This is a genomic window from Kosakonia sp. Marseille-Q7440 (assembly GCF_965119485.1).
This window is the reverse complement of the sequence record NZ_CBCPLT010000001.1, coordinates 1666297-1721000: the sequence shown is the minus strand read 5'-3', so window position 1 is coordinate 1721000 and position 54704 is coordinate 1666297. Positions and strand designations below refer to the sequence as shown.

Genomic DNA, 54704 nt, shown 5'->3' with positions numbered 1-54704 from the left:
CACATCGCCCGTCACCAGCCAGAGCGCGCGCGCTGCGGTGCGGGGCATTTCGGTAACCACGCCATTCACCGGATTGAGAAAGCGCTCACCCGGCTGGCAGAGACCGAATAACTCAACGGATTTACCGATATTGCTCCGCCCGCTGGCGGTCTGGGCGCCGATGACTAATGCCTGGCTGCCCGGTCGTAACTGAAACATGCTTCTCTCGCGTGATCTCGTTAAAGCTGAATATGAGATAATTCTGAAAGAGAAGTTTACCGGGCTTTTCTGCCGCTGTCACGATCCTGGTGTTGGATGATCGCGACGCCACAGTGCCCACTCGTCGATCACTTCGCCGCCCGGCAGTTTGCACTCGGTGCGCACGCCTTGCGGGCTCTGCACCGGTACGCGCTCGCCGCCGCGCTGTTGGCAGTAGACTGCCGCCGGGTTGGCCATGCCGACCTGCGGATGGTCCGGCTTTTTAGCTGGCAATGAGGTGCAGGCAGAGACCAGCAGCGGTAAAACGAGTAACCCATAACGCATCTTCTTTTCCTTACAGTGGTCAACAACGCTCTTCAGAATAGCCGCGCAAGCGGTATATCTCCATGATTTCTCCATCCTTAATGCACTTTTCACCGTTATAGTTTGCTTCGTTCTCACCCATGACCAGAGAACATCATTCCGTAATCAATGAGTTTTTGCCCCGCTTCATCAGCGGGGCTTTTTTTTGTCCGTTACACGATATATCAAATCCTTTTGGTTCATGTTTTAATGGCGCGCCGTCGAAATAGTCAGCAATAACGTGCCGGGTCAACGAGGTACCCACGCACCGGAGCCCAATATTCATGTCCGATTTCATTCTCGCCCGGGTATCGGAAACCCTGGCGAAAGAGCACTCGCTGGAAAGCTTAGTCCGCCAGTTTCTGGAAATGCTGGAGATGGTGACCGATATGGAATCGACCTATCTGACCAAAATCAGTGATGACCCCCGCCAGCAGCACATTGTCTACTCCCGCAACAGCAAGCAGCTTGAGATCCCGGAAGGTTTCTCCCTCCCCTTTGGCGACAGCCTGTGCAAACGCGCGCTGGATGATAACTGTCTGTTCGCCAATGATGTGGCAACCCGCTGGCGCGATTGCGAAGCCGCACAGGCGCTGGGCATCACCACCTATCTCAGCCAGCCGGTGCAGCTGGCGGACGGTTCGCTCTATGGCACGCTGTGTGCGGCCAGCAATCAGAAAAAGATGCTCAGCGTGCGCGGCGAGCAGGTGCTGCGCCTGTTTGCCGGCCTGATCGCGCAATACATTGAAAAAGAGCATCTGGTTGACCAGCTGCGCGAAGCCAACGCCGCGCTGATCGCCCACTCCTATACCGATGTGTTGACCGGCCTGCCAAATCGCCGCTCGCTGTTCGAGTCGCTGCCGACGCTCTTCTCACTCGCCCGCCATCTCAACATCCACGTCATTATCGCTTTTATCGACCTCGATAATTTCAAAGGGATTAACGACCAGTTTGGCCATGAGACTGGCGATCGGTTCCTGATTGAAGTGGGCAAGCGGCTGACGCAGGATCGCGGTAAAGATGACATTATTGGTCGTCTCGGCGGCGATGAGTTTTTACTCGCCTGCCCCGGTGGCCCGCTCCAGCAGTCGCAGGGCGTGCTGCTCAGTGCGCTGAAAACGCGCCTCGATAAGCAGATTGCCGGTGAGTATCGGCTTGGTGATATTCATCTTTATTACCCCGGTGCCAGCGTCGGCGTGATTGAAATTAACCCTGACCAGTATGATGCGGACAGCGCCCTGCGCGCGGCCGATGAAATGATGTACCGGGTGAAGAAGAGCAAGACCAAAAAAGCGTTCCAGCAGCTCAATTAATAGCGTTATTTCCCGTTGCTGGCATGAGGCAAATCTTAATGGCCTCGCTTTCATATACACTTAACAGGGTCGGCGCGTGCCGCTGACCGAGGAGTTTGCATGAAAAAGACCACCATCATCATGTTGATCGTCGCGATTATTGCCGTGGTCGGCACCCAGCTTGGCTGGTGGAAATAGTGATACGCGGCTGCATCGGGTAATCCGACGCCTGTCACGCTGATGGCGTTCTCAGACGAAGACACCCTGTTTTAACTTGTAGGGCAGGAGCGCACCATGTTTACGGGCCTTAAAAAAAGTGAAAGCAGACAGCTGGCCGCGCTTGATTTATTGAGTAAGGCCGACGCGGCCCGCGATGCGGCGCTGGCGGAATTTGCGCGTCTGGCCAGTGAAGTGATGGGGGTATCAGGCTGCTTTATTACCACCTTTGATGATGAGTTTCAGTACATCAAATTCGTCGAAAAAGTGCCGATCGAGCATGACAAAATCGCCATCGATCGAACCATGTGCCAGTATACGCTGGCCGACCGGCAGACAATTGTTTGTATCGATACCCGCCTCGACACGCGCTTTTCCCATCAGCCGCTGGTCCAAAGCGGTGATATCCTCTTTTACGCCTCGGCACCGATGATCGCCAAAGAGGGAGCGGTGCTCGGCACGCTGTGCGTCACCCATCCTGAGCTCTACGAACCCGATGCTCGCCAAATCGCCAGTTTTGAGCGCATCGCCGCTCTCGCCACGCTCTACCTTGAATCCTGCTACAACATTGGTCTTGTCGATGCGCTGACCGGCCTGCCGAACCGCCCCTGCTTAATTAAAGAGATGGCGCACCTGAAGCAGAACGCGAGCGGTGATTATGCGCTGATCATCTTTGACTGTATTGATATTCCCCGTGCCTATGAATTGACCCGCTATCTCGGCGTTGAGGCGCTGGAGACGCTGCTGCGCAGCTTTGGCCCGCTGTTGCAGATGCGCCTGCGGCTTAACAAGGCAACAACGCTTTATGCCTTCGCCACCGGACGCTTTGCGGTGCTGACCGGGCGTGACGCGGCGAACAGGCTGGCTAAGCGGGTCGCAAAAGTGCACGCTTTCCAGGCGACCATTGGTAGCGATATTAATATCAATCTCTCTATTCACGCGGGTTATGTCCCCTTTACGCCGCAAAATGACAACGTACAGGAGGTGGTGCGTCAGGCGATCAGCGCCCTGCATGAGGCGATCCGCGAGAATATCCCGGTATTGCACTTCAACCCGGTCCTTGATGAGCAGCGTAATACCGATTTCCGCCTGCTGTACGATCTCAGCCAGGCAATCAAAACGGGCGATCAGCTCCATATGGCCTATCAACCGAAAGTCTCTCTGCGTACGGGAAAGACCGAGGGCGTGGAGGCGCTGCTGCGCTGGACTCACCCCGAGCTTGGGCCAATCTCACCGGCGGTGATCGTCACGCTGGCGGAAAAAACCACCCTGATGGCCGATATCACCCACTGGGTGATTAAAACGGTGATTGCCCAGGTCAAAGCGTGGAAGGCGATCGGCATCGATCTTCCCGTCTCCATTAACGCCACGGTGAGTGATTTCTCGCGCAGCGGTTTCGCCGATGAACTGGCGCAGCACATTATCGATGCCGGGCTTACACCTGCCGATATTCACATTGAGTGTCTGGAAACGGAAAAAGTGCTGGAGAGCGATGCCGCCCTGCGGGAGCTTAACCGGCTTGATGCGCTTGGTTTTACCATCCTGCTTGATGACTTTGGCGCAGGCTACAGCAATATCAGCTACCTGCGACGCATCCCGATTGACATGATCAAACTCGATCGCTCGCTGGTCAGCCAGATTGCCACCGATGACGACAGCCGCATCATTGCGCGAAATGTAATCATGATGCTTAAAGAGTTGAACTACGAGGTGCTGGCGGAAGGGGTGGAAGATCTGGAAACCGCGCGCATGCTCGAAGAGTATGGCTGCGATGAAGCGCAAGGTTATCTTTTTGCCCGCCCGTTATCGGCGGCGGATGTTCCCGCCTGGCTGCTGGACAGCAAACCCTGGCGCCTGCTGGCGAATATCCATGCCGATCCCAGGCATCATTTGAAGGGTTGACCCCTCTGCACACGCGGTAAGTTGAGCAGTAATACAGCGTCACGAAAATGTCATAAAAGTGCCATCTGTTTATATATCAAAATATTAAGCTAAAAATGCTCTGTTTCTGTTCAGATCGATATTAAAGCCCTGCTTAAATAGGTCGATAGTGCTGGCGTGCGCGCCATTTGCGCCTCACCATCAGGGGAAGTGACACAGCATGAAAATTAACCATCTTACTATCGGGCAGCGTCTGGGTTTGTTGGCGACGTTACTGTTACTGGCAACGCTGTTTATGGGGATCCGCGGCCTCGCCATTAACGCTGGCGCACTCGCGCAAAACAAACAGATCATGGCAACCGAAGGCGAAGTTGCGCAGAGCATCGACACCGCGCGTAATGCGCAAGTGCAGTTCAAAATTCAGGTGCAGGAGTGGAAAAACACGCTGCTGCGCGGCACGCAAAATCAGGAAACCTTCGTTAAATATAAAAACGCCTTTGTCGAACAGAGCCAGAAAACGCAGGCGCTGTTAAAAACCCTGAGCGTGCTGCTTCCAAAGATTGGTGTCGCGAACAATGAAGTTGTCAAAACTATCGACTTGCATGCAAAGCTGGAAAGAGAGTATCTGGATGCCTTGCAGCAGTACGATATTGCTGATGCCAGCAGCGCACAGCGGGTCGACCATATGGTGACCGGTATCGATCGGGAACCGACCAAAATGATCGATACGGTGGTGGCGAGCACGCTGCAACAAGCGGCGCATATCCGCCAGCAGACCGAGGCGCACAATAACACCCTGTTTGAAGAGACGCGTCTGATGCTGACGCTGGTGATGGCCTTTACGCTGATTGTCGGCATGCTGATCACCTGGTGGTTAATTCGCAGTATTACGCGTCCGCTGGCACAGGCCGTCTCCGTTGCCCGCACCGTCGCCGCGGGCGATCTGCAATCCTCCTTCGTCATTTCCGGGCGCGATGAGACCGCCGAACTGATGCGCGCCATGCAGGAGATGAACCGGAACCTGACACGCGTCGTCTCCGGGGTTCGCTCCGGCACTGAAACGATCGCCGGTGCCTCACAGCAGATTGCCAGCGGCAGCCGAGAACTCTCCGCACGCAATGAAGCGCAGGCCAGCGCGATTGAACAAACCGCCGCCTCGATGGAAGAGCTGACGTCGGTGGTGAAGAACAATGCTGATAATTCACGCATCGCCAGTGATATCACCCGTGAAGCCACGCGGGTAGCTAACCAGGGCGGCGAGGTCGTGGAGCGCGTCGTCACCACCATGAGCGAGATCAATCACCTTTCGACCGAGATCAGCAGCATTATCGGCGTGATCGACAGCATTGCATTTCAGACCAATATCCTGGCGCTCAATGCGGCGGTAGAAGCGGCGCGCGCAGGGTCTGAGGGCCGCGGTTTTGCCGTGGTGGCATCGGAAGTGCGCGCCCTCGCCCAGCGCTCCGCCACGGCGGCGAAAGAGATCAGTGAACTGATCCAGCGTTCGGTGAATCGCATTGATGAAGGCAATAAACTGGTGAGAAACGCCGGCAGCGCGATGACCGAAATTATGCAGAGCGTTGAGCGCGTAAGCCAACTTGTCGATACCATTTCGCTGGCCAGCAACGAGCAGAGTGTGGGCATCGATCAGGTCCATGTCGCCATCACGCACATGGACGCCGCAACGCAGCAGAACGCCACGCTCTCACAAGAGTCCTCCGCTGCCGCGCAGGCGATGCAGCAGCAGGCGGAACAGCTGGTGGAGATGGTTCGCATCTTCAAACTTCAGCGCGACCCGGCATAAGCACACTTTCGCCAGGGGAATTACAAAGGCTGATGATTAATACACTGATCATCAATTTTATGAATCCCTCCAGCGAAAAATTTGCGTTTGTGCACTTTTGGCCGCCAGGTTATAAAGTGCGCAAGTGACGGATATACGCTTTAACAATTTGTACTCTCTTCGCTGGCAGTTTTGATGTCGAAACTGCCATCCTTTATTTCTTCTCCCTGCCTCCCTGCTCCGCCCAATATGCCCGGTTTATGGGCTTGTACGCAGAATGCGCCCCTGTTACACGCTTTAGTCTTGAATACTGATTTTTTATCCAGTATAAATGCTGCACGAAAAATTCAGACTGAATAGGACGACCCTGTGTTTGTTGAACTGGTTTACGACAAGCGTAACGTTGAAGGTTTACCCGGCGCGAGAGAGATTATCCTCACTGAACTGACAAAGCGCGTACACCGCATCTTCCCCGACGCCGATGTGCGGGTGAAACCGATGCAGGCTAACGGCCTGAACAGCGATGCCAGCAAAAGCGATCGCGAAAAGCTGAACCGCATGCTGGAAGAGATGTTTGAAGAGGCGGATATGTGGATGGTTCAGGAGTAAACGTCAATGGCGTGATACGCGCAGTGCGTTATTTCAGGGTCGCTCTTTACCCCCACCGGGCGACCAAATTTAACATGTGGTGCGCTTATTCCCTGCCTTCCGGGTAAATGTATCAAAGCATTTCCCTTGTTTAGGAAATATTTAACCGCGCAATCTCATAGTATCCGGCAAGGAGAGTAAACCATGCTGATACTAAAAGAGAATATAGGTAGCGGCCGCCACCGCCGGTGTTACCAGCACCCGTTTGATAGTCAAAAATGTGTCAAAACCCTCTATAACCCCGACGATGGCGGGTTAAAAGAGGTGAAGCGCGAAACGCGCTACTACCGCAAAAAATCAGGTTCTATTCAGGCGTGCCAGGCCATTCCCAACTACTACGGTAAAATCCAGACCAATTTTGGCACCGGCCATGTTTTCGATCTGGTCACCGATTACGATGGAAAAATTTCCAAAAGCCTGGCCTTCTACCTGAAGAACAAGCGTCTTTCTCTGCGTCTGCTCGAGGAGAAACTCGCTGAGTTGCGCAGCAATCTCATTGAGTACGGCATCTCGACCATGACGCTGAAAGAGTACAATGTGCTGGTGCGTAAAACCGCGCCGCAAGAGTATGAACTGGTCGTTATCGATAATATTGGCGAAGCCGAATTTGTTCCGCTCTCATCTTATTTCCGCTTTCTTCATCGCCGGAAAATAGACAGGTCAATTAAGCGCTTCAAACAACGCATCCATAAGATTATCAATACCGTTCAGGCCGCCTGAAAATAACGCAACCGGCTATTTTGCCGGTGCGTTTCCCACCCTGATAAGTCAATAAGCCACTAATCGCAAAGCAGCACAAACCCTCATCCGCTATGTTAGCCCGCTAATTATTATCAATGTGGCAATATTATGAAATTCGATAAACGCCTGACGCCCACCACCGTGATTCTGGCGGTTTTCGCCTGCATCATTCCTTTTTTCGCCGACTTTTCTCTGCCCCTCTATCACGGGCTGTCGGTATCAGTGATAGAAAATGTCCAGGCACTATGGCTGCTGTTTGCTTTTGTTTTTACTTTGCGCTTCGCGCTCACTACTCCGCTGACGCCGGAGCGCAAACGGTTCTGGCTCTGGGCTGCGATGTGGTGGCTGGTATTGCTTGGACGCAGCGTCAGCTGGGGCCGCGACTATTTTCCGCATGAACCGCGCCTGCTCTTTCGTGCCATCTCGGTGTTACTGATTGGCGCGCTGGTGCTGTTTCCTCTCTTTTCCCATGCGCTACGCCAGCAGATTATTGACCGACTGCGCCATCAAACCCTGCTTGTCTGGAGTTTTGCGCTGGTGGTCATCACTTTCCTGATCTCCGACAGCGTGGAGCACCACCGCGCAATCGCCCACTTCTTCCTGCACAAGCGCGACTATCAGGATCTGATTGAAGAGCTGTATGAGTTTCCTTTTATGATTGGGCTCTTTTATGTCTGCCGCGATCTGATGCGCCGGGAACCGCTAACAGCGCATCAGCCGCAGGAGAGGTCAATCGCGAAGGGGTTGCGTTGATCCTTTTTTGGCGAAGCCGAGCCAGATGAGCAGCGCCGTCAGGGCAATGCTCGCCAGCGTGATAAAAGCCGTGCGCCAGGAGTAGTGCGTCGCCACGGTTCCGGCAAGCGAGGGGCTGATGGCGGCACCGAAGCCCTGCATCAGCATCACCAGCGCCTGCCCGGCATTGACGTGCCCCGTGCCGTTTAACAGCGAGGCAATAAAGCCGGGCACCGCCACGCCGAGGATACCGGCGCTCATCCCATCAAAAACCTGCACCGGGATCGCCGCCCACGGTGAGGGCCATAGCGCGGCGGTCATTGCGCGAACCGGCAGGATAATCAAAGCGATGAGGATCAGTTTTTCATAGCCATATCGCTGGGCGTAGCGCGAGACCATCAGCGCCACCGGGATCATCACGCCCTGCGCTATCACCACCGTCATTGCCGCATACGCGCCAGGATTGAACAGCGCGGCGTTATGGCCTGAAGCCACCTGCATACTCAGCATTGGCAACTGTGCGGCATTCGACAGATGGAACAGCATCAGGGTCAGCCCGGTGATGGTGAGCGCCGGGATTTTGAGCAGCGTAAAGAGCGACGGGATCTCACCGAGCGTCTCTTCAGGATTAAGCCCGCGCGCAACGCGGTGATCGATATCTTTTTCGCGGATCGCCAGCACCGCCATCAGCGCGCCAAAGGCCATCACCAGCATCAGCAGGAAGACCGCGCCGATGCCCCAGTACCAGCTGGCAACACCAGCCAGCAGCGCCGAAAGCATATTGCCGCCGTGGTTGTAAGCTTCATTACGTCCCAGCTGATGGGCAAAGCGTTGCTGCCCCACCAGCCCCAGCGTCAGGCCCGCCATTGCCGGGCCGATAAATGCCGCCGAAATGCCCGTTGCCACCTGGCTTGCATAAACCATCAACGAGCCGGGGAAGAACCATAGCAGCAGCGTGCCCGCCATAATCAGCAGCGCGGCCACGGCGATAATCGCCCGTTTGCGCGCCGAAGCATCCACCACAATCCCGGAGGGCAGCGTCGCCAGAAGCCCGGCGATACCGCCTGCGGTCATCGCGTAGCCGATTGCTTCCGCGCTCCAGTGATAGTGAATCAGGAAGATCCCCAGAAAGGGACCAAGACCATCCCGCACATCCGCCATAAAGAAGCTGAGTAAACACAACGCCTGAATCGAACGTAATGGCATCTTAAAGTTCTCTTTTTTCCATATTCAATGAGCAGGCAGAGTCTACCCTGGCGAAGCGCTACCAGGGTGCGATGAAAGTGTTACAAAAATGTGATTAGTTACGCGACGGTCGGAATTAGCAGGGCCAGCCGAGCTGCTCGCGAATTGCCCTGCGGTAGGGCGTGTCGAACACGGCAGGAACCCGGCAGAGGTAGTCCTGCGCATGATCCAGGGTGTCGCCTGATAATGAACGCAGATAATTGAGCGCATCATCGACACAGGGGATCCGCCCTTCAATGCCATTGAAACGCGGTGGCAACGCGGTCCAGATCACCGCATCAAGCTGTCTTGCCGCCGCCCAGGTGGCGAGAGTACCGTCCATATTGCCCGCCAGCACCAGCGAGCCGACGCCATCTTCCCGTGAATCCGGGATCTGCTCGCGCTTACGCAGGGCCGCGGTCGCAAGCTCGAGATCGCCGGTATTGAGAAACGCCCAGTGAACCGGAACCGCCGGCGCGTTAATGCAGATCGCCGTTGCCAGCTCGCCCCCATCACCGACGCGGGAAAACTCAATGGGTAAACGCGGGCCATCGGCATACCAGCGGCTGGCCAGCGGTAAACCATCCGCTTTCCAAATCAGCGATCCCCAACCAAGACAGGCAATGTTCATTCTTGCTCCTTTGTCATTTTTTCCATTCACGACAGCTATAGCGCAGCCCCGTTGCAGGCCGCTGCGTCGCATCTTTTAAGCGTAGGCCGCGCCGCTAAAAGCGCCAGCAGCACGCAGGCATGAATGCGGATCGTCTGAAAATACTCACTGAGATTAAAAACGAGGCGTCGGTAAATCAGTCACTTGATAGCTAGTCAATGAATGAAAAGTTCATATTTAACAAACAGATACAGTTATAAACCCCGCTTTGGCAACAATAAAAATAGTGTATGGGTGGGTGTCATTGCCCTGATGGAAGTAACGCTAAATGGAGAAGAGAAAGATGAAAATGACAATTGCTGCCCTGGTTTTGATGATAGCGGCGGGTAACGCTGTTGCCGCGTCGGGCTCTGCCCTGGCGCTCAATAGCGGTGAAGCGGCTGGCGCAAACGCCTCTGAATTTGCAGTGGGATCTTCCGCCATTGCAGGGGTGACCGTCGCCACGGCCGTAACCGGCCTCGCACTGCTGGCGGCTGGCGGCAATAACGGTTCGAATACTGGCACCACAACGACGACAACCACGTCGACACAGTAAGTTGCACTTCGCCTCTGATTCAGGCGGCTGGCATTGTACGCAAAACGGGAACCCTAGGGTTCCCGTTTTATTTGCGCGCTTGTCAGCGTACTACGCGCTGAAATTAACGACCTCAAAGGGTGCGTTTATTTCTTCTGTTTTAGCCTTGGAAAGACTTCTAAAGGATGACAGAGGGTTATAAAGGACAATATAAACGCAGCGATCCCGCATCCCCAGCTCACAACAGGGCCTAATTGATGAGCACTACCCCAGGCAATCACGCCCCAATAGAAACAAGCATGCGCAACATAGATCAGGTGCAGAACCGGTCTTTTAAAGCCAACTAAAAATAGCAGCGCAGAGACAATGTAGACCAGCCCATAGGCAGGAAGCGTTTTCCAGCCTGCCTGGGAGGTTAAAAAGTAACCCGTTACGCCACCTGCTACCAGCCCGTGGAGGATCAGTACCGCATAGACAAACCAGTAGTCGCTTCCACCACCACCACGAACACGGCGCCTGATACTGCTTAATTCTTCGCGGATCCTTACCAGCTCATCTTCTGTACTCATTTTTTATACCCTTTCTTAAAAAGCGAACAACGTTCGCGACGGCAAATAAGCCAAAGGTGAACACCCTCACTGTGCTCAGGTATAAGTTATTTTCCTTGTACATAAATGGAGCCGCTATCCTACATTTTTCGCCATAGCGCTTCAACATACCGTTAGCATTTTGCCAACATAGCAGCCGCGAAATTTATAAAATATGTTCGACTAAAGCTAAATTTATTATCGTTTCCAGCCGTGATAATTCAACAATATGAGAATAGCCTTAATAAGCAACATTACTCCTCTTTCACCACGCTGGATTATGGCAAAAATAGGGGAACCCTCTGGCTCCCCTATTTTTCTCTGTAAAACAGAGTGAGGTACGGTATTAAACCGGCATAGAGAATGTTGTGACTTTATCCGTTTGCGGATCGATGGCAATGACGCAGATGGCATAGTTACCGCCAAGACGGTCTTTCCTGTCGGATATTTTCAAATTGTAGGTTTGCGAAAAAGAGGTATAGCTGGACGAGTTGGACTCATTCAGCCTGAAGCCAATAAGCTGTTCGAAATAGCTACGGCTCTTGCCGATGCTGGTTTTGCACTGCTCGTTTGTGATGGTGCCCACCCTCCTGGCAGAGGCGCTCTGCGGTGCGTTTGTGCCTTTGGGTGTGAGCGCGGCGTTCACCGCGTTCATCTGATCTTGCATACTTTTCTGGAAATCAGCGCATGACGCAGAGGCCAGTATCAGGCCACATAAAAGTACCTTCTTCACGATTTTATCCATCCTGTTCAGGTTAAAACGGCCGCGACGCGTCGCTTGCTTCGAAGCCCTGATTTTTTTTCAAAGGGTACCAAAGGCGAAAAAAATATCGTTATCTCACCTGCATGCGATATTCGATCATGCCGCTTTTCTTCGCCACCCAGTCATATAAACGCTGCCCGCGATAATTAGTTTCGTGGGTGTGCCAGTAGAGATGGCTGGCGTGACGTTTTCTGCTCTCGCGCTGCACATATTCAATCAGCTGCTTGCCCGCCTGCTGGCCGCGAACGGATTCGCAGACATAGAGATCTTCAAGATAGCAATAATCGCTCTCCGCCCAGGTTGAGCGGTGAAAGAGATAATGAGCAAACCCCACCACCTTGCCGTTATATTTCGCCACTACGCAAAATACTGGCTCAACCGGGCTGAAAAATCGTTGCCACGTGCGTTGAGTCACCGCCTCGGGAATATCCACCTTATAAAACTCCTGATATTTCTCCCACAGCGGCAACCAGCCCTCATAATCACTCTCGATGACCGCTTCAATCGTAAAAATAGTATTACTCATAGTCATGACCTCTCTTTTTTTATATCTGTTACGTGCCCGGCAGGCGTAAATAAGCTGCACCGAAATAGATCCCGGCGGTAATTTCCTACCCATTGAATGGAAATAACTCATTACCCTTGCGAAATGATTATAAGCAGGCAATGGCACGTTTAGCCCCACCAATTTTCGCATACAGAGCAGACCAATTTAGGTTCGGCATTCGCCCCTGTTGCTTTAGACTGGCGGTTAAGATGCGTCATGGCGGGGAGAGCCGATGTTTAAGCATGCACAACTTGAAACGGTGAAAGCGTGGATGATCGATCCCGCCAACGGATCGCTGCCGCTGCATGAAAGGATCCAGCGGGCGATACGCACGCTTATCCTCGACGGGATCTTGTCTGAGGGGAAAGCGCTTCCCGCCTCCCGCGCGCTGGCAGCATCGCTTACGGTCTCGCGGGATACCATTGAAGCCGCCTACAGTCGCCTGCATGCGGAGGGGTTTATTGAACGGCACACCGGAAAAGGGAGCTTCGTCTCGCCCCGTACCCGGCTGCTGAAATCGCAGGCCAGGCAGCGCCGTTCAAGTGCTGGAGTACGCAAACCCGCGCTCAGCGCCCGGGGAGAGGTCATCTATCAAAGCGGAGGGGTGCGCGAATTTTCCCGCCCTCGCCCGCTGGCACCGGGTATTCCTGAAACACGGTTATTTCCGATCCCTACCTGGGAGCGCCTGCAGCGCCAGGTGCTGAAAGAGTATCGCCACCAGGCTCTCGATCAAAGCCCGCCCCAGGGTATGGAGCGGTTACGACGGGCGATCGCTGAGTATGTCAACCTGGAGCGCGGCGCGCACGCTACCGCAGATCGCATCATCATTGTCACCAGTTCCCAGCAGGCACTCACACTCTGCGCAAACGTGCTGATGGACAACAACGATGGCGTGGTTATTGAAGATCCCGCCTATCAGGGAGCGCATAAAGCCTTCAAAGCGGCCGGGCTGAACACCCTGCCGGTTGCGCTGGATGATAACGGCCTGTCGATTGAGCAGCTTAATGCCCTGAGCGAACCGGCCAGGGCGATCTATCTCACCCCTTCTCATCAGTACCCTACCGGCGCCACGCTCTCACTCGATCGGCGGCTGGCGGTTATCGACTGGGCAAACCGGCACCAGGCGTGGATCATTGAGGATGATTACGACAGTGAATTTCACTATGAAGGCAAACCCATGGCCTGCGTACAGGGGCTGGATGGATCTGACCGGACGATCTATATCGGCACCTTCACGAAGTCACTGTTTCCGGGGCTGCGCCTCGCCTATCTGATCGTTCCCGATGAGCTGGTAGAACCGCTGACGGTCGCGCGCACATTAATGGATGGTCATACCGCCTCTATTGCCCAGCTGACGCTGGCTAAATTTATCGAGGGCGGGCACTTTGGTGCCTATGTGCGGATGATGCGCGGCGTCTATGTTGCGCGGCGTGACAAACTGGCCAGCCTGATCGAGCAGCACCTCGCTGATTTCGTCACCTGGGTGACGCCGGCGGGCGGTATGCAGATGCCCTGCCACCTCAAAGCGGGGATCGCAGAAGCTGAGATCGCCCTCGCCGCCCGTCGCGCGGATGTCGATATGCTCGGACTGACCGCGTTATGTGCAGGCCAGCCTGCCTCAACGGGTTTTCTGATGGGCTTTGCCGCCTACAACGAGCGGGAAATGGAGTCCGCTGTGTTGAAACTTGCAGCGATTTTTCGCGCGCGCGGATGAAACTATCTCTTTACGCACCAGAGCAGAAACGCGCAGGCGCTGACGCCTGCCCCGGCTATGCAGACCGCGCTCCAGCCAAAGTGAGCGTAGAGCTGGGTGGCAATAATTGCGCCCGTTGCGCTGCCCGTCGAGTAAAAGCACATGTACGCGCCCACCAGTCGGCTTGCGGCCTCTGGCCTGGCAGCGATGAGTGTGCTCTGGTTGATTACGTGCACCGTCTGCACGGCGAAGTCCAGCATAATAATGCCAACAACCAGCCACAGCAGAGAAGATTCGATGCCAGCGACGGGCAACCATGAGAGCGTCAGCACGAGCAGCGCGGCCCCGCAGGCGCTGCGTCCCCAGCCTCTGTCAGCCCAGGCACCCGCCTTCGCCGCCGCCAGCGCACCGGCCACCCCAGCCAGGCCAAACAAGCCGATTTCAGTATGGGATAATGACAGCGTAGTGAGCGGCAACACCACTGCGCTCCACAACATGCTGAACGCAGCGAAGATAAGCAGCGCGAACGCACCGCTTCTTCGCAACTGCGGCTCGGTGATAAAGAGCCTGAAAACCGAACGCAGCAGAGAGAGATAAGTCGCCGTGCGCTTCTCAACGGATGGCGCGGGCGCCGTTTTCGCCACCACGCAGGCCATCAGCACTATCAGGCAGGCGGAGGTCAGGTAAACCGCCCGCCAGCCGGCAAAATCCGCCAGACTGCCGGCGACTACGCGGGAGAGCAGAATGCCCAACACAATGCCGCTGGTCACCGTGCCGACAATTTTTCCGCGTTGCTCCGGTGCCGCCAAAGTGGCGGCCCAGGCCACCACCAGCTGCACCACCACCGCCAGCAGGCCAATAAAGAACAGCGCGCACAGCAGAGTGACAAAATTGGGCGCTAATCCCGCCGCCAGCAGTGCCGTAGCCGAGAGCGACAGCAGCGTGATGGTGAGGGTTTTTCGGTTAATCCCATCCCCGAGCGGCACAAGAAAAATCAATCCGAGCGCATACCCCGCCTGGGTTGCTGTTACCACGCTGCCAATCACCCCCTGAGAGATATTGAGCGTCAGCGCGATGGATTCCAGTAAAGGCTGTGACGCGTAAACATTTGCCACCGACAGCGCGCTTATCAGCGAGAACAAAAAGACAATGCCGGGTTTTAGCACCAAAGCATCGCCAGATCCTGCATTCTGCGTAATACCCGCCTCTACACTCAATTTATTTCTCATCGCGACTGCCTAGCTGGTTGCTTTTTAAAACCACAATAGCGACAAAGATAGCATTCGAGGTTTTCTTTTGCAACCAGTTTGCGCGGAACTTATACTCATCTTCCTCAAAAGTGATGCCGGGAGTGCAGAAATGGCGAAACAGGAATCCCTCAGAACCAGTGAATGCCCCGTGGCCCGAACCCTCGAGTCGATTGGTGAGCGCTGGTGTTTGATGATTATCCGGGAAGCGTTTGACGATGTGCGCAGGTTCAGTGAGTTTCAAAAAAATCTGGGGCTGGCAAAAAACATTCTCGCCACTCGCCTCAAACTGTTAGTTGAGCACGGCATCTTTGAGATCTGTCCGGCTTCCGATGGCAGCGCCTACAGTGAATATGTGCTGACCGACAAAGGCCGCGCGGTGTTTCCGATTGTAGTGGCGATGCGGCAATGGGGTGAGCGCTATCTGTTTGCAGAGGGAGAGGTTCACTCTGTGCTGGTGGATAACACCAGCGGTCAGCCTTTGCAGCCGTTACGTGTCTGTTCCGCAGAGGGGAAAAAAGTGGAGCCGGCGGATTGTCACCGCCAGCGGGTGACATCAGGCGGCAAAGAGTAATTGTTACGTCGGTTACCGCTCATCCGCGCTGCATCGCTTTTACCCTGTCGACAAAAAGCCTCAATGCAACGGGCATATGGCGATGTTGCGGAAAATAGAGCGCAATCCCTGCTGACGACACCGCCCAGTCGTCAAGCAGCGTCACCAGCCGCCCGGCGTCCAGATGCTGGCGGGCATAGCGCTCCGGCACATAGGCAATGCCCAGCCCGGCGACGGCGGCTTCGACCATCAACGCGCTGTTATTCAGCGTCAGGCTACCCGGCACATCCAGCTCGAACTGCACTTCACCCTGCTGATACTCCCAGTGATAGCGTTTTCCGCCCGGCAAACGCTGGCGCAAACAGCGGTGTTGCATCAGGTCTTGCGGATGCGCGATGTCTGGCCGTCCTGCCAGATAGCCGGGCGAGGCCACCGTTACAAAGCGCAGCGGCCCGCTGAGAGGAATGGCGATCATATCGCCCGGCACATCTTCAACCAGACGAATGCCGGCATCAAACCCCTGCTCGACGATATCGACCAGTTGCCCCTGCGCCACCAGATCAATTTCAATTCCCGGCTTTTGCTGGATAAAGTCCGGCAACACCGTTTCCAGCAGCAGGCTTATCGCCGTATCGCTGGCGCTAATGCGCAGCGTGCCATAAGGCTGCTGCGCATTAGCGCTCACATCATTTAGCAACTCATCCATTTCAGCCAGCAGCGGCGACAGGCGCGCCATCAGCATTTCCCCTGCCCCGGTGAGCGCAACGCTGCGGGTGGTGCGCAGGAAGAGCTGCACGCCGAGCGATTTTTCCAGCCCTTTGATCGTGTGACTCAGTGACGAGCGTTTAAGCCCAAGCAGATCGGCCGCGCGGCTAAAGCTACGCTGCTCGGCAACGGTTTTTACCGCTAACAGTTCGTTCCAGGAGGGACGCTTCATTGTTGAATATTCCACACCAGCTCATTCCAGTTCAGGGCGATTATGGCATCAATCATTCGTTTTATGATTGTTTCCACTTTATCAAACGGAGATAAGCATAATGAAAACCTGGCTAATAACCGGCGCATCCAGCGGTCTGGGTCGCCTGATGTGTGAAACGCTGCTGGCACGCGGCGATCGAGTGGTTGCAAGTGTGCGCAAGAGCACCGTGCTGGAAGAGATGGTGGCGAAGTATGGCGACCTTTTGCAGGTCATGGTGCTCGATCTGAGCCAGTCGGCAACAATAAAACCAACCGTCGAGGCGGCATTTTCTCAGGCGGGGCGCATCGATGTGGTGGTCAGCAATGCCGCCTACGGCCTGTTTGGTGCCGCCGAGGAGCTGAGCGATGCCCAGATTGAGCGGCAAATCGCCACCAATCTTAGCGGCTCCATTCAGCTGATCCGCGCCGCAATCCCACTGTTGCGGCTGCAGGGCGGCGGGCGCATTGTGCAAGTTTCGTCAGAAGGAGGGCAGATCGCCTATCCTAATTTCAGCCTCTATCATGCGACGAAGTGGGGAATAGAAGGCTTTGTCGAAGCGGTTCGCCAGGAAGTGGCAGCGTTCGGCATTGACTTCTTGCTGGTCGAACCGGGCCCGACGGCGACGCAATTCGGTGCGGGTCTGGATATTGCCGATGCCCTGCCCGTCTACCGTGATACGCCAGCGGGGGCACTGCGCTCCGCACTGCTCTCGGGCGAGTTTGCGATTAAGGGAGATGCTGAGAAATGCGTGTCGGCGATGATTGCAGCGGCGGATGCTGCCAGCCCCCCGCTTCGCCTGCCGCTCGGCAGCACGGCTTATGAGAATATCAAAGCCGCGCTGGAAAGCCGACTTGAAGCGTTGCAGGAGATGAAAGCGGTAGCGTACAGCGCCGATCGTGCGCAAAAATAAGCGGATAAGGCGAAGATATTAACGGATCGGGTAAGGTGGCATTGTCGTTAAGAAACTGAGCCTGAACTCAGATAACTATGGAGTGACGTTATGAGCGATACATTCACCATAAAAAACTTCAATAAAGTAAATGACGTACGTTTTGAGCGCGAGCCACTTTATGCCTCAGAGGGAGGTTCGCTCACCTCTGGCACGCTGGCCCAAAAGCTTGGTGCTTCTGTGGATACGCTTCCTCCGGGGAAAAGATCGACGCCCTTCCATTTCCATCATGTTCAGGAAGAGATGTTTATCATTCTGAAGGGTAACGGCACGCTAAGGATCGCCGAACGGATGGTTGCCATCGAAGAGGGAGACGTCATCACTATTCCGCCCGGGAAAGCGTGGCCGCATCAGATTATCAATACCTCCTCCCTGCCGCTGATGTACATGTCTGTCAGCACCATGGAGTTCCCCGAAGTGTGCGAATACCCGGATTCGAATAAATATTTAGTGAAATCAACCAATCAGAAAAATGATGGTTTCAGGGTGGTCGATTTCAGGGGCAAAGGCGTCGATTACTGGGAAGGCGAACCGTGAGGGAGAATATTTAACCAGGTGCGTTTCGGGAAAACGTCCGCTTAGCGGACGTTCACTTATCGCGGGAATTACTCCTCGGCTGCTTTTCCTGCGGCGACTTTAATTTCGCCACACAGTTTTTCCTCTTTAGCCGGGCAAGAGTGGGCGGCCTGATTGCCGATTTTATCGAGATCTTTGGTATCAAGGGTGGAGTCGATGTGTCGCAGAACATATTTCTTCAGTGGAGGGTTTTTACGGATCTCAATGGCTAAATCCGGCAATGTATCCCAGCGATCGGCCAAAAGCCGCGCAACCGCCTCTGAAACGCCTTCTGAAATATCACCCTCATCGCAATGACCAAACTTAAGGCGATTCTGGTTAACGGCGCTCCATGAATTTAAAGAGTCGACAGCCATATCGGCGGATTCAGCATCCGCAGGAGTACATGTTTTGGCCAGTGCGACATTGGCTGTCAGCAGCCCGCCAAGCATCAGTAATATTAATTTTTTCATAGGGAATATTTATCCGTAATGGCGGTGGTGAAGCGAATGTTTGTGATTTCTTTTTGTCGCAGCATGGGCTGCACGCCCCGTATTTCCAATCACCTCAATAGTGGTCAAGGGTGAAACACTGGCCATTTTTATAACTGCTGCGATTGCTTCATCAGTCGTTCTGATGCACCCCATTGTTGCATGCTGAGGCCCCGGAGCATGGCGAGCATGCGCGCGACCGGAGTGCAGACCAATTCCCGGATGACGAGGAACAGAGAAGCGGAAAATACCGTACATACCATAAGGGCCATCAGTCGTATCGGCCGTTGCGGAATGGTGACGGTGCGGATGAACTCTATCCTGAAACGGGTAGGTTCCGTTTTGGATATGTGTGAGCGTCGCATGGCTATCAACATTATTGTAGGCAGGCCAGGAACTAACACTGTTGCCGCTACCATCTACTAACGTTATTTGGTGTGTAGAACCATTAAAGAGTATTTTAGACATATCTTCTTGATCTAATGGGTAATAAACGCTCAGATGGTAAACCTGCCCCTATTAAGAAAAATAGGGGGAATCTTAAAAAATGGCCTAACGCTCTACTCTCAGCCCGATAAATATTATCCATTTGTAAATAAATGTATATACATACAAAATCGCATCTCTTTTCGTTAATTTCGCTCCATTCCGCGGCACATTCTTGACTATTTTTTTATGCGTATAAGTTGGCATCTTTCGTTCAGGCAGATGCACTGAATAATGTCAGTCATCTCTCAAACCGCACCGTTGGCTAAGGCGATTTTTAATACGTCCTTTTAGTCTGATAACTCTTAACGACGCTTATCGGGAGTAACACGCCATGACCAATCAAACAGCACAGGCAGTAGCAGAAACCTTTTTTCACCGTATCGCCACCGCAGAAGATGTGAATGAGATCGCGACGCTGGTGAGTGAAAACGTTGACTGGCTGGTGGCGGGAAATACCCGGCTGGTTCCGTGGATTGGCCGCAAAGAGGGCAGAAAAGGCGTGGCAGAATTTTATGCACAAATCCGCTCACACCTGACGCCAGAGCGGTTTGAAATCAAAGATATCCTCGTCAAGGGTAAGCGGGTTATGACGATTGGAGAACTTGCATCCCGGGTTAAAAAAACCGACAAGCTGATCGAAACAGAATTTGTCCTTGATATGGAAATTGAAAACGGCCTTATTACCCGCTTCCGCATGTTCGAGGACAGCTATGCTGTTTCCGAGGCGTGCCGTTGATTGGCTCTACGTTAAACGTCCGCTTCTGGTGCGAAGCGGACGTTTTGCCTGCTATTAAGCATTGAGATATTTGAAAAAACTATTATTAAATAGTCTTAACGATCAGTTGAAACTCATATCTACATAGTTATTCGTTATGACTCAAACCGCTGCTCACCTTCACGATCTTTCCACTGTTCATGATTGCTTTCACGCTCAATCATAAATATCAATCTCTCATGTATTTTTTTTGCAGCGTTAGAAATATTGTTCCGCTCGTGTTCAATGAGTTCACACAAAGCGTCAGCCCGGGATTGTAATATGTTTGCAAGACTCCCACTCCAACTTGTCGGACTCGCTAATTCAGCAAAGGACTCAAGAACCACTGAAGGTTCAGGTGCAGCCTCTAAGAATTTGATAGCTTTTTCGCGCAAAGTAGTATTTTTAGTTTCAGTACTACTTGACCATATTTCTAACCCATGCGGCACATATGCCCATACCTTGGGATCGTCACTGCTGGAGCACCAGTCAACCAGGATTTCGATGTCAACATCTGAAAGCAGTGGAGTATCCGCAACACCGCCACGCATAAAGAACAACCGCATACATCTTTGCTCTTTAGAATCCGCAAGAAGACGTGAGAGAAAAGCTTCAGGAATGAGTGCAACCGTTGCCTGAATAGTTTTACGGTAATCATGCACAAGACCATAGTGTTTATCGATCACATAGAAGACAGCGTCCAGCCACTGTTCTATCCGTCCTTCATGCCTGTCGGACTGCAATGCCGGCACTACGACAGATTCCATAAAGTCATCAATGAGACCGCCATGATCGTCAGTATCTTTCTGTAAAATTTGAATGGCTGCCCTGAAACCTATTTGAATAAGTTCCGGATCAGGCATGTCCACTGTCGTTTTTTTGCCATGTAGCCTCATCCCCACCCCCTTCAGAACTGCCTCAGCTCCGTTTTCTTTAGAGAGCAACCGTTCGGCCAGATCGAGTACTCGAGGTAATGGCAAATGCAAGCATTTTTTTTGCCAAAAAATGGCGTCAAACATGACTATACGAGCATGAGGTTTATTCAGGAGAGACATACATCGATTGAGGTCCGTTTCTGTAAAATCTCGCTGGGGATGCAAATTAATCAGAACTCGACAGAGTGAAGAATGCAAAGCGCAGAGATCCAGAAATTCATGCGCTAACGCCTCATTAATACGATCCAAGCCTTCGATAAACCCTAGAAATAACGAAAAATCTTTATTTTCAGTAGGGTCCAGTTCCAGTTCTTTTATAAGCAATTGCCAGACTTCATGAGGATTCGAGGTTGCCTGAGCGAGTCCCTTCCCGAATGCGCTCCGGTAAGGCATCCACTCAGAAGAGAACAGATTAGGTCTCAGATCAGAAAGACAAAGCGTCGAAGTGGCAAACTCACGCCCCAGTTGCTCTGCTCTGGCCATCAGTCGCTCTTCTGCTTCAGCGTATCGGTCCTGGCCATGCATGTTAAAGTCGTCATCAAGCGCCCAGTTATAGTGGCCTTTGCTCAGGACATAAAGCCGGATACCCGAAAGCAAATCATTTGGCCTGAGCTCCTTTTCAAGAGCATCAAGCGTTTCCAACAGCATGGGGGATACCTGAGGATCCTTTCTCAAAAAGTACAGCCTTGTCCGAATCGCCTTCCAGCCTTCTCCCCAGGGAAGACAGGCGTGCAGTGTACGGGCGGCAACAACCAAGACGGAGCCCATCCTTTTATCACTGCACAGGCTACTGAGTGAATTTGCCAGAATGGTCCGCACACCGCTAGCAAGATGTATATCATCGGCGTTTCCGACGCGAACGGTAATCGCGATGAACGCACGTCGCCACGTCATCAACGCGTCATAGTCTGGTTCTGCCCCATAATCCCTCGGTCGGGCCCCAAACTCACAGATACCCGAGCCTGTCCACGTCGAACCGCTAAGTCCCGAAGAAAGCATTCTCAGTCCGAGAGCACGACGCTGTGGCACAGCTGAAGAGAGACATTTTTCCAGAAGCGCAATTCGCTGCTTTAGAGAAGCATGTGTGCCTGACAAATAGGGCTGACAGAACAAGGTAAGTTTATCCCGTGCATTATGCTGACCAGGCTTATCCATTTCATGATCCGCGATTTGCAGCAAAAGGCTGGTGCACCGGTCAAAGTATGAAGGCTCCCAAGCCAGTACCTGCAAAAGGTCGAGGATGGTGCTCCAGCGCGGATCGTGACGTCGTTCCCCACCTTTAAAGTCTGAGTCCCTCAGGACCTCGTCAATCCGGTTAAGCAGAACGTCAGGCACCACCGGTGCAATGTATTTCAGCATACGAGTTGGCAAGTCCTCTAAGGCCAGCAGATTACCCAATAACGCTTCCGGCTGAAGCCATGCGGTAGCGATCACCTTTGCCACCGGATGATCGTGTAAAAGCCCCAACCGGTGAGCAAACGACATAAGCAGGCGTTCACGTCCCGGCGCTTCAAAGGTAGATCTGAGACATGCTACCGGAAAATTGTCCAGCGCAGAGGCGGCCAGTCTGTTCGCGATAGCATGGGGTAAGATGGCCCGCCAGTGCGACCTAGCCTGAAGAATGTGGCGATCGGTCAGCTTTTTGAGTGTCCGGTAGAGCTGGTGATGTGGATAACCCGCGAGTGCCCCCAGGATCCCCAGCTCACTGTCGCCTGTTTCAGAAACGTCACTCGAAAATGAGTAGACAAGCGAAAGGAGCTCGGCCTGCTCTCGTAATCCCTCGTCCGGCCCATGGCGTTGTTCAAAAAGTCTGTCGAAGAGTTGTGCATCAGACAGAACGGCCAGCGACTCCCCCTCCTCCACTCTCTCGGCGATAGCCAGTGAGACTCTGGCATTCCCGTCAGCGAATTGAGCGATCCGACGAGCGTTCAACTGTCCGATACCGGGGAAACGGCGCAACAGAAGTTTTTCAGCAACTTCCGGCCCTACCGCCTCAATGTGGATCACTTCTGTGGTCTGAGGTTTGTCTTCCCGAATATCATATTCAACGGTAATAAGTTTGATCCTGCTTCCGTGAGAGGTGACTTTTGCCGCAAGGGAGGCATGCAACTCACGCGGGCAATTATCGAGAACCATTATTGCGCTGCGCTGGTCAGCAATGAGGCGTTCTAGCATGGCTGCGGCCGAAGGGTTCGGATCGTCACCGGTATCTGCATACACCGCCAGAGTGCGGTTCAGGGCATCAGTACCGATGGATTCCTCAAACAAGGCCTGAACAATCCTCGTTTTACCCACGCCCGATAAACCGGTGATGCGCACGGCTTTCCGAGTAGTCAGGATAAGCTGGCGTATCGGCACGATGGCATCCTTAATACTCAAGGGGGGACCTTGCTCTGACGGAAGTGAGATTGTGATACCGGAGGCGGTAATCAGAGTATCTTCCGCCCCCTCCGGAGGGCAACTCCATGCGCCATATGGCTGCCAGCCGGAATATCCCCGCCCCAGTATTCTGTTCACCCAGAGCATCACAGACGGATATTGACGTATCCACTGTGCTAACTTGGCGCGATCATAGAAGGCCAGATGAAGATTTGCGTGACAGGGATCGTGCCTGACAGCATCCTGCATCGCTCTGACGCGTTCGCCAAGCATGGAGGGGGAGCAATCCTCGTCCAGACTAACAATAATATAGCTTCCACCTGCTCTAGCCTGACCAGATATCATGGGAGAAAGGACGCCAGAAGGTGCCATCTCTCGCAGAATATCAGCCCTTCGCATCTTATGCTTTTTGGCCTGGAAAACGGTATCTGGCCGCTCAATATACCCGCTGTTCAATTGTTCGACCGGTACCTGCACGTGGACATCAATTCCACCATCTGGGGCATTGATCGATCCCGACCAGCGCACCCTGGCTGGACTGTAACCGCTGGCCGCCACTTCGGCTTCAGCAAGGCGAGCAATTAACTCTTCTAAAAGAGTATCTGAGAGTCGAAGTAATTCATCTTTATCTATATCGAAGATCGCCACGGCATAATCCCAACAGAAAACTAAATTTTTAACAAATGATGACCAGAATACTAAGCAATTTGAAGAAGATTGTCCTGTCACTAGCACCAATGCTCCGTACCCTAGCAGATTAGCAATTTAAGCCTCTGGTGCTATCAGACCTTCAGGCGCATCATTACCTTGCTTAACTGGCGGAAGCAATTTTTTCGCTTCGAGAATGAGCTTTATTGTCTCTCCCTGTGGAATGCTTCCTTCTCAGCATGAAAAGATAACTCGTGGGTGACATCGGATAGAAGACTCGATCAATTTGTCGCTGCGGGTATGTTCCAGCCTCAAACAGTTCGAGATACATAGCTTCACGGCTGATGTCGCTTCCAAGAGCCAAGTGATATTTCGTCTTGGCCACAAGTTCATCCATTTTACCTTGTTAATAACGCCTTCGATTAACCGCTGAACTCAGCTTTCAAGCGCAGCAACAATCGCAGTTTCCATTTTCTCCGGCTTGGTAAACGGCGCAAAGCGCTTGATCGGTTTGCCGTCGCGGCCGATCAGGAACTTGGTGAAGTTCCACTTTATTCGCTCCCCCAGTACGCCGGGCAGCGCCTTTTTCAGATAACGAAACAGCGGATGCGCGGCGGGGCCATTAACCTCGATTTTTGCAAACATCGGAAAGCTCACGCCGTAGTTAATGTGGCAGGTCTGGGCGATGTCATCCGCGTTGCCGGGTTCCTGTTTACCAAACTGGTTGCAGGGAAAACCGAGCACCACCAGCCCCTGGGCGACATATTTCTGGTAGAGGGTTTCGAGGCCGGCATATTGTGGCGTGAAGCCGCAATGGCTGGCGGTATTGACGACCAGCACCACCTTCCCCGCGTAGTCGACCATTGGAACAGGCTGGCCGCCAAGGCTGGTGGCGGTATGTTGATGAAAAGTGCTCATATGAGGTCCTCGTAGCAGAACAGGTCGACATTACCGCTCAGCGCGTTGCAACAGCAGGTATCTGGAGGCACATGGTGGCAAAGTTGGCGCAAAACAACAACAAACTGCGCCGCTTCGCGGCTTTGCTGCGTGACAGCCGCCTCTTTTTAGCGCCGCTCGCCTGGATAAAAAGCAAAAAACAATTTTTTATCGAATAGATCCACAGGGTGCGGCGTTTACCCATCATTAACACACTGATGGGATCGCTTTATGACCGCAACAACGCCTGCGCCGACACGACAGCGCTACGATAGTTTTACCCTGATACTGCACTGGATCACCGCAGCCAGCGTCATTTTCCTCTTTGCCAGCGCACATATCTGGGAGCTGCTGGAGCGCGGGACGCCGCTGCGAAAAGGGTTGCAGGCCGTGCATATCTCCTGCGGCATCCTGCTGGCGTTGGTTATGGTTGTCCGCCCGCTCTGGCGGCTCTTCAGCCAGCGCTCTCGCCAGTTTTCGATGCCGCCGCTTGAAGGCTCCGCTCTGGCGAAAGGGCTCGCGCATGGCATGCACGGCGCGCTCTATCTGCTTCTTTTTACCCAAATCGTGCTCGGGTTTCTTTTCCGCTGGTCGCAGCACGAGCCTTTCCAGTTTTTTGGTCTGTTCGATCTCGCAGGCTGGGTGGAGATCACCCCCACCCTGCGGCATACCCTTGCTGAGTGGCATGACACAGTGGCATGGGCGTTGATCTCACTGGCACTTGTGCATGCGCTCGCCGCGCTTTTCCATCACTACCTGTTACGGGACGGCGTACTGCGTCGCATGCTGCCCGGCCGTGCTTTTCGTTAACCTGGAGTCCACCATGAAATTACCCACCGCGATGATTCAACGTCTGCTGCCTGTGGCCTTTGTCCTGTTAAGCGCGCCGGTTTTTGCCGCCGGGGACGATAGCAGCAATAGTAAAACGCCCGATTGCCCCACCGGGCAGGTGTACGACAGTTCGACAAAGCAGTGCGTGCCCGAAAAAACAAGCCAGCTTAGTGATGAAGATAAAACCCGTTACGCCTATCATCTGGCAAAAAAAGGCGAGTATCAGGCCGCGCTAAATCTGCTTAACACGCTGAAAAATGGCGATACCGCCGAAGCATGGAACTACCGGGGCTATGCCACGCGCAAGCTGGGGCGTACGGATGAGGGTATCGGCTATTATCAGCGCGCTATCGCCCTCGATCCCACTTATGCCAAAGTGCGCGAATATCTGGGTGAAGCGTGGCTTATCAAAGGGCGTCCTGACCTGGCGAAAGCACAACTGAAAACCATCGCCACACTCTGCGGGCAGAGTTGCGAGGAGTATCGGGATCTCGAGGCGGCGATTAACGGCCATGCTGAATCCTGAGTAAAGGTATGAGGATAAAAAAATCACTAGTAGTGACGTCCGCCAGCATCTTGCTGAACATCTGACACGCCTGTGGCGCTATGGGCTGGTTCTGTCGCGCAATCGTGAGGTTGCCGAGGAACTGGTTCAGTCTACCTGTGTGCGCGCGCTGGAAAAAAGCGCGCAGTTCACCCCCGGCACGCGCATCGATAGCTGGTTATTCACTATTCTGCACTCCATCTGGATTTCTGATGTGCGTGCCCGCCGGGTGCGCCTCGGGCAGGGCTTCGTCGAAAGCGATGAACTGCTGGCGCCCGATACCCATGAGCAGGATGAGGCTCGCCTGCACTATGGAAAAATTATGCAGCACGTGAGCGACCTGCCGGAAGCGCAGCGCAACGCGGTCTTTTTGGTCTATGTCGAAGGTTTTACCTATCAGGAAGCGGCAGATACCTTGTCTGTGCCGATTGGCACCATCATGAGCCGGCTGGCAACGGCGCGGGCGAAACTCGCCCAGCTTGTTCACGCCCCGCGACCTGTACAGGAGAAGCGATAGTGAAAACCATCAGATTTACAGCACCCTACAGCGATGAGGCCATTGTCGCCTGGCTGGATGGCGAAATGGAGGCAAGCGATGCCCGGCGCTTCGAGGCCACGCTGGCTGAGGATGCACAGCTCGCCGCACGCACTGACGCGTTAAGGCTTAACCAGCAAGAGATTGCCAGCGCTTTTGCGCCACTGCTGAATGCCGCCCCGCAGGCACGCATGGAGGCACAGCTCGCCACCCTGCTCGCCGGGCCTGCGGCAACCGCACCGAAGGCCAATGGCGTCAGCCGACGGGCGCTGATCGCCGCCTCGCTCAGTTTTCTGGTGATCGGTTCCGGGCTGGGCTATCTGGCGCGTCCTGCAACGAAGGCGTTAGGAGAGAGCGAAAAAATTCGTGACCTTGAGGCGCAATATATGTCGCTCTACAGCGCAGAGACGCTGCTTGATGCAGACAGCTCGCCCACGGCATTGCAGCGCGGGCTGGCGCGCACGGCACAGGACATCGGTTTACGGGCGAATGAGCAACAACTTGAACTGCATGGAGCAGAGCTGAAAATGGTGCGCATCCTGCGCTATGACGCCACTTCCATTGCGCAGATTGCCTGGATGCATGCCGATTATGGCCCGATGGCGCTCTGTATCTCCCCGGACAGCCAGCCCGCGCGCACGGAGCTGAATCACGAGCAGCGCCACCAGATGAACCTTGTCTGGTGGCGCTCAGGTGGTTATCAGTTTGTGTTGATTGGCCGTAACCCCACGTCCCAGCTGAAGCAACACGCGCTCACCCTGCAGGCGGCGCTTTCATAGTCAAAGGCGCGCTCAGACGGCCCGGTGCAGGCGGGCCTGAATCGCAATAGTGATTGTTACGTTGTCATCAACCAGCGCCGAGAAACGGGTCATATTGAACGCCGAGCGTGAAATCGTGGTTGTTGCATGCAGGGAAAGGTTCTCTGGCCCGCTGGTTTTATCATTCAGCAAGGCGTCCAGAATCACCGGGCGCGCGATGTCCTTCACCGCCAGAGTGCCCAGAATCCGATAATGGCCCTGCCCCACAGCCACCACGCGGCTGCTGGTGAAAGTGATGTTCGGGTAGCGTTCAGCGTCAAAAAAGAGGCTGCTTTTCATCTGCCAGGTTAACAGCTGGTTAGAAGCATTCAGCGTTGCCACCGGAATGGCAACATGGACAGTGTCGTCTCTGTCGTTGTTGGCATTGAGGGCAATATCCCCGGTGACATTTCCCAGCCTGGCCTGTGACATATCGCCAAATGCCTGCCAGGAGAGAGTAATGGTGGTCTCATGCGAATTAATACGGTAGTCAGCCGGGCTGGCATATACCGAAAAGGCGCTGAGCAGAAATCCGAGAGCGATGGCAGGCACGATACGCGTCATGTTGATAATCCCTGGGGTGTTTAGCGTATAAACGTGCCAACCCGGTTTTTTATTCGATTCCCTTTTGCTGAGTGTGAAAGCGCTACGGTTGCAGCGCTTCGCGGGTTGGGCCCTGGAAGTAAATCTGGCCGATATGGCAACTCCGCGGCTGCGTCAGCACAAAACGCATCGTCTCCCAGACCGAACGCCCGTTCAGCAGACGCTCGCCCATTTTCGCCTGGCTCGCGGCAAGCGCGTCTAATCCTGTCACTTCAAAATCGGGCGGATAGAGTCCGGTAACCCGTATATTTTCTTCGCTAAGCTGCTGCGACAGTTTAGTGATAAAGCCGCTAAGCCCATGTTTGCTGGCGAAAAATGCGGGGTGGGCAATGGAGTCCGTAAAGTTCGGGATGCCGCATGAAGAGATGATGGCGACGATATCCGCACTCTCTGAACGCCGAAGCCCCGGCAGCAACGCCTGCGTCAGCAGAATCGACCCTGTCACGCCAGAATTGATGGTCGTGATAATGTCTGCCGCAGGCTGCTCGTCTAAGGTGCCTGACAACCACTGCGCAGCATTGAGGATCAATATGTCGATGGGCTTGTCTGACGCTAACAGTTGGGTAGAAAAGTGAGAGAGGGATTCAGGCTGGGCTAAATCACACAGACACCCTCTGGCGATGCCGCCCTCCGCGGTAATGATGTCGCAGGTTTTTTGAATATCCTCAGCCCGCCGCGCAGAAAAATCGATCTCAACGCCCTCTCGCGCCAGCCATACGCAGAGCGCCTGGCCAAATCCGCCACCACCGCCGGTAATAACCGCTCTTTTACCTTTCAGCATCTTCATCTCCTCTTTTTTCTCTGTGAAGGGAGATATACATGAGGAGGCGGAGTGGCATCTTTCCGTTCGTGCCATTTTTAAATGAGCGTTGTTCAGATTAGAGATTGAAAACGTTATTTGCCTGGTGTTATAAGCGAAGAGGCGCTTCTGTCATCTTTCTCTTTCCTGTTTTAATCGTTAACGCATCACTAAAGGCCAGAAAATGATTAAATCAATTCACTTAACAACGACCAATCACAAAGATGGATTTTAAAATGGAATGGAGATTTTTAGGTTCGATATTAGATGCGAGAAGGTCTGGGTGTAGTGGGGTTTACCTTATCGTCCATCAAGGGCTTTTCAATCGTGTTGTTTATGTCGGAGTGAGTTGTAATGTAGGGAGAAGGATAAACGAGCATTATGAAGGGTATCTGAGAGGAAATCGGACTATTTACAATGCAGGCCGCGATGATGATGTGTACCGTTTTATGTCAACATACAAAATCCATAACCATATAAGACATTATCAATCCTTAGCAAAGGATTGTAAAATATGGGGTTCTACCACATTACATTTTGACTCACCTAAAAACATATTGGCTAAAAACCAGACTTTTGATGCCAATTGGCAAGGCATTGCAATTGAAAAGTATCTGCCTCAATTGACAGTCTGGGCCCTTCCAATGGCCAATTACTGTTATTCAAATGCAACTAGAATTGAAAGTGTAATCCAGGCAAAGCTTATTGAAGCCTTTGATTTAAGAGGTTTTTTCAATGTTAAACACTTAAGTATTTTAGGCAAAATTGAACACCCACTTTTAGAAAAAATAAAATATTTCATTATTAACCCCCCTGATTTAGATTTGGCATCACTCTTTATCTTTAATAATTTGCACTCTAAAACAATCGATCAAAATTTTAGTAAGGAATTTCGTGCACAGTTCAAAAATGAAATTTCTCAAAGGGAGAAGGAAGCGCAGAAAAGACGAGAGACACGGGAACATAAGGCTTTTCTTTATAAAAACCATGGCAGACCCTGGACTTTAAAAGAGATGGAAAAACTAAGAGTCATGCTAGTAGATTTTGATATGACCCCAGCAGAAATATCCGATTACCTTGGGAGAGATCCACGCTCTATTTCTAAAAAAATAAGCGAAAATGATAAAGTTTCCAATCATAAGTGGCGAGAGAGCGTGGGATGGTTATGACCTTGCTTTTAATCTCTCCAAGGACGCCAACTTTCCTTTTCTTCCGCATGGAGAAGGTACATAACCACATTTAAGAAGCTAACCCCCTTCGCAAAGCTGCTCCCTTTTTTCAGGCGACGGTGTGGCTGGGAAACTCAACGGTCACCACTAATCCCCCCTCCGCCGAGGTGCTCAAACCGACGCGGCTGTTGTGTTGCTGCGCCACCGCCCTGACGATGGAGAGCCCTAACCCGCTGCCGCTCTGCAGCTGATTGGGATCGCGGAAAAACCGGTCGAAGATGCGCTCGCGCAGTTCAACGGGGATACCTGGGCCGGCATCAGAGACGCGAAGCTGCGTGAATGCATCGCACGTACTCACCGCGACCTCAACCCGCCCGCCCTCCGGGCTATATTTGATCGCATTTTCAATAACGTTATCAATCAGCGACATCAGGCGCTCCCTGACACCCTCGATGCAGAACTCCTCATCGGCGTAAAACTCCAGTTCAATCCGCCGCTCAGCCGCCAGCGGCGACAGCGCCGCCATGCGATCCTGGATCAGCGAGGTCAGCGGTACGGGGGCCATCACCGTGTCAGTGCGCGCTTCGCTGTGCATCAGCAGTAGCAGCTGATTGACGAGACGAGCCGCACGGCTGTTGCTACGAATAATCCCGGCCAGCAACGCCTGTTGACGCTCGCTGCTGATATAGCCCTGCAACGCTTCAACGTTGATGCGCATCGCCGCCAGCGGAGTGCGCAGCTCGTGCGCGGCATCAGCAATAAACACCCGCTCTCTCTCCGTGCTTTCCCGCAATCGCGCCAGAAAGTCATTGATTGCATCCACCATCTGGCGAAGCTCGCGGTGCTTCGGCACGGCGTTTAAGGGAGAGAGATCCTCCGGCGTGCGTGAAGCAATCTCGTTGACCACCCTGTTCCAGGGGCGCATGGCGATGCGGATCGACAGCCAGGCGGGAAAGAGCAGAAACGGGATGCAGACCAGCAGCGGCAGGATGTAGTAGCCGCGCGAGTTGAGGTAGATAAAGAAGTTCCAGCTACCGGCAGGCGTGACCAGAGTAACCTCCGTGTCGCCATTCGCCGATTTCAGGGTACGGCTGGTCCAGCGTCGCCCTTCGCTCTCGCTTTTTTGCAGCTTGCCATAGCTGCTGTTGGTCACCCCGATTGGCGCGCCTTCTGAGGAGTAAATTATCGCGTGATCCCTACGCACGATAAGGCTGATGGAGAGTGCGGGATCGTCACCGCCGCCATACCCCTCGCGCAGCGCCCGGCTGAACGCTTCCAGCATTTCGGTTCGTTCCCGCGGGCGATCGTCCATATGATCGACCATGGTAAAGATGGTTTCGTAAGTCTCACTCCCGGTGAGGATCGGCGGGCTGCGCAAGTCCTCCCACAAAATGAAGGTGAGAAAGAGGCACCACAGCAATGTAAGCAGCAGCATTTGCGCGATGATAACTCGGCGTACCAGCGTCGGCGCCTTCAGGCTGCGCCAGAAATTTCCCATCACCCTTCCCTCTTCTCGATCGGGACGGTATCAATGACATAGCCTACGCCGCGCACCGTGCGCACATACCCTTCGCCAATTTTGCGCCGCAGATTGCCCATATGCACATCGAGGGTGTTGCTCATATTCTCTTTTGCGCCAAAGATCCTCTCCTCCAGAAAGGGGCGCGTCACTACGCGGTCGGGACGCAGCAGTAACGTCTCAAGCAGCGCATATTCACTTGCCGTCAACTCAATGCTGCGCGCGCTTACCGTCACGCGCCGCGTTGGCACATGAAGAGACAATCCACGAATGTCGATTACCTCATTGTCAAAACCGTAACTGCGGCGCGCAAGAGCTCGCACCCTCGCCAACAACTCGGCGAGCACAAAGGGTTTGACCAGATAGTCGTCGGCTCCGGCATCCAGCCCGCTCAGGCGATCCTGCAGCGTGCCTCGCGCGGTCAGAATGATGACCGGGATGCCTTTAAGCCGCTGGCGCAAGTACGCCATCACGCTCATGCCATCGCCGTCCGGCAGCCCGAGATCGAGCAACACCAGTTCTGGTGCGCAGGCATCAAGCTGATGCAGCGCATCCTCTTTGCGGCGAACCCATATGACATCTAATCCTTGATCGGCAAGCGCAATGCGCACGCCGTTGCCAAGATCGAGGTCGTCTTCAATTAGGAGAATTTTCACAATAGTTACGTTATCAACGGTGAATGAAGAACGTCTGAAGAAAAATACGGTATCAGGAAATCTATCAGGTTTGCCTCGCCGGCACGCGCTTCATGCTTTCTTCATTTTCGGCTCATGAGAACTTTAGGGTGCATATTCAAACTAGCGGTGACTCGTAATCTGTTGACTCCATAAGGACTTAGTTAATGAGAAACACCGAACTGCGTCATAAGTTCCGCCCTTCATTCCCGGAAAGCATTCTGAAAAAAATCGTGCCGGGCGCGCTGCTGGCGCTGCTCTCCACCCCAACCCTGGCGGCAGAACCGCCCCAGGGTACCACCTTAACGCTGGGGGGCGGTGTGGGTGTTGCGCCGCGCTATTCCGGTTCCGATGAAAACCGCGTCTCGACGGCGCTGGTGCTCGATTACTCAATGCGTAACGGCTTCTTTGTCAGCTCGACGCGCGGCCTCGGTTATGGCAACAGCCTTGGCAACTTCGATTACAGCGCGGCGCTGAGCTATCGCACCGGCCGTAAGGATCACAATGTCGACAGCGATACCATGAGCGACGGCAGCGACCATTTGCGCGGAATGGGTAATGTAAAAGGCTCGGCGCTCGGTGTCGTGGGGCTCGGGTATAAGTTGACCAACTGGCTGAGTGCGCAATTGCAGGCTGAGGTGCCCTTTTCCCAGCGCGACAATGGCGCGGCGCTGCATTTCGGTATCGTCAGCCCGCTTTATCACTCGCCGAAAAATAGCGTGACGCTGGGGCTGACCAGCAGCTGGGGGACAAATGATTATATGCAGACTTACTACGGAGTCAGTGCCGCCCAATCCGCCGCATCGGGGTTTACGCAATACCACGCCGGTTCGGGGATCTATGCCTGGTCACTCAATCTCGACTGGACGCACAACTTCACCGAACGCTGGAGCGTGGTCGCCGATGCAGGCTATACGCAGCTGGCGGGTGATGCGCGCAACAGCCCAATCGTACAACGCAAAGCGTCCCCCACCGGAAGCCTGACTGTGACATATCGCTTCTGATGAATATTCGCCCCGGCGGCTTGCGGTAGTCTGGCGTCATTGCACAGAGCGTCTATCCGCCGGGTTCGCGATAAACGAGCTGCGTTTCAGGCCGTTAGCCCGGCGGAAATATCTATTGCCAGTTCAGTGAAGGCACGGGCGGAGAAGCTTTGATAGCCATCTCTTCGCCGCATTAAAACAGCCGTACGCTGCAGGCGCTCGGGCTCAAGCGCGATAGCCACCAGATCGTCCTGGGCAAATGCCGTCTTCGCAGGCAATAACGTTGATAGCGGCGTCCAGCGGACAATCTCAATCACCGCACCAAGGGCGTTGGCTTCCATCAGCACCTGTGGAGTGATGTGATGCTTACGAAAGTAATGATCGATCTGCTCGCGCGTCGCGAACTCCGAACTGAGTAACACAAGCGACTCGTCGCCAAGCCTTTGCAACTCAACACGTTTCTCTTTCGACAAGGGGTGTCTGGGGCTGACCACCAGCGCAAGCGTCTCCTCCAGCAACGGGACCGATTCGATATCGGGACTGTTCACCGGCGCAAAAGCGATGCCCACGTCCAGCTCCCCTGCCAAAAGCAATTCTTCCATATGCTCCTGGGCGATCTCCTGCACGCTGAGGGTAATTTTTGGATAGCGGGCGTGAAAGGCTTCAACCAGCGGCCCCAGAAGATAGGTCGTAAAGGTGGGCGTCACCGCCACGCGTAACGATCCGCGGCTGAGATTGCTTACGTCATGAATGGCGCGGGTGGCTTCACGCAGCTCCTGCGACGCGCATATTGCAGGTAGATCTTTCCGGTGTCCGTCAAACGTGTCGTGCGCCCTGAGCGATCAAATAACTGAGCGCCCAGACTCTCCTCCAGCAATTTAACCTGCTGCGAAAGCGCTGGCTGAGATACGTGCAGCTCCGCTGCCGCTTTCGTAAAGCTGAGATGCTCTGCAACTGCAAGAAAATAGTGAATATGCCGGGCGAGCATCATCCACTCCATTAGATTATCTAATAAACCTCATAATAAATGAGACTTTTACCTTATACAAAGCAGAGCTTAATCTTGTCCCACACCCAGCGACAGTGAGAAAGCACGATGAAAGCGATCATTGACGGTTTTTTGAAATTCCAGCAGGAGGCGTTTCCTGAGCGCATCAAACTGTTTCGGGATCTCGCCACCCAGCAGAGCCCGAGAGCGCTCTTTATTTCCTGCTCCGACAGCCGGTTGGTGCCGGAGCTGGTTACTCAGCGTGAGCCAGGGGATCTGTTTGTGATCCGCAACGCCGGCAATATTGTGCCGTCGTATGGCCCGGAGCCAGGCGGTGTTTCAGCTTCCGTTGAATACGCCGTTTCCGCACTCAGGGTCGCCGACATTGTGATCTGTGGTCACTCCGACTGCGGCGCAATGACGGCAATTGCCACCTGTCAGTGTCTGGATCATATGCCCGCCGTCGCCAGCTGGCTGCGATACGCTGATTCAGCGAAGGTCGTGAATGAGTCGAGGCAGCATGCGGATCGGCCGACGAAAGTCGCGGCGATGGTGCGTGAAAACGTGATTGCGCAGCTTGCCAATATTCAGACGCACCCCTCTGTTCGCCTGGCGCTTGAAAAGGGCCGCGTCACGCTGCATGGCTGGGTATATGACATCGGCAGCGGACGCATTGACGCCTTCAATGGCCGGGAATTCGTCTCCCTTGCGGAGAACCCGGATGTTCATGCTGTTTCCCAACATACCAGGCGTGTTGCCTGACATACCTATCAACAGGAGATGAAATAATGATCCAGACTCAAGTTACCCAGAGTGCCCGCCAGGTGCTTACTGAAACCATCATTCTGACGAAGGCGCGCAAAAACCTCTCCTATGCGGAGATCGTTGACGGCACGGGACTCTCTGAAGCCTTTGTTGTTGCCGCGTTGCTGGGCCAGCACCCTCTTCCGGAGAGTGCTGCGCGCGTGGTGGGCGAGAAGCTCGATCTTAATGTGGATGAGATCGCGTTGTTGCAAACGGTGCCGGTTCGCGGAAGCTTTGGGGGCGAAGTGCCTGGCGATCCGACCCTCTACCGTTTCTATGAAATGATGTCAGTCTACGGGCCGACCCTGAAGGCGCTGGTTCATGAGAAATTCGGCGATGGCGTGATCAGCGCGATCAACTTCAAGCTGGATATCAAAAAAGTCGACGATCCGGATGGCGGCCATCGCGCCGTGATCACGCTGGATGGCAAGTACCTTCCCACCAAACCTTTCTGACCCTCCAGGCCTGCGGCTTCTGCCAGCCGATAACGGACGGGCATCCGGTAAGGGATGCCCGGACACTTACAACCCCAGCGCGGATAATCCCGGATGATCGTCCGGACGACGTCCCAGCGGCCAGTGGAACTTGCGCTCGCTCTCTTTGATCGGCATATCATTAATACAGGCGTAGCGGTGATGCATCAGACCATCTTCGCCAAACTCCCAGTTCTCATTGCCGTAAGAGCGGAACCAGTTCCCGGAGTCATCACGCCACTCATAGGCGTAGCGGACAGCGATACGGTCACCGTCAAATGCCCACAACTCCTTGATCAGTCGGTACTCCAGCTCTTTTTTCCACTTACGCTCAAGAAACGCCCTCGCCTCTTCACGATTATTGGCAAACTCCGCCCGGTTGCGCCATTTGGTATCCAGAGAGTAAGCAAGCGACACTTTTTCGGCGTCGCGGCTGTTCCAGCCATCTTCAGCAAGCCTGACTTTTTCAAGCGCTGACTCGCGGGTGAACGGCGGCAGTGGCGGACGGATATGTGAATCGGACATGGTGGAGCCTCCAGCATAAGTGGACAGGTGAGTGTTTGATTTTTGGAACCACGTTCCCGGCTACGGGATCTGCTTTAGCAATAACTGAGCGACATCTTTTGCCTCATCGGCGGCGCGGTAATCGCCCATCACGCGCGACAGGGTGATGGCACCTTCAATCAGTATCAGTAACTGCCTCGCCAGCGGTAATGGCTGATCCGTATTTAACTGCCCGGTAAGCTCAAGCAGGTAGTCGAGCAGTTTCTGTTTGTGCAGCCTGGCGATTTGACGAACCGGATCGTCCGGGTCCCCCACTTCGCCCGCGGTGTTGATAAACGCGCAGCCGCGATAACCTTCCGACTCGAACCAGCTTTTAAGCACAGTAAAGATGTTCAGGATGCGCTCGCGCGGCGTCTCCGCTTTGTCGCACTCACGCCTGAACCACTCCATCCAGCGCACATCACGCGCATTGAGCGCCGCGGCAGCCACCTCATCCTTGTTGGTGAAATGGCGATAGATACTTTTTCGCGCCACGCCGGACGTCTTCACCAGAAGCTCCATCCCGGTGGCATGAATACCGTTCTGATAGATAAGCTCTTCAGCGGTTGCGAGAATTTTCTCGCGTGTATTGGGTATGTTTTTGTTCATGGGTTGATGGTAGAACGATCGTTCTACCTCGGTCAAGCGATATCGCATAGGCTTTTTGCCGATGGTGAGAAGAGAGGTCACGACAGAACTGAGCGCAGAGCGAACATTCACGTAACCTTGCAGCGTCACCGTGAGTAAGTTCACAAAACTGCTGAAAACAGCATGAGTAATAACTGAATGAAATGATTAGTTATGTTATTTCACAATAAATAGCGCGCATAATAGAGCGTGTATGTATTAATTTAGAATTAAGCCTGCTCCAGTAAATGTAAGGGATACAAAATGAAAGCTTATGTATTTTATTACAATGAATCAGATGCCAGAGTCTTTACTAAAGAGAGTGTAAATCAGGAAGCTGCTGCTCTTCTTAAAAGAAAAGGTTATAAAAAGCATCATTTCGAGGTCGAAGCTGCAAGCGCTAAAGAGGCTATCGCCAAACTGAAAAAAAACGATGATGACTATCTGAAGGAGTTGAAAGATTATTCTGATGACCTACTTTTTGTCGGCCTTACAGGGCTGACAACATTTTTTAAGGTTTTGTGAAAAAGCTTTTCACATCCCAAAATATTAGGGTTATTTAACTATTTATTAAAAAGAGCAGTGCGAAGGGATATTTGCAATCAGGGTAATGCGATGCAGGCATTGAAATGACAGACGCAAGAGAAAAAAAGCCGACCCCATTGAGTCGGCTTTTTTTAAATCAGAGCTTGAAGCTGCTCACGACGTTTTCGAGCTGGACGGTTTGCTCTTCCATCGATTGCGCGGCGGCTGCAACCTCTTCCACCAGCGCCGCATTCTGCTGCGTGGCGCTATCGAGCTGGTTGATGGCGATATTGATCTGGGCAATCCCGCGACTCTGTTCATCGCTGGAAGAGCTGATTTCAGAGATCAACACGCCCACGCCTTCCACTTTCTCCATCAGGCCATCCATTGTTGCTCCCGCCAGACGAACCTGCCCGCTGCCCTGCTCAATGCTGCTCACTGACTCTTCAATCAGTTTTTTGATCTCCTGAGCCGAACGGGCGCTGCGCTGCGCCAGGGAACGAACTTCACCGGCCACCACCGCGAATCCACGGCCGTGCTCGCCTGCCCTTGCCGCCTCTACAGCGGCATTAAGCGCCAGGATATTGGTCTGGAAGGCGATACCATCAATCACACTGATGATGTCCACCACTTTAGCGGAGGAGTCATTGATGTTATTCATCGTGGAGACAACTTTGTTGACCACGCTGGCCCCCTGTTTTGCCGCCGCCGAAACCTCTTCCGCCAGTTTGTTGGCCTGCAACGCGTTCTCTGCGTTAAGGCGCACGGTGCTGGTCAACTCTTCCATCGAGGCTGCCGTTTCCACGATCGAGGCCGATTGATCTTCGGTGCGCGAAGAGAGATTAAGGTTACCACTGGCAATCTGGCGCGAAGCCGACGAGATCGCCAGCGTGCTGCTCCCGACCTGCTGCATCAGCTCATTCAGGAAGGTAATAAACTTATTGAAGTTATTGATAATGGCGTTAAATTCCGGGCTCTTGCTCTGCGCAAGACGCTGCGTTAAATCCGCACCGCCGCTGGAGAGCGCTTCAATATTGCGGTTGAGCAACGTCACATTGTGGAAAATATTGCGCACAATAATCATCATGATCACGACGATAAGTAGTCCGATAATCGCCTGGACGATGGTGAGCTTGGTCATAATTGCGTCAGAAATACTCACCAGCTGGCTGCTCGGAATATCCACCGCCATAAACCACGGGCTGCCGCTAATGGGCAGAACGAACAGCGAATGCGCGCCGTCTTCACCGTCATAGCTACCGCGCACTTCCGTTGTTTTACCCTGGCCTAACAGGCTCATTAACGGCGCTGCCGCCGGAATACCGAGATCGCGGACGTTTGAGAGCGCGGGTTTATCCTGTACGGAAGAGCCGTTACCGACGATTTTGCCGTCCGCCTCAACAATCAGGACGCTGCCATTGACCGCTTTGCCCATATCAACGGCCAGCTGGTTAAAGAAGCCCAGCGTCACGTCGATGGTCGCCACGCCCCAGACTTTGCCATCCTTCCAGATCGCCATGGCACAGTTAGTGCGGGGCTGTGGGCTGGCCGCATCCTGATAGGCTTTCGCCCACGCACACTCACCTTTCGGCGCGTTCATGCCGTCTTTATACCAGGGTTGCTCCCAGTATTTTGCCGATTCCGGCTGGTTCCATACGGTGTTGACTTGCAGATTGCCGCCGCCGTCGCGGGCATAGAAAGTACTGAATTTGTCCCGCGCCGGATCGCGCTGACCAGGCAGAGGCCAAATCCCACCGCCGAATACGTTTAAATCCCCATACTGGTTAACCAGATGCGGTAATAATGTGTCGATTTGCTCGCTTTGCAGACCGACAACCAGTTCAGTAATTGAGCGTTGCTGAGCCTTAACGCGGTTCATCTGCTCTTTAATGGCGTTACTTTGTAGTTGAACCGTCGCCTGAATATTTTTGGTTTCGGTTTCAATAATCTGCGGGGAGACGAATAGTTTGATAACAATATAGGTAACGATCAATAAGATAACGAAAAAGCTTACAAGCATCAGGCCTATTCGGCCCTGGGTATTTTTCCATGTCATATTAGCGGCACTCGTTGGGGTTGTTATTCGATCTAATATCGACATTTCGTTGAAATGCTTTAATTCACCCTGCGCCACTATTTCATTTCGAAGCACATTTATTCTGACAAAATATTTCTGCAGAAAAAATGTTATTTCGATCACATTTTATAAATACGCTTTAAGAATTTACTTGCGTACAAGCAGCCGTACCTGCTTACCGCGATAACTGACATAATTTTGCAACTCGAAGCCAAAACGCTCGGCTAAATAATTCGAGCGTTTATTCTCTTCAGCAATAATGCAGCAGACAGGAGAAGCGAACGTCTCATCGGCCCATAATAAAATTGCCGCCAGCGCTTCAGAGGCATAGCCTTTGCCACGCACTTCCGGAATCAGTGTCCATCCCGCTTCGGGGTATTCCAGCTTTGGCGTGGTATCGCGATGCGCATCCTGAAAGCCAAAGGCACCGGCATACTGGTTTGTGGCTTTCTCAAATACGGCCCAGTAGCCATACCCTAACGCCTGCCAGTGCCCGATATAACGTAATAAGCGCGCCCAGACCGCCTCTGCCGTCGGGATCTCGCCACCGCTTATTTTTGCCATTTCCGGGGTCGACCAGCACGCCTGGAGCGCCGGAAAATCATCGAGGGTAAACTGCTTTAAAATCAGGCGTTCTGTTTCAATATGAGGTGCTTGCTGGTGTGCCACGATAACCCCTTATGCGGGTTTTATGATGTGGCTACATTATCACCAAAAACGAAACATCCACAATGAATTAACATTTTGGCAACAACACACTCTTTTGATGTCCAGCCGACTGCGTCAGTATTCAGGATACCTGGATCTTTCTGCCATCTCCGGCAGCGTGCTCTCCCCCTGTCCGAGTGTGCGTTGCATCATGACGGTATCGAGCCAGCGCCCGTGCTTAAATCCTACCGATTTGAGTGTGCCGGTCAGCGTGAAGCCCGCCGAGCGATGAAGAGCCAGTGAAGCCGCGTTTTCGCTGTTACCCACCACGGCGACGAGCTGGCGAAAACCGCTGGCTTCGGCCCATGCCAGCGCACGGGAGAGCAGTTTTTTGCCGATGCCCTGCCCCTGACAATCAGCATCGATATAGACCGAATCTTCTAGGGTGAACCGGTAGGCATGCCTTTCGCGGTAGCGCGCCAGATAGCAGTAACCGCGCACGTTGCCATCCACAATAGCGACAAACCAGGGCAGCCCTGCTGCCTGCAACCGCTTCAGGCGGAATGCCATTTCCGCTTCATCGGGCGGTTGGGTTTCAAACGTGGCGCAGCCATGCAATACGTGGTATGCATAAATTTGTTGTATAGCCGGGATATGTCGTTCTTCTGCCTGAATAATTTCCATCAGTACGGCTCCTTATTGCGTCTGTGAAAGAGACTATCCCCTGGCGATCATTTCGGACAGGCCACCGGGCTTATTCGCAGCATAAGGAAAACTTTGGCATGACAAACCTCAACCTCGACCATCTGGCCACCTTCAGGCTGGTCATCAGCCGGGGCAGCTTCTCCAGAGCGGCGGAGGAGCTCGGCCTGTCGCAACCCGCAGTCAGCCTGCAAATAAGACAGCTGGAGCAGACGCTGCAGGTGCGGCTTATTGAGCGAACCGGCCGGGGAATCAAGCCCACTGCGGCTGGCATAACGCTTTGCGAGCACTGCCAGAAAATAGAGGCAGTGGTAACAACCGCGGTGGAAGCGGTCTCTCTGCATTCAGATGAGATCACCGGCACCGTGACCGTCGGCACAGGCGCAACGGCCTGCATCCATCTTTTGCCGCCGATATTGCAGCAGTTGCGCCAGACGCATCCGTTGCTGAAAGTGAATGTACGCACCGGCAACACCTCAGAGATTGTGCGCGGCGTGGAGGAGAACCGGATCGATATCGGTCTGGTGACGCTCCCCGCCGCGGGCAAAAGCGTGAGCGTTAATCCGCTCTACAGGGATGAGTTTGTAGTCATCATGGAGGAAGATTTATCCGCGCGATCGATGAAAGCGCTTTCTCCTGACGATCTCTTGCCACTGCCGCTGATTATTTTTGAATCAGGAAGCGGAACGCGCGCGCTGATTGATGAGTGGTTCCGGCAAGCAGGCCAGCTTGCCAGCCCGGTGATGGAGCTTGGCAGTATCGAAGCGATCAAACGAATGGTGCGTTCGGGGCTGGGTTACAGCATCGTTCCCCGCATTTCCGTTGCCAGCACTGAAGAGTGTGAAGGGCTCAGCATATACCCACTGACGCCCCCGCTTCAGCGAACCCTCGGCACCGTGATGCGCGAGGATCGGATTGTCAGCAGGGGGATGAACGAAGTGCTGAAAAAGCTCGATGAAATCCTGCTTAAAGAGAAGAGCAGATAAACATCAGTCTGATTGACGCGGCCCTTGTCCGCTTGCTGGTATACGGCAGAGATGATGAGGGGATTTCACGAAGAAACTATTACTGGCGAACGCACCGCGTTGAAGATAAAACAGCCCTCGTACTGATCTTTGGCTGTCACAGTTTCACGTTCAAAGGCATGGTGCCATGCGGTGCAGTTATCCGGTAATTCTGCCGCGGTAAGCAGAGCGCAGGCAGCATCACCGCACAGAGACTCTGCGGAGTGTGGGTCGGTAATGTGAAAACGAAAGGGGGATAAATCATTGTGTAAGGCGCTGCCACTTCGGGCAAGCTGAGCCACAGAGTGGCTTTGCCCAGGAAAGACCTCTTCGAAATATTCTCGTACGGATTTCAGCTTTAATGCTGCCCTCTCCTGGCTCCCCTCTCGTTTTATATGCATGCAGCATGATCAACATCCGCTGCCGGGGATAGGCTGAAGTTAAGGCAATTAACTTTTCAGCCATGGTTGCGTCACGCCAGGCAAAAAGCGTACCCGCTGATTTGGCGCTGGAATAGTCATCTGTTTCCCGGTGCCGGATTGAGCGCCACTGCTGGGTGAAATCGGTTAAAGGTCTGCGAGGAATGGGGTCGATGCCCAGACAGGGAATATCCCTTGATATAGCCCATGCCAGTAAGTTTACGGTTTCCTGAGTACGTAATATTTTGGGGAAATTTTTCAGTCTGCCCAATGCAGATTCGTTGTGTTGATGAGAAAACAGCATCCCTGTACTGTCGGCCTCAAATACCAACACCGCGGCGTGGTCAAAATAGCACGCCGCGATCTCCTCTCTTAACTGCGTAAATTCTGCTACACCATGGATGGACTCGCCCAAAAAGATAAACCGTTTGTCGCGAAAAAGCCGTTGCTCGTTAAGTGCATAATCCGTGGTTCTGATCATCAGAATGCGTCTCCTTCCGGGATATTCACGCTCTCACCTTAACGTTATGAGGCGGCGGTGTCGTCCGCCATGCTCGCCTGGTATGCAGACACCGTTTACGGCACGATGGCGACGCTGGCGGATAACCCGGCCACTAACACTACACCCTCAGGGATGGTGTCTAACTGGATACGCACCGGTACCCGCTGCGCAAGCCGCACCCAGTTAAAGGTCGGGTTAACCTCCGGCAGCCCCAGCCCGCCGGTTTCGTCATTGCTGTCGCCGATCCCACGCCCGATACTCTCCACGTGCCCGCTAATCATCGCGTCATACCCCATTAGCGAAACCTGCGCGCGGTTGCCAACCTGGATATGTCGCAGCCGGGTCTCTTCAAAATAACCGACCACCCAGAAACTGTGCGCATCGACAATGGCGACTTTTGTCTCTCCCGCCGTGGCATAGTCGCCAGGACGGAGCCGCAGATGCGTGACATAACCTGCCACCGGCGAGCGAACGGTGGAATGGGATAAATTCAGCTGCGCCAGCTCCAGCGCAGCCAGCGCGCCCTGATAATTAGCCACCGCGACACTTGCCGCACTGCGTGTTTGCTGGATATCCTCGCCGGAAATGACCTCTTTGATCTGCGCTCGTCGGCGCGCCGCATCCTGGCGCATCAGCATCTCATGACGTTTTGCCTCAACGTCAGCCTGCGCGCTGAGCATACTCAGCTTCAGCCAGTGCGGATCGATAACATAGAGAGTATCGCCCCGGTTAACCCACTGATTATCGCGGACCATCACACGGCTTACCGGCCCGGAGACATCCGGCGCAATCTGTACCACATCTGCACGTACCCGCCCGTCTCGCGTCCACGGCGTCTGTGCGTAATGTTTCCAGAGGATAAACGCCGCAAGTGTCGCCACCGCGACAGCACTCAGCGTCAGCGCGTAGCGACCCAGCAAAGAGAGTAGAGATTTCATACGAATAACCCCAGGTTGGTCAGGCCCTGCAACAGCAGGAAAAAGGTAACGATATAGCTTGAGAGATCGATCAACGGGCGAAACGGCAAGCGGCGATAAAGCCTGCTGCACGAGAGAAGCGGCACAATGAGTAACGTGCAGACCAGCGAGATAAGCGCCGTTACCAACAATCCGGGGATATAAACGCCTCCGATATTGATGTCATTAATCATTGGCGGACTCCTCGCCCTGCGCCCGGAGCGCGCAGTGCAGATCAACCAGCTTGTCGACAAACTGGCGCGATGGCGCATCTGTTGCAGGCAAGCAGCGGCCTGCGATCGCGACGATGCGCTCACGCAAGGCTTCGGTTTCAGTTGTGCGGGTAAGCCGATAAAGCACTTCGTTGATCTCACCCGCCACAGGCGTATCGCTGCGCCGCAAATGCCGAACAGAAAGACCGATGCGCAGCAAGTGCAACAGATGATCGAGCGCCCGTGCCGATGACGCCCCGCTGCGCGGCAGGCGCGGGATCAGCAGCGCGGCCCGATCAATCATCAGGTTGGTCCAGTGCGTCTCACCACTGGTCATCACCCCGCTCACGCTGCGGCGAATATCGCGCTGGCAGAGCTTCAGTAAACGATTTATCGCGGCGTCTGCCTGCACGGTTTGCAGCAGGCTCATGCTGATAAATGCAAAGCCGGTCGCTATAAAGAGCGCGATTGCGGTATTCGCCGCGACGGCGAAGTCACCGCTGTAGTGCGCCCCCAGTTCGCATAACACCGGCAGCGTCAGCGTGATGCCCATTGCCATAAAGGTGGTAGGTGGCCGCGCCTGCAGTGACCCAGCCAGCAGATAGACCGGCGCAAACACCGCAACCAGTACGGCGAAATCGCTGATTTGGGGAAGCAGGAGAAAGCTATAGACCAGGCTTATCAAAACGCCCCAGATGGAGCCGATTATGTATTTCAGAATATGGGGTGCCGGTGTGTCGAAGCTGCCAAACAGCGTGCAGCACACTCCGAGGATAGAGACCGCCGTACCTCCCTCTGGCCAGGCAGAATAGATCCATACCAGACAGCCGCCCAGGATGATGGCAAAGGCACCCAGCGCCGTGCGCGTGGCAGTAAGCGGATCGCGATGAAAAACATACCCTTTCAGCGCGTGGTTTTCTGTTGGCGCAGGCACTGGCCTGGCGTGATGGATGGCGGTAGAAAGATGCTCACACTCATGTATGAGGGTTATCGACTCCGTGATATAGCGGATCATATTCACCGCCAGCGCGTCCTCAAAGGTCTTTATCTGCGCCGCGCGACTCTGCGCCAACCGGGCGCTGCGTTTTCGTAGCGCCTCTGCCGTGCTTTTACGCTGCCCGGCATCGTCGCAGATAAGCCAGGCCTGAACGTCATCCAGCAGCATCTGAATATCGGCTGGCATATCGGCAATCATCTGCACGCGATCGCGTAATTCACCGTTGACGATGATCAGCCGCGCCAGCCTGTCGTGCAGGGCTTTTCTCGCCTGGCGCACCGGCACCGAAAGGGCAAAATCATAGGGAATATGGTGGCCGATGCCCTGCAGGAATTGTAGCGCCAGCGCCAGATGCAGCGGCTCAGATTGCGCATCGGGCTTGCCTGACAAGGTGTCGGCAATATGCTGGCGCGCCGAATACAGTGTCTGCGCTAATGTGGTGTTGAACAGCCCGGAGATGCGGCGCGGAAAAACGTATCGGTGGATCAGCGCAGCGCAAAGAATGCCGATGGTGATCTCCTGCACCCGAATGATGGCGATGTCAAACACCGAGCCAGGATCGGAGACGGCGGGAAAACCAATCAGGCTTGCGGTGTAGCCAGCCAGCACAAAGGCATAGGCGCGGGGCGTGCGTTCCAGCAGGGATAAACAGAGGCAGAAGGTGATCCAGCCGGTCAGCATCACGCTACATAAAATGGGCATGTTCACAAACGTCGGCACAATCAACACCGTCGCCCCTGCCCCCACGACGGTCCCTGCCAGGCGATAGAGGCTGCGGCTTAGGGACGCGCCGACTGACGTTTGCGAAACAATATAGACGGTGATGATCGCCCAGGAGGGCCGCTCAAGGCCAATCGACAGGGCAACGTAATAAGCCAGCATCGCCGCGGCAAAGCTCCTGACGGAGTAGAGCATGGCATGGGCGTCGCTCAGCAGCGTCGATGGAAGCCTGCGGCTTATCAAATTCACGGGACGTATATGACGAAAGGTTATTTTGCTCATGCCGGAGATTATTTCCGGTTTGCGCAGGTCACTAAATACCCTATTCTGTCAAAAAATACCTAAATGTTGCCAAAGTGATGACACCCCGACTTGCCCATACTCTGTTTGATCCGGACAGCACCTCCGGCCCGGCGGTTGCACGCCATATTGATTTCGTGGATTACGCAGCAGAAGTGCCGGTTCATACGCACCGCAAGGGGCAACTGATCATTGCCTTGTACGGCGCGGTGATTTGCCGGGCGGAAAATGATCTCTGGATCGTGCCGCCAGATTGCGCGATGTGGATCCCAGGCGGGATCGCGCATAGCGCCAAAGCGACCTGGAATGCGCATCTTAACTATCTGTTTATTGAACCGGGTGCCGCCGCGCTGCCGGAGAGATGCTGCACGCTGGCGATTTCACCGCTGATCAAAGCGCTGGTGGAGCGCTTAACCCATGAAGAGGTGGATTGCGCCGCACAGAGCCATGCTGGCAGGCTGACCCGCGTGACGCTTGATGAGCTCGCCACCATGCCGCAGCAGAAACTGAGCCTGCCGGTGTCGGCGCATCCCAAAATCCGCACCATGGCCGATGCGCTGGTCAGCCATCCGGAAGATCGGAGCACCTTTAAAAGCTGGGCAAAGCGGCTGGCGCTCAGCGAGCGCTCTTTAGCCCGCTTGATGCTGCGCGAAACGGGCCTGACCTTCGGGCGATGGCGTCAGCAACTGCATCTGATCGTTGCCCTGCGGGAGCTGGCAAGCGGAGTTTCGGTACAAAACGTGGCGGCCAACCTGGGCTATGAGTCGGTTAACGCCTTTATCACCATGTTCAAGAAAACCATGGGCAGCACGCCAGCACACTATTTTGCCGCAAAGAGAACGGCAGATCCCGCAACGTGATGTGCAGCAAGGTTGCTGACATTCGCCTTTGGCATGACGCTGCCAGCAAAGCCTGCCGCATAAGTGATTAATTGTGGGTAAGAAGTAAACCCGCCTCTGCCAGTGACTTTTGGCAACCCTTTCTAAAATAGAGAGGAAGCAACACTTGCCCGCCAAAATTTACTACACCGCCCAACGCCATTAATAAAACAGACAGTGTGAATCCGCGAGAATAGTTACTGTAATGACTTTTCAACGGTTCTGGTTCACAACAAAATTCTGCGCCTGTTTTTACCCGCCATTTCACTCTACCACCTGTACATATCGCAACCGAAACAGGTAGTTGACCTCGAAATGGACGCTAAATTTTTCAGTTCAGCTGCCTTTTTCTTTTATCTTACTTAAACAAAAAAACTTGACTTAAACGACGATACGCATAAATTTGAGCGGACGCTCTAATTATGCAAAAGGTACTGGCGTGACCTGCAAATCTTTAACTGGCGGGAAGATGACATTTATATGACAGGGGAATCATTCATATGTTTCTTTTAAAACAGGCAAGAAAATCCGCAACAATAAGTAGGTTAACCTTATTAGCTTTGTTCTTTTTAACCCCTTCTTACGGTACTGCCGCGGCTGGAGTCCAGGATTACAAGACTTATCACATCGCCCTTTATCGCGGTCAGGCCGGATGCTCTGGCTGTTCCGAAATGGTCTACAAATCGTTGATGAAAACAGGGTTACCGCTGGATATTACCTATGTAGGCGAAGCTGAAAAACTCAAAGTGAATGAACAAACGTTGAGAAGTTTTGATATCTACGTTCAGCCTGGAGGAGGACAGGATATCCCTGCTTCTTATGAGGCACTCAGCGATGAAGGTGCAGAGGCTGTCCGTAATTTTGTAAAAAGCGGCAAAGGCTTTATTGGTCTTTGCATGGGCGCTTACCTCGCAGACAAAGATTGGATTGGGTTGGTCGATACTTCAATGGAGTCAGAAGTAGGCAGGCCGGGATCGCGCGCCTACGATCAGGGTGATTACACGCTGCAGATAGACTGGAATAATAAACGTGAGCCTTTTTATTATCAGGATGGACCCTATATGGAGAATGGCGATCCAAGCGATGGTTTCAAAGCAATTGCCTATTATGAGAACGGCGATATCGCCATGGCACGCTATAAATATGGTAAAGGTACCGTGCTGCTTTCTGGCCCACACCCAGAGGCTGATGAGACCTGGATTGATTCCACAATGCCAGGCAACACGACTGCGGAGAGTAAAATGGTGCGAATTTTGTCTTATTTTGACATAAAAAAGTAATGACTCCCGCAAGGCATTTGCATACTTCACCGGGAGCTTACTTTAATTATCTCAAAAGAAAGCTCAGAAAGTTCTCTGATATAAATAGCGCGCTTTTCAGCAGTAAACTCAAGGATCAGCATACTGGAGTAACCATCTATTAATGCATTTATTTTGCGGGCGGAAGCTGAGGCGTCCTGGGTGAGGAACTCTTTTTCCTTAATGCCGAGGTTAATAATTTCCTCGAGGATGTTCCTCCACCTGAGGTATTGATTGTGAACTAATTGAGCATAATTATTATCGCGGGCGGCCATTGGCCAGAGTTCAAGATACAGCAACCAGTGTGCGGAAGGTGCGTCAGGCAGCAGATATTGAATATAGTGGAGAACGTTCTCAGTCGCGCTTAAGCCTTCAGAAGCCTGTGAAAAGTTATGGTATTCATTAATATCCTTATCCAGCATGTACTGGATAGCATCTATTTTGAGACTTTCCCAATCACGATAATAGTGATAGATGTGGCTTCGTGAAATATTGAGTTTTTGCGTTAAATCACGGGTTGAAACCTTATTCAACCCGTTTTCTTTGAACAGTTGCAGAGCTGTCATTTTTATCAGCTCAGAGAAATTAGGGGTTTTCAATAGGGTTTTCCCTTCAGGCGACACGGTCTACTCGAGTGCCGGTAAGTTTACCCCCCTGATTACAACGTTACAACCTGAGCAAATGTCCCCTTTTCTTAGTCTGCGGTGACCTTTATTGAATGTGGTTGAGGATCCAGCCATACGCGAGAAGCGCCCACGCTTATGCCTGATTAAAGACTACTACCTTCAACCAAAACAAAGGTGCCGGTCGCCGCACCTGCACGCAGTTTTTTTGCCGCCTGATACGCAGGGCTCTCATAGAAGCGCTTAGCTTCTTCAAAGGAAGCGAACTCAAAAATCACATGCCGTTGATGCGACTCGCCCTCAAGGTTTTCATACTGCCCGGACCAGGCAATGATCTTTGGCGCGAAGGCCTGCATAGCCTCCCCCGCTGCGCGGGCATATTCAGCATAGGCGTCAGGATTTGAGACGGTCACATGGCCGATTAAATAACCTTTATTCATTTCTGTTTACTCCTCATTTGCCTTCAGAAAACGTGATGCGAAATACACTGTGTGAAAGTACTCTATTGAGTTTTAATACCTGCATAAACAGCGCCAGAAAATACGCACTGTTACCCTGAGGATGAACAATGAAGAATCTTGAGCCTTTGGTTATTTTTGCTCGAGTGGCAGAACTGAAGAGCTTTACCCAGGCAGCGGAAAGCCTGGGGATCCAGAAAGGGCGGGCTTCAATGGTGGTGCGCGAACTTGAGCAGGAACTGGGCGCTACGCTTCTTCATCGCACAACTCGAAGCGTGCAGCTGACGGAAGACGGGCGGGCTTTTTATGCCCGCGCGCGGGATCTTCTCGCTGAAGCCGACGATCTGCGCTCAATGTTCACTACATCCGGCATGCCGCTAAAGGGAAAGTTGCGCGTGGATATGCCTGCGATCCTGGCGCAAAGCGTGGTGATCCCTGCCCTGCCCCAGTTTCTGGAAGCACACCCTGAACTGGAGATAGAGCTTTCAAGCACCGATCGCCGCGTCGATCTGGTGCAGGAGGGGTTTGACTGCGTGGTGCGGCTGGGCCCCATTGTCGATGAGACGCTTATTGCCAGGCCGCTGGGTCATTTACGCATGATAAATGCCGCCAGCCCGCGCTATCTCAGCCGCTTTGGTAGACCAGAGACCCTCGAGGATCTTCTCAATCAAAGGCACAGGATGGTGCACTACATCCGCAATTTTGGTTCCAGACCTGACGGATGGGAGTATCCGTCGGAAGACGGTTATAAGTCGCTGATGCTGCCCGGTGCAGTCACGGTCAACAGCGTTCCCGCTTATCATGATGCGGGTCTTGCGGGGCTGGGATTGATTCAGGGTGGCTACCCTTCACTGTTAACGCATATCCAGCGCGGCGCGCTGGTTGAGATCCTGCCCGATCTGCGCCCTGAGCCAATCACCGCCTCTTTTGTTGTCGCACACCGGCGCAATTTGTCGCCGCGTGTCAGAGCGTTTATGAAGTGGACTGAGGAAGTTTTAAGGCCTTATTTTGAGTGATGATGCTTTTCGCGAATTTATTCCGGGCGCGGAGTTGTTCAAATAGCAGAGCGTACTCGGGCGATGGTTTTAAAAATCACCGTACCGGTGATGAGCGGGAATGAAAACGTCCCTTCTGGCAGCGTAGGGCTACCGAACAATATAGCGTCATACGCTGCTGTTTTTTCTGTTACTCAGGAAAGATTTAAAGCTATCAATAAAAGCCCGCACCCTGACAGGAAGATGGCGGCGGTTGGGGTAGATAGCATGAATAGCGACCTCTTCGCCTTGCGTGTCGGGCAGCACCTGGGCCAGGCGTCCTTCCTGAATATCCTTCTCAACCATAAATGAGGGGAGAAATCCGATACCCAGCCCGGCTATAGCTGCTGTACGAATGGCATCCCCGCTGTCAAACCTGACGTGATTGCGACCGTTCACTGTTACCTGTCCCTGCGCTTTATCAACGAGAGTCCATGCGGTGGAAGCCGCGCCCAGACCATAAACGAGTCGACGGTGGTTTTTAATCTCAGCAAGTGATTCAGGCATGCCTGCCTGACGGATATAATCAGGTGAAGCCCAAAGTTGTGGACTTGTTCTGTCGATCACCTGGGTGATGTATTGATAACTGGTGGTTGCGTTGCCTACACGTATTGCAAGATCGAACCCCTCTTCTACAAGGTCAACAACCCGATCGCTGAAGCTGATTTCAATACTTATATCTGGTGAGGCCCGCAAAAATTCATTGATAAAGGGCAGAACGATCATTTTGCCGTAGCCTTCTGACACGGTCAGTCTGAGGATGCCTTTCGGCAACGGCAGATTCTGACGGATAGTCGCTTCAGCTTCGTCTAAATCCTCCAGTATCTGGCTGCAACGATGATAAAATTCGTGCCCCTCTGTCGTAAGCGACAAACGGCGGGTTGTACGCTGAAAAAGCCGCGTCTCAAGGTGAGCTTCTAAACGCGCAATGGCTTTGCCTGCGGCAGAACGCGTCAGCCCCATTGCCTTACCGCCAGCAATGAAACTGCCCGCCTCTGCCACAGCAACAAAGATACGTAATGCGTTAATTTCCAGAGCTGAGCCGGCACTCTCTGGCGACGCGATTTTTCTGCCCGTCATTGGGGAACCTTTTTCGCCAATCATTTAAATATACTACAGATTGTAGAATTTCAATCAGTGAGGATTCAATAATGTTGTCGAAAAACGCTCAAAAAACTCTGGATGGATGGATCAGTGCAGCTGGTCCGGTTGTCGAAAAGGTATACGGTACGTCAGAAGCCAGCTGGCCTGAGGTTCGCGCCCGCTATATGCAGGGACTTGAAAAAATCTTCCCTGCGATCGAAGGGGTCACCTACAAGACAAGCACGTTAGGCAATACGCCCGCGATGATCAGTGAGGGAGATGAACATACCGGCAACAGAGTGGTGCTTTATATTCATGGCGGCGGCTATGTCCACGGCGGTGTCGAAGCATACCGCGGCCTCACTGGACGTATTGCTAAAGCATTAAAAGCCCGGGTGTACACACCAGATTACCGGCAGGCGCCTGAATTCCCTTTCCCTACACCAATAGATGATGTTTTTTCAGCTTATCGTGCCCTTCTCGATAGCGGCGTCCAGCCGGAAAATCTCGTGCTAACAGGTGATTCAGCCGGTGGCGCGATGGTGGTGACGATCATGCGCAAGGCCCGTGACGCGGGTATTCCGCTTCCGGCCGCAGGAGTGGCAATCTCTCCCTGGGCTAACCTTACCCATAGCGGTTCATCTGCGACGACCCGTGACGGAATTGATCCCCTTTGTAGCGTCGACTTTCTTAACAGGCTGGCAAGATGCTTTCTTGCAGAAGAGCTTGCCACCCATCCTGATGCCTCCCCGGTTTATGCAAATGTCCAGGGGCTTGCGCCCATCCTCATCCAGATTGGTGAGAATGAGGTTATGCTGAGCGATGCTGTCCGGCTGGCTGCAAATTTAGGCGAAGCGCGTGTGCGAACAACACTCGAAGTGTGGCCTGGGATGTTTCATGTATGGCATCTTCTGGCCGGTACTCTGCCAGAAGCCGACCAGGCGTTAAATAACGCGATTCATTTTCTGGAACAGGCTTTAATAAAAGAGCAGGAATCAGCGAACTTATATCCATGAAGAAAGCCACTGTTTATCAGTAAATAAACACAACGCCGTGGTCTGAGTCACTAAGTCCTTATTACGGGCAGTTAGTCTCATTCTTATAACGCGTCAGGGAAAGTTAAAATGGGGAAATCCTGTGTGTGTAAGACGCAGGATTTCTGCCTGATTTTGCTGGCTGGCACAGTTCTGCACTGCCCTGCTTGCGCCACACCAACAGCGCAAACGATATATCCTGCTTCACCGCTGGCGTTTGCAGTGCGCGATTTCCTTAAAATCAGGCGCATAGGAAAAAACCAGAATGGATATATTCTTCGTTGTCCATAGTTCGGCAAGTTTTAGTTAAAGACAGATTAATCGATGCCGATAACTTATCTGTTTTAGGGCTCATGGAGCTGCTCTGTCTTTCTCTGTAGAACGAGGTTGAAATGTTCAGAAATTTACCGATTAAAAAGAAGTTTTCTTTTGCCTTTGGTGCCGTTTTAATTTTGCTGCTATTACTCTGCGCCACTTTCTACAATAACTTTTCCAGAATTGTCAGTACCAACGAATGGAATATACATAGCTGGCGCGTCATTGATAAAAGCCGAGCCTTAACCCAAAGCCTGGTAAATATGGAAACCGGCCTACGCGGCTATGCTATTAACGGCAAAGAGGAAATGCTGGCTCCGTGGAGCTCAGGCAAAGAGGAGTTCGTTAAAGTTTTGCAGGAGACGAAAAGCTTAACTTCTGATAACCCTACACAGCAGGATCGCCTGAATAATTTGCTGCAGCAGGAACAAGAGTGGGGGAATAAATTTGTTACTGAATTACTGAATAATCGTCGCGCACTCAATGCCGGGTCAATGACGCAGGCCGATTTCACTGCCGCCTTCGAAGCTAACACCGGCAAGCCGCAGATGGATCAAATGCGCGCCACCATTGATGAAATCGTCAACAATGAAAAAAAACTGCTCGGCGAGCGTCAGGGTTCTGTCGACTCCGTTGAAACGCAGACCCGGCTGGCGTTGTTTATCGGCGCGCTGTTAGGTGTACTTATCGCTTCAGGCTTGGGCTATGCCCTTGCCCGTTCCATCACCCTTCCGCTTGGGGAAGCGGTAAACGCAGCGAAGGCGATTGCCTCGGGCGATCTCTCCACCCGCCTGGTTGCGCGTTCAAAAGATGAAGCCGGTGTTCTGATCGTCACCCTCACCGCCATGCAGGAGCAGCTTAAAAAAGTGGTCTCTGATATTCAGACCGCCGCAACCTCCATCGACAGCGCCTCTAAAGAAGTGGCGATGGGCAATACCGATCTCTCTTCACGAACGGAACAGCAGGCTGCTTCGCTGGAAGAGACCTCAGCCAGCATGGAGCAACTGACGGCGACAGTAAGGCAAAATGCCTCTAACGCGCAAAACGCCAGCAGCCTTGCGTCTGATGCGTCCGACGTCGCGCAGCAGGGAGGCAAAGTTGTGGATAAAGTGGTCACCACCATGGCGGCAATTTTTGACAGCTCGAAAAGCGTCGGCGATATCATCAGCACCATTGAAAGCATCGCCTTCCAGACCAATATCCTGGCGCTTAATGCTGCGGTGGAAGCAGCCCGTGCCGGTGAGCAAGGCCGTGGATTTGCCGTGGTAGCAAGCGAAGTGCGCGCGCTTGCCCAGCGCAGCGCGACGGCGGCAAAAGAGATTAAAGCGCTGATTGAAGCCTCAAATAGCCGCATATCGGAAGGCACCGACCTGGTCGCCCAAGCGGGTAAAACCATGACCGGGGTAGTCACGGCGATCAACAACGTCTCTGCAATTATGGCCGAAATCTACACCGCCTCTGGCGAGCAGGTGAACGGTATTGAGCATGTCAGCATCGCTATCACCCAAATGGATGAAGTGACGCAACAAAACGCCGCACTGGTTCAACAGGCCGCTGCTGCTGCCGCCTCGCTGGAAGATCAGGCTGCGCATCTAAACCGCTCGGCTGCGGTGTTCAAACTTGCCTGACAAAAGGTCCCTGATAGCCGCATTCGACCCGCTGCTGGCGGGTAACGCCAGCAGCCAGACGCTACCGCTGAGACTAACGGTAACGGCTGGCTGTCGGACGAAGCGTTCACGTTGAGCGCGTTCTGTCGCCGGTCTGAACGGGATTATTGCCCAACTTAATAACCATGAAAGACGTCTGGTTAAATTTTATCGCGGCTATGTTCTGTTTATTTTATTAAAAAATTCATATATGGATCAGGCACTTTCGCAACAGTAATTAATTAAGTTATTTAACATGAAAGAGAATAATGAAATTAATTTCGGTGATAAAAGCTGCCTAGCATAAATTCACGAACTAGCCATTTTTTTCAAAAAAATATATTTATTAAATATCATTAAAGCCTTTAAAAGCGGCGTCGATAACCCCTTTTTGCTTCATTTACTAATAACACCAGGGTTCTTATGACTATCACACAGCGTTTGTCGCTGGCATTTTCTTTGCTCGCTCTGTCACTTTTCGCGGTTGTTGCCGTCTCTCTTTCGGTGATTTCGGGCTTCCAGTCGCGCTTTGAGTATGTACAGGTCAATGCCATACCCAGCATCAAGGATTTGAATAAATCAATCAGCACCACCAGCCAGCTGGGCATCGCGTTTTACCGTCACCAGACGGCGTTGGACAGCGCCGGCCAGGCTGCGGC

The 54704-nt window shown here is 53.3% G+C and carries 59 protein-coding genes and 1 pseudogene (2 of these 60 only partly in view); 30 read left to right on the top strand and 30 right to left on the bottom strand.

What is annotated here, in order from left to right:
- Both ACWPW2_RS07915 and ACWPW2_RS07910 read right to left on the bottom strand, forming a co-directional pair.
- On the bottom strand, positions 1–198 hold the 5' portion of the coding sequence (locus ACWPW2_RS07915; RefSeq protein WP_023481862.1) for a hypothetical protein. 108 nt of this gene lie to the left of the window's left edge; the window shows 198 of its 306 coding nt (coding positions 1–198); the start codon lies at positions 196–198; its stop codon lies beyond the left edge, outside the window.
- Positions 199–276: 78 nt separating this feature from the next.
- Positions 277–522, bottom strand: a complete 246-nt coding sequence (locus ACWPW2_RS07910) for a putative hemolysin (RefSeq protein ID WP_454122281.1) — start codon at positions 520–522, stop codon at positions 277–279.
- A gap of 302 nt (positions 523–824) precedes the next feature.
- Between ACWPW2_RS07910 and ACWPW2_RS07905 the strand changes: the two genes are divergently transcribed.
- From ACWPW2_RS07905 to ACWPW2_RS07875, 7 genes are all read left to right on the top strand, one after another.
- On the top strand, positions 825–1853 hold the full coding sequence (locus tag ACWPW2_RS07905) for a sensor domain-containing diguanylate cyclase (RefSeq protein ID WP_454122279.1): 1029 nt from the start codon (positions 825–827) through the stop codon (positions 1851–1853).
- A 99-nt stretch (positions 1854–1952) separates the two neighbouring features.
- On the top strand, positions 1953–2030 hold the full coding sequence (gene yoaJ, locus ACWPW2_RS07900; RefSeq protein WP_071789586.1) for a protein YoaJ: 78 nt from the start codon (positions 1953–1955) through the stop codon (positions 2028–2030).
- A gap of 96 nt (positions 2031–2126) precedes the next feature.
- A complete protein-coding gene (locus ACWPW2_RS07895; RefSeq protein ID WP_454122277.1) occupies positions 2127–3950 on the top strand; it encodes an EAL domain-containing protein in 1824 nt (607 codons plus the stop codon).
- A 199-nt stretch (positions 3951–4149) separates the two neighbouring features.
- Complete coding sequence (locus ACWPW2_RS07890) at positions 4150–5733, top strand: methyl-accepting chemotaxis protein (RefSeq protein ID WP_454122275.1); 1584 nt, start codon at positions 4150–4152, stop codon at positions 5731–5733.
- Positions 5734–6081: 348 nt separating this feature from the next.
- Positions 6082–6321 (top strand): DinI family protein, encoded by a 240-nt coding sequence (locus ACWPW2_RS07885; RefSeq protein ID WP_023481865.1) that lies wholly within the window; start codon positions 6082–6084, stop codon positions 6319–6321.
- A gap of 183 nt (positions 6322–6504) precedes the next feature.
- On the top strand, positions 6505–7080 hold the full coding sequence (locus ACWPW2_RS07880) for a YrbL family protein (RefSeq protein ID WP_454122273.1): 576 nt from the start codon (positions 6505–6507) through the stop codon (positions 7078–7080).
- Between the two features lie 129 nt (positions 7081–7209).
- Positions 7210–7854 carry a hypothetical protein gene (locus ACWPW2_RS07875; RefSeq protein WP_454122271.1) on the top strand — a complete coding sequence of 215 codons (645 nt, stop codon included), beginning with the start codon at positions 7210–7212 and terminating at the stop codon, positions 7852–7854.
- Here ACWPW2_RS07875 and ACWPW2_RS07870 read toward each other — a convergent pair.
- Positions 7831–9039 (bottom strand): MFS transporter, encoded by a 1209-nt coding sequence (locus tag ACWPW2_RS07870; RefSeq protein ID WP_454122269.1) that lies wholly within the window; start codon positions 9037–9039, stop codon positions 7831–7833. The genes ACWPW2_RS07875 and ACWPW2_RS07870 overlap by 24 nt on opposite strands.
- A gap of 115 nt (positions 9040–9154) precedes the next feature.
- Positions 9155–9688 carry a hypothetical protein gene (locus ACWPW2_RS07865; protein WP_454122267.1) on the bottom strand — a complete coding sequence of 178 codons (534 nt, stop codon included), beginning with the start codon at positions 9686–9688 and terminating at the stop codon, positions 9155–9157.
- 328 nt (positions 9689–10016) lie between these two features.
- On the opposite strand from ACWPW2_RS07865, the gene yjbE reads away from it, so the two are divergent.
- Positions 10017–10262 carry an exopolysaccharide production protein YjbE gene (yjbE, locus tag ACWPW2_RS07860; RefSeq protein WP_454122265.1) on the top strand — a complete coding sequence of 82 codons (246 nt, stop codon included), beginning with the start codon at positions 10017–10019 and terminating at the stop codon, positions 10260–10262.
- 125 nt (positions 10263–10387) lie between these two features.
- On the opposite strand, the gene ACWPW2_RS07855 is transcribed toward yjbE, so the two are convergent.
- From ACWPW2_RS07855 to ACWPW2_RS07845, 3 genes are all read right to left on the bottom strand, one after another.
- Positions 10388–10810 carry a hypothetical protein gene (locus ACWPW2_RS07855; RefSeq protein ID WP_023481424.1) on the bottom strand — a complete coding sequence of 141 codons (423 nt, stop codon included), beginning with the start codon at positions 10808–10810 and terminating at the stop codon, positions 10388–10390.
- Positions 10811–11174: 364 nt separating this feature from the next.
- Positions 11175–11495, bottom strand: a complete 321-nt coding sequence (locus ACWPW2_RS07850; RefSeq protein ID WP_319551814.1) for a hypothetical protein — start codon at positions 11493–11495, stop codon at positions 11175–11177.
- Positions 11496–11661: 166 nt separating this feature from the next.
- On the bottom strand, positions 11662–12117 hold the full coding sequence (locus ACWPW2_RS07845) for an N-acetyltransferase family protein (RefSeq protein WP_454122262.1): 456 nt from the start codon (positions 12115–12117) through the stop codon (positions 11662–11664).
- Positions 12118–12370: 253 nt separating this feature from the next.
- On the opposite strand from ACWPW2_RS07845, the gene pdxR reads away from it, so the two are divergent.
- On the top strand, positions 12371–13852 hold the full coding sequence (gene pdxR / locus ACWPW2_RS07840; protein ID WP_454122260.1) for a MocR-like pyridoxine biosynthesis transcription factor PdxR: 1482 nt from the start codon (positions 12371–12373) through the stop codon (positions 13850–13852).
- A 2-nt stretch (positions 13853–13854) separates the two neighbouring features.
- Here pdxR and ACWPW2_RS07835 read toward each other — a convergent pair whose 3' ends face one another.
- A complete protein-coding gene (locus tag ACWPW2_RS07835; protein ID WP_454122258.1) occupies positions 13855–15060 on the bottom strand; it encodes an MFS transporter in 1206 nt (401 codons plus the stop codon).
- 130 nt (positions 15061–15190) lie between these two features.
- Here ACWPW2_RS07835 and ACWPW2_RS07830 point away from each other — a divergent pair, with 130 nt between their 5' ends.
- The gene (locus tag ACWPW2_RS07830) at positions 15191–15652 is read left to right on the top strand and encodes a winged helix-turn-helix transcriptional regulator (protein WP_454122256.1); all 462 of its coding nucleotides are present in this window, start codon (positions 15191–15193) and stop codon (positions 15650–15652) included.
- Positions 15653–15671: 19 nt separating this feature from the next.
- On the opposite strand, the gene ACWPW2_RS07825 is transcribed toward ACWPW2_RS07830, so the two are convergent.
- A complete protein-coding gene (locus tag ACWPW2_RS07825) occupies positions 15672–16568 on the bottom strand; it encodes a LysR substrate-binding domain-containing protein (RefSeq protein ID WP_454123605.1) in 897 nt (298 codons plus the stop codon).
- Positions 16569–16668: 100 nt separating this feature from the next.
- On the opposite strand from ACWPW2_RS07825, the gene ACWPW2_RS07820 reads away from it, so the two are divergent.
- Together ACWPW2_RS07820 and ACWPW2_RS07815 are read left to right on the top strand one after the other, a co-directional pair.
- Positions 16669–17499, top strand: coding sequence for an SDR family oxidoreductase (locus ACWPW2_RS07820; protein WP_454122254.1), 831 nt, complete (start codon positions 16669–16671; stop codon positions 17497–17499).
- A gap of 90 nt (positions 17500–17589) precedes the next feature.
- Positions 17590–18075 (top strand): cupin domain-containing protein, encoded by a 486-nt coding sequence (locus ACWPW2_RS07815; protein WP_454122252.1) that lies wholly within the window; start codon positions 17590–17592, stop codon positions 18073–18075.
- Between the two features lie 68 nt (positions 18076–18143).
- Here the strand turns inward: ACWPW2_RS07815 and ACWPW2_RS07810 are convergent, their stop codons facing one another.
- Positions 18144–18566, bottom strand: a complete 423-nt coding sequence (locus ACWPW2_RS07810) for a hypothetical protein (RefSeq protein WP_312118747.1) — start codon at positions 18564–18566, stop codon at positions 18144–18146.
- Positions 18567–18575: 9 nt separating this feature from the next.
- Positions 18576–19052, bottom strand: a complete 477-nt coding sequence (locus ACWPW2_RS07805) for a L,D-transpeptidase family protein (protein WP_277173037.1) — start codon at positions 19050–19052, stop codon at positions 18576–18578.
- A gap of 352 nt (positions 19053–19404) precedes the next feature.
- On the opposite strand from ACWPW2_RS07805, the gene ACWPW2_RS07800 reads away from it, so the two are divergent.
- The gene (locus ACWPW2_RS07800; protein WP_312118745.1) at positions 19405–19809 is read left to right on the top strand and encodes a nuclear transport factor 2 family protein; all 405 of its coding nucleotides are present in this window, start codon (positions 19405–19407) and stop codon (positions 19807–19809) included.
- A 134-nt stretch (positions 19810–19943) separates the two neighbouring features.
- On the opposite strand, the gene ACWPW2_RS07795 is transcribed toward ACWPW2_RS07800, so the two are convergent.
- Positions 19944–23870, bottom strand: coding sequence for a hypothetical protein (locus tag ACWPW2_RS07795; RefSeq protein WP_454122249.1), 3927 nt, complete (start codon positions 23868–23870; stop codon positions 19944–19946).
- Positions 23871–24224: 354 nt separating this feature from the next.
- Positions 24225–24707 carry a glutathione peroxidase gene (locus ACWPW2_RS07790; RefSeq protein ID WP_454122247.1) on the bottom strand — a complete coding sequence of 161 codons (483 nt, stop codon included), beginning with the start codon at positions 24705–24707 and terminating at the stop codon, positions 24225–24227.
- 71 nt (positions 24708–24778) lie between these two features.
- Between ACWPW2_RS07790 and ACWPW2_RS07785 the strand changes: the two genes are divergently transcribed.
- The 5 genes from ACWPW2_RS07785 to ACWPW2_RS07765 are packed head-to-tail and all read left to right on the top strand — an operon-like array spanning position 24779 to position 27414.
- The gene (locus ACWPW2_RS07785; RefSeq protein WP_454122245.1) at positions 24779–24904 is read left to right on the top strand and encodes a hypothetical protein; all 126 of its coding nucleotides are present in this window, start codon (positions 24779–24781) and stop codon (positions 24902–24904) included.
- Positions 24905–24956: 52 nt separating this feature from the next.
- On the top strand, positions 24957–25535 hold the full coding sequence (locus ACWPW2_RS07780) for a cytochrome b (RefSeq protein ID WP_454122243.1): 579 nt from the start codon (positions 24957–24959) through the stop codon (positions 25533–25535).
- 13 nt (positions 25536–25548) lie between these two features.
- Positions 25549–26082, top strand: coding sequence for a tetratricopeptide repeat protein (locus ACWPW2_RS07775; protein ID WP_312118740.1), 534 nt, complete (start codon positions 25549–25551; stop codon positions 26080–26082).
- A gap of 22 nt (positions 26083–26104) precedes the next feature.
- Positions 26105–26617, top strand: coding sequence for a sigma-70 family RNA polymerase sigma factor (locus tag ACWPW2_RS07770; RefSeq protein WP_034813990.1), 513 nt, complete (start codon positions 26105–26107; stop codon positions 26615–26617).
- Entirely contained in the window at positions 26617–27414 is a 798-nt protein-coding gene (locus tag ACWPW2_RS07765; protein WP_454122240.1) for an anti-sigma factor family protein, read from the top strand. The genes ACWPW2_RS07770 and ACWPW2_RS07765 overlap by 1 nt, the downstream gene beginning before the upstream one ends.
- A 12-nt stretch (positions 27415–27426) precedes the next feature.
- On the opposite strand, the gene ACWPW2_RS07760 is transcribed toward ACWPW2_RS07765, so the two are convergent.
- Together ACWPW2_RS07760 and ACWPW2_RS07755 are read right to left on the bottom strand one after the other, a co-directional pair.
- The gene (locus tag ACWPW2_RS07760; RefSeq protein ID WP_454122238.1) at positions 27427–27996 is read right to left on the bottom strand and encodes a YceI family protein; all 570 of its coding nucleotides are present in this window, start codon (positions 27994–27996) and stop codon (positions 27427–27429) included.
- 82 nt (positions 27997–28078) lie between these two features.
- Positions 28079–28816: an SDR family oxidoreductase gene (locus ACWPW2_RS07755; protein ID WP_454122236.1), complete on the bottom strand. Its 738-nt coding sequence runs from the start codon at positions 28814–28816 to the stop codon at positions 28079–28081.
- Positions 28817–29058: 242 nt separating this feature from the next.
- Between ACWPW2_RS07755 and ACWPW2_RS07750 the strand changes: the two genes are divergently transcribed.
- Positions 29059–30003 (top strand): GIY-YIG nuclease family protein, encoded by a 945-nt coding sequence (locus ACWPW2_RS07750; protein WP_435397892.1) that lies wholly within the window; start codon positions 29059–29061, stop codon positions 30001–30003.
- Positions 30004–30112: 109 nt separating this feature from the next.
- Here ACWPW2_RS07750 and ACWPW2_RS07745 read toward each other — a convergent pair whose 3' ends face one another.
- Both ACWPW2_RS07745 and ACWPW2_RS07740 read right to left on the bottom strand, forming a co-directional pair.
- Positions 30113–31501: a sensor histidine kinase gene (locus ACWPW2_RS07745; protein WP_454122233.1), complete on the bottom strand. Its 1389-nt coding sequence runs from the start codon at positions 31499–31501 to the stop codon at positions 30113–30115.
- A complete protein-coding gene (locus ACWPW2_RS07740; RefSeq protein ID WP_279791656.1) occupies positions 31501–32178 on the bottom strand; it encodes a response regulator transcription factor in 678 nt (225 codons plus the stop codon). The genes ACWPW2_RS07745 and ACWPW2_RS07740 overlap by 1 nt, the downstream gene beginning before the upstream one ends.
- Positions 32179–32363: 185 nt before the next feature.
- Here ACWPW2_RS07740 and ACWPW2_RS07735 point away from each other — a divergent pair, with 185 nt between their 5' ends.
- Positions 32364–33200: a MipA/OmpV family protein gene (locus tag ACWPW2_RS07735; protein WP_454122231.1), complete on the top strand. Its 837-nt coding sequence runs from the start codon at positions 32364–32366 to the stop codon at positions 33198–33200.
- An 86-nt stretch (positions 33201–33286) separates the two neighbouring features.
- Here ACWPW2_RS07735 and cynR read toward each other — a convergent pair.
- Positions 33287–34167, bottom strand: a pseudogene (cynR, locus tag ACWPW2_RS07730) (transcriptional regulator CynR).
- 108 nt (positions 34168–34275) lie between these two features.
- On the opposite strand from cynR, the gene ACWPW2_RS07725 reads away from it, so the two are divergent.
- Positions 34276–34929, top strand: a complete 654-nt coding sequence (locus ACWPW2_RS07725) for a carbonic anhydrase (RefSeq protein WP_454122229.1) — start codon at positions 34276–34278, stop codon at positions 34927–34929.
- 26 nt (positions 34930–34955) lie between these two features.
- Complete coding sequence (gene cynS, locus ACWPW2_RS07720; RefSeq protein WP_454122227.1) at positions 34956–35426, top strand: cyanase; 471 nt, start codon at positions 34956–34958, stop codon at positions 35424–35426.
- Positions 35427–35492: 66 nt separating this feature from the next.
- Here cynS and ACWPW2_RS07715 read toward each other — a convergent pair whose 3' ends face one another.
- Both ACWPW2_RS07715 and ACWPW2_RS07710 read right to left on the bottom strand, forming a co-directional pair.
- Positions 35493–35969, bottom strand: coding sequence for a nuclear transport factor 2 family protein (locus ACWPW2_RS07715; protein ID WP_054802932.1), 477 nt, complete (start codon positions 35967–35969; stop codon positions 35493–35495).
- Positions 35970–36029: 60 nt separating this feature from the next.
- Positions 36030–36596 carry a TetR/AcrR family transcriptional regulator gene (locus ACWPW2_RS07710; protein WP_454122224.1) on the bottom strand — a complete coding sequence of 189 codons (567 nt, stop codon included), beginning with the start codon at positions 36594–36596 and terminating at the stop codon, positions 36030–36032.
- A 282-nt stretch (positions 36597–36878) separates the two neighbouring features.
- Between ACWPW2_RS07710 and ACWPW2_RS07705 the strand changes: the two genes are divergently transcribed.
- Positions 36879–37139, top strand: coding sequence for a hypothetical protein (locus ACWPW2_RS07705; protein WP_454122222.1), 261 nt, complete (start codon positions 36879–36881; stop codon positions 37137–37139).
- 157 nt (positions 37140–37296) lie between these two features.
- On the opposite strand, the gene ACWPW2_RS07700 is transcribed toward ACWPW2_RS07705, so the two are convergent.
- From ACWPW2_RS07700 to ACWPW2_RS07690, 3 genes are all read right to left on the bottom strand, one after another.
- Positions 37297–39195 (bottom strand): methyl-accepting chemotaxis protein, encoded by a 1899-nt coding sequence (locus tag ACWPW2_RS07700; RefSeq protein WP_454122220.1) that lies wholly within the window; start codon positions 39193–39195, stop codon positions 37297–37299.
- Positions 39196–39363: 168 nt separating this feature from the next.
- On the bottom strand, positions 39364–39885 hold the full coding sequence (locus ACWPW2_RS07695; RefSeq protein ID WP_454122218.1) for a GNAT family N-acetyltransferase: 522 nt from the start codon (positions 39883–39885) through the stop codon (positions 39364–39366).
- A 114-nt stretch (positions 39886–39999) separates the two neighbouring features.
- On the bottom strand, positions 40000–40548 hold the full coding sequence (locus ACWPW2_RS07690; RefSeq protein ID WP_454122216.1) for an N-acetyltransferase family protein: 549 nt from the start codon (positions 40546–40548) through the stop codon (positions 40000–40002).
- 98 nt (positions 40549–40646) lie between these two features.
- On the opposite strand from ACWPW2_RS07690, the gene ACWPW2_RS07685 reads away from it, so the two are divergent.
- Positions 40647–41552 carry a LysR family transcriptional regulator gene (locus ACWPW2_RS07685; protein WP_454122214.1) on the top strand — a complete coding sequence of 302 codons (906 nt, stop codon included), beginning with the start codon at positions 40647–40649 and terminating at the stop codon, positions 41550–41552.
- Positions 41553–41831: 279 nt separating this feature from the next.
- Here ACWPW2_RS07685 and ACWPW2_RS07680 read toward each other — a convergent pair whose 3' ends face one another.
- The 4 genes from ACWPW2_RS07680 to ACWPW2_RS07665 form a co-directional block, all read right to left on the bottom strand.
- On the bottom strand, positions 41832–42470 hold the full coding sequence (locus ACWPW2_RS07680; protein WP_454122212.1) for a hypothetical protein: 639 nt from the start codon (positions 42468–42470) through the stop codon (positions 41832–41834).
- Between the two features lie 95 nt (positions 42471–42565).
- Positions 42566–43429 (bottom strand): efflux RND transporter periplasmic adaptor subunit, encoded by an 864-nt coding sequence (locus ACWPW2_RS07675; protein WP_454122210.1) that lies wholly within the window; start codon positions 43427–43429, stop codon positions 42566–42568.
- Positions 43426–43641: a DUF1656 domain-containing protein gene (locus tag ACWPW2_RS07670; RefSeq protein WP_454122208.1), complete on the bottom strand. Its 216-nt coding sequence runs from the start codon at positions 43639–43641 to the stop codon at positions 43426–43428. The genes ACWPW2_RS07675 and ACWPW2_RS07670 overlap by 4 nt, the downstream gene beginning before the upstream one ends.
- Positions 43634–45658 carry an FUSC family protein gene (locus ACWPW2_RS07665; RefSeq protein WP_454122206.1) on the bottom strand — a complete coding sequence of 675 codons (2025 nt, stop codon included), beginning with the start codon at positions 45656–45658 and terminating at the stop codon, positions 43634–43636. Before ACWPW2_RS07665 ends, ACWPW2_RS07670 begins: the two co-directional genes overlap by 8 nt.
- A 77-nt stretch (positions 45659–45735) precedes the next feature.
- Between ACWPW2_RS07665 and ACWPW2_RS07660 the strand changes: the two genes are divergently transcribed.
- A complete protein-coding gene (locus tag ACWPW2_RS07660; protein WP_454123603.1) occupies positions 45736–46536 on the top strand; it encodes an AraC family transcriptional regulator in 801 nt (266 codons plus the stop codon).
- A 518-nt stretch (positions 46537–47054) separates the two neighbouring features.
- Positions 47055–47834, top strand: a complete 780-nt coding sequence (locus ACWPW2_RS07655; protein ID WP_454122204.1) for a BPL-N domain-containing protein — start codon at positions 47055–47057, stop codon at positions 47832–47834.
- A gap of 26 nt (positions 47835–47860) precedes the next feature.
- Here ACWPW2_RS07655 and ACWPW2_RS07650 read toward each other — a convergent pair whose 3' ends face one another.
- Positions 47861–48451, bottom strand: coding sequence for a TetR/AcrR family transcriptional regulator (locus ACWPW2_RS07650; RefSeq protein WP_454122202.1), 591 nt, complete (start codon positions 48449–48451; stop codon positions 47861–47863).
- Between the two features lie 170 nt (positions 48452–48621).
- Positions 48622–48915, bottom strand: a complete 294-nt coding sequence (locus tag ACWPW2_RS07645; RefSeq protein ID WP_454122200.1) for a DUF1330 domain-containing protein — start codon at positions 48913–48915, stop codon at positions 48622–48624.
- A gap of 128 nt (positions 48916–49043) precedes the next feature.
- Between ACWPW2_RS07645 and ACWPW2_RS07640 the strand changes: the two genes are divergently transcribed.
- Entirely contained in the window at positions 49044–49949 is a 906-nt protein-coding gene (locus ACWPW2_RS07640) for a LysR substrate-binding domain-containing protein (RefSeq protein WP_454122198.1), read from the top strand.
- A 147-nt stretch (positions 49950–50096) separates the two neighbouring features.
- On the opposite strand, the gene ACWPW2_RS07635 is transcribed toward ACWPW2_RS07640, so the two are convergent.
- On the bottom strand, positions 50097–51047 hold the full coding sequence (locus tag ACWPW2_RS07635) for a LysR family transcriptional regulator (protein ID WP_454122196.1): 951 nt from the start codon (positions 51045–51047) through the stop codon (positions 50097–50099).
- Between the two features lie 71 nt (positions 51048–51118).
- Between ACWPW2_RS07635 and ACWPW2_RS07630 the strand changes: the two genes are divergently transcribed.
- The 3 genes from ACWPW2_RS07630 to ACWPW2_RS07620 form a co-directional block, all read left to right on the top strand.
- Positions 51119–52066, top strand: coding sequence for an alpha/beta hydrolase (locus ACWPW2_RS07630; protein WP_454122194.1), 948 nt, complete (start codon positions 51119–51121; stop codon positions 52064–52066).
- Between the two features lie 410 nt (positions 52067–52476).
- Positions 52477–54027, top strand: coding sequence for a methyl-accepting chemotaxis protein (locus ACWPW2_RS07625; protein WP_454122192.1), 1551 nt, complete (start codon positions 52477–52479; stop codon positions 54025–54027).
- A 441-nt stretch (positions 54028–54468) separates the two neighbouring features.
- On the top strand, positions 54469–54704 hold the beginning of the coding sequence (locus tag ACWPW2_RS07620; RefSeq protein WP_454122190.1) for a methyl-accepting chemotaxis protein. Its footprint extends 1423 nt past the window's final position; 236 of the gene's 1659 nt are visible here — the first part of the coding sequence; it begins with the start codon at positions 54469–54471; its stop codon lies beyond the right edge, outside the window.

Excerpts from the sequence above, each read along its gene's own strand:
- ACWPW2_RS07910 (WP_454122281.1), bottom strand. The coding sequence starts at position 522 with ATGCGTTATGGGTTACTCGTTTTACCGCTGCTGGTCTCTGCCTGCACC.
- ACWPW2_RS07905 (WP_454122279.1), top strand. The coding sequence starts at position 825 with ATGTCCGATTTCATTCTCGCCCGGGTATCGGAAACCCTGGCGAAAGAG.
- yoaJ (WP_071789586.1), top strand. The coding sequence starts at position 1,953 with ATGAAAAAGACCACCATCATCATGTTGATCGTCGCGATTATTGCCGTG.
- ACWPW2_RS07895 (WP_454122277.1), top strand. The coding sequence starts at position 2,127 with ATGTTTACGGGCCTTAAAAAAAGTGAAAGCAGACAGCTGGCCGCGCTT.
- ACWPW2_RS07890 (WP_454122275.1), top strand. The coding sequence starts at position 4,150 with ATGAAAATTAACCATCTTACTATCGGGCAGCGTCTGGGTTTGTTGGCG.
- ACWPW2_RS07880 (WP_454122273.1), top strand. The coding sequence starts at position 6,505 with ATGCTGATACTAAAAGAGAATATAGGTAGCGGCCGCCACCGCCGGTGT.
- ACWPW2_RS07875 (WP_454122271.1), top strand. The coding sequence starts at position 7,210 with ATGAAATTCGATAAACGCCTGACGCCCACCACCGTGATTCTGGCGGTT.
- ACWPW2_RS07870 (WP_454122269.1), bottom strand. The coding sequence starts at position 9,039 with ATGCCATTACGTTCGATTCAGGCGTTGTGTTTACTCAGCTTCTTTATG.
- ACWPW2_RS07865 (WP_454122267.1), bottom strand. The coding sequence starts at position 9,688 with ATGAACATTGCCTGTCTTGGTTGGGGATCGCTGATTTGGAAAGCGGAT.
- yjbE (WP_454122265.1), top strand. The coding sequence starts at position 10,017 with ATGACAATTGCTGCCCTGGTTTTGATGATAGCGGCGGGTAACGCTGTT.
- ACWPW2_RS07855 (WP_023481424.1), bottom strand. The coding sequence starts at position 10,810 with ATGAGTACAGAAGATGAGCTGGTAAGGATCCGCGAAGAATTAAGCAGT.
- ACWPW2_RS07850 (WP_319551814.1), bottom strand. The coding sequence starts at position 11,495 with ATGCAAGATCAGATGAACGCGGTGAACGCCGCGCTCACACCCAAAGGC.
- ACWPW2_RS07845 (WP_454122262.1), bottom strand. The coding sequence starts at position 12,117 with ATGAGTAATACTATTTTTACGATTGAAGCGGTCATCGAGAGTGATTAT.
- pdxR (WP_454122260.1), top strand. The coding sequence starts at position 12,371 with ATGTTTAAGCATGCACAACTTGAAACGGTGAAAGCGTGGATGATCGAT.
- ACWPW2_RS07835 (WP_454122258.1), bottom strand. The coding sequence starts at position 15,060 with ATGAGAAATAAATTGAGTGTAGAGGCGGGTATTACGCAGAATGCAGGA.
- ACWPW2_RS07830 (WP_454122256.1), top strand. The coding sequence starts at position 15,191 with ATGGCGAAACAGGAATCCCTCAGAACCAGTGAATGCCCCGTGGCCCGA.
- ACWPW2_RS07825 (WP_454123605.1), bottom strand. The coding sequence starts at position 16,568 with ATGAAGCGTCCCTCCTGGAACGAACTGTTAGCGGTAAAAACCGTTGCC.
- ACWPW2_RS07820 (WP_454122254.1), top strand. The coding sequence starts at position 16,669 with ATGAAAACCTGGCTAATAACCGGCGCATCCAGCGGTCTGGGTCGCCTG.
- ACWPW2_RS07815 (WP_454122252.1), top strand. The coding sequence starts at position 17,590 with ATGAGCGATACATTCACCATAAAAAACTTCAATAAAGTAAATGACGTA.
- ACWPW2_RS07810 (WP_312118747.1), bottom strand. The coding sequence starts at position 18,566 with ATGAAAAAATTAATATTACTGATGCTTGGCGGGCTGCTGACAGCCAAT.
- ACWPW2_RS07805 (WP_277173037.1), bottom strand. The coding sequence starts at position 19,052 with ATGTCTAAAATACTCTTTAATGGTTCTACACACCAAATAACGTTAGTA.
- ACWPW2_RS07800 (WP_312118745.1), top strand. The coding sequence starts at position 19,405 with ATGACCAATCAAACAGCACAGGCAGTAGCAGAAACCTTTTTTCACCGT.
- ACWPW2_RS07790 (WP_454122247.1), bottom strand. The coding sequence starts at position 24,707 with ATGAGCACTTTTCATCAACATACCGCCACCAGCCTTGGCGGCCAGCCT.
- ACWPW2_RS07785 (WP_454122245.1), top strand. The coding sequence starts at position 24,779 with ATGGTGGCAAAGTTGGCGCAAAACAACAACAAACTGCGCCGCTTCGCG.
- ACWPW2_RS07780 (WP_454122243.1), top strand. The coding sequence starts at position 24,957 with ATGACCGCAACAACGCCTGCGCCGACACGACAGCGCTACGATAGTTTT.
- ACWPW2_RS07775 (WP_312118740.1), top strand. The coding sequence starts at position 25,549 with ATGAAATTACCCACCGCGATGATTCAACGTCTGCTGCCTGTGGCCTTT.
- ACWPW2_RS07760 (WP_454122238.1), bottom strand. The coding sequence starts at position 27,996 with ATGACGCGTATCGTGCCTGCCATCGCTCTCGGATTTCTGCTCAGCGCC.
- ACWPW2_RS07755 (WP_454122236.1), bottom strand. The coding sequence starts at position 28,816 with ATGCTGAAAGGTAAAAGAGCGGTTATTACCGGCGGTGGTGGCGGATTT.
- ACWPW2_RS07750 (WP_435397892.1), top strand. The coding sequence starts at position 29,059 with ATGGATTTTAAAATGGAATGGAGATTTTTAGGTTCGATATTAGATGCG.
- ACWPW2_RS07745 (WP_454122233.1), bottom strand. The coding sequence starts at position 31,501 with ATGGGAAATTTCTGGCGCAGCCTGAAGGCGCCGACGCTGGTACGCCGA.
- ACWPW2_RS07735 (WP_454122231.1), top strand. The coding sequence starts at position 32,364 with ATGAGAAACACCGAACTGCGTCATAAGTTCCGCCCTTCATTCCCGGAA.
- ACWPW2_RS07725 (WP_454122229.1), top strand. The coding sequence starts at position 34,276 with ATGAAAGCGATCATTGACGGTTTTTTGAAATTCCAGCAGGAGGCGTTT.
- cynS (WP_454122227.1), top strand. The coding sequence starts at position 34,956 with ATGATCCAGACTCAAGTTACCCAGAGTGCCCGCCAGGTGCTTACTGAA.
- ACWPW2_RS07715 (WP_054802932.1), bottom strand. The coding sequence starts at position 35,969 with ATGTCCGATTCACATATCCGTCCGCCACTGCCGCCGTTCACCCGCGAG.
- ACWPW2_RS07710 (WP_454122224.1), bottom strand. The coding sequence starts at position 36,596 with ATGAACAAAAACATACCCAATACACGCGAGAAAATTCTCGCAACCGCT.
- ACWPW2_RS07705 (WP_454122222.1), top strand. The coding sequence starts at position 36,879 with ATGAAAGCTTATGTATTTTATTACAATGAATCAGATGCCAGAGTCTTT.
- ACWPW2_RS07700 (WP_454122220.1), bottom strand. The coding sequence starts at position 39,195 with ATGACATGGAAAAATACCCAGGGCCGAATAGGCCTGATGCTTGTAAGC.
- ACWPW2_RS07690 (WP_454122216.1), bottom strand. The coding sequence starts at position 40,548 with ATGGAAATTATTCAGGCAGAAGAACGACATATCCCGGCTATACAACAA.
- ACWPW2_RS07685 (WP_454122214.1), top strand. The coding sequence starts at position 40,647 with ATGACAAACCTCAACCTCGACCATCTGGCCACCTTCAGGCTGGTCATC.
- ACWPW2_RS07680 (WP_454122212.1), bottom strand. The coding sequence starts at position 42,470 with ATGATCAGAACCACGGATTATGCACTTAACGAGCAACGGCTTTTTCGC.
- ACWPW2_RS07675 (WP_454122210.1), bottom strand. The coding sequence starts at position 43,429 with ATGAAATCTCTACTCTCTTTGCTGGGTCGCTACGCGCTGACGCTGAGT.
- ACWPW2_RS07670 (WP_454122208.1), bottom strand. The coding sequence starts at position 43,641 with ATGATTAATGACATCAATATCGGAGGCGTTTATATCCCCGGATTGTTG.
- ACWPW2_RS07665 (WP_454122206.1), bottom strand. The coding sequence starts at position 45,658 with ATGAGCAAAATAACCTTTCGTCATATACGTCCCGTGAATTTGATAAGC.
- ACWPW2_RS07660 (WP_454123603.1), top strand. The coding sequence starts at position 45,736 with ATGACACCCCGACTTGCCCATACTCTGTTTGATCCGGACAGCACCTCC.
- ACWPW2_RS07655 (WP_454122204.1), top strand. The coding sequence starts at position 47,055 with ATGTTTCTTTTAAAACAGGCAAGAAAATCCGCAACAATAAGTAGGTTA.
- ACWPW2_RS07645 (WP_454122200.1), bottom strand. The coding sequence starts at position 48,915 with ATGAATAAAGGTTATTTAATCGGCCATGTGACCGTCTCAAATCCTGAC.
- ACWPW2_RS07640 (WP_454122198.1), top strand. The coding sequence starts at position 49,044 with ATGAAGAATCTTGAGCCTTTGGTTATTTTTGCTCGAGTGGCAGAACTG.
- ACWPW2_RS07635 (WP_454122196.1), bottom strand. The coding sequence starts at position 51,047 with ATGACGGGCAGAAAAATCGCGTCGCCAGAGAGTGCCGGCTCAGCTCTG.
- ACWPW2_RS07630 (WP_454122194.1), top strand. The coding sequence starts at position 51,119 with ATGTTGTCGAAAAACGCTCAAAAAACTCTGGATGGATGGATCAGTGCA.
- ACWPW2_RS07625 (WP_454122192.1), top strand. The coding sequence starts at position 52,477 with ATGTTCAGAAATTTACCGATTAAAAAGAAGTTTTCTTTTGCCTTTGGT.